This is a genomic window from Collinsella sp. TM06-3 (assembly GCF_003436395.1).
Classification (GTDB): Bacteria; Actinomycetota; Coriobacteriia; order Coriobacteriales; family Coriobacteriaceae; genus Collinsella.
Map to the genome: position 1 here is coordinate 1 of NZ_QSPG01000017.1, position 45,550 is coordinate 45,550.

Genomic DNA, 45,550 nt, shown 5'->3' on the forward strand with positions numbered 1-45,550 from the left:
ATTTGCTCAATGTGTTCGGCTGAGATCGGAAATCAACCACGCTTGGCCGCGCTTGGCCGTGCTTGGCGCTGCAGTGGGGCTTGAGGTGCCAAAAAACGGCATCCGACCAGCGTGGTTGATCAACTCAATTGTTCAAAAAAGGTATTCATAAGCGACTCGGCAATGAATTTAAAAATCTTTGGGTGGTGCTGTGGGCCACTGGTATGCATTTTGCGACCACAGCCTTGTGCCCGTTGACCTGCGGCTTGGCTCAGCTTGTCCCCACGGCACCGCATCTTGTCAACAGATCCGTCAAGCTTTTGGTCGGCATTTGGTTGGAATGCGCATGAAACGTCGTGTGAGTATGGGCATATGTGGAGGTCATGAGGTTGTAGCTGCATATTCTTGCGGCCTGGGAGGTTGAAAGATATTATTACCAAGTCTTTTCCTGCTTCAGGCGCACCTTCACGACCTGAAGCCACATTTGCCCAGAGGAGGTGACAATATGAAGGCTTATGAACTGCTGTTCTTTGTTGACCCGTCGCTCGACCCCGAGACTCGTCTCGCTGTTATGAAGCGTATCGATACCACGATCGCTGAGGGCGCTGGCAAGGTCGACTCCGTTGACGAGTGGGGCAAGCGCAAGCTCGCCTACGAGATCAACGACCTCACCGATGGTGACTACACCCTCATCAACTTCCACGCAGATCCTACCCAGATCGCCGAGCTTGATCGCGTCCTGCGCATCACTGACGCTGTGGTCCGCCACATGATCGTCCGTCGCGACGACCAGGAGTAAGACTGTCGTTTTGGACTGGGCTTGTGCCCCAAGAGGAAGTAGTGAGTTATGAGCATCAATCGAGTGAACATCACCGGTAACCTCACCCGCGATCCCGAGCTGCGCGCCACCGCCGGCGGAACCCAGGTTCTGTCCTTTGGCGTCGCCGTGAACGATCGTCGCCGCAACGCGCAGACTGGCGAGTGGGAGGACTATCCCAACTTTGTCGACTGCACTATGTTCGGCACCCGCGCCGAGGCCGTGAGCCGTTTCCTGGCAAAGGGAAACAAGGTCGCGATCGAGGGCAAGCTGCGCTACAGCTCTTGGGAGCGCGACGGCCAGCGCCGGAGCAAGCTTGAGGTCATCGTCGATGAGATCGAGTTTATGAGCTCCCGTGGTGGCCAGGGTGGCTACGATCAGGGCGGTTACGCCCCCGCAGCTCCCGCGCCCGCAGCACGTCCTGCCGCACCGGTGGCCACGCCGCCCGCGGTCGACGTCTACGATGAGGACATCCCGTTCTAAGGGTTGTTCACCTATTTTTGAGTGAGAGGCGGCTTCGGTTCGCCGAAGTTGCCAAACGAAAGGTATTTTGACATGGCTAATGATTTTTCTGCACGTCAGCCGCGTCGTAAGTACTGCCAGTTCTGCAAGGAGAACACTGAGTTCATCGACTATAAGGACACTCAGCTTCTCCGTAAGTACATGACCGACCGTGGCAAGATCAAGCCCCGTCGCGTCACTGGCGCTTGCACGCAGCATCAGCATGACATCGCCAACGCCATCAAGCGCGCCCGCGAGATGGCTCTCCTGCCGTACACCGTCCCCGTGGTTTCCTCTCGTGGCAACCGCGACCGCGGCTAAGAAGGGAGACGCATCATGAAGGTTATTCTTCTCGATGAGATCAAGGGCAAGGGCGGCGAGGGTGACGTCGTAGAGGTCGCTCAGGGTTACGCTGAGAACTTCCTGTTCCCCAAGAAGCTCGCTGTTGCCGCCACCAAGGGCAACCTCAAGCAGCTTGACGAGCGTCGCAACAACATCGCCAAGCGCGAGGCCGTCCGTCTGGCTACCGCCAACGAGACCAAGGCTGCCTTCGAGGGCAAGACGGTCACCGTTGACGTCAAGGTCGGCGACGAGGGCATCCTCTTTGGCTCCGTTACCGCCGCTATGATCGCTGACGCCATCAAGGCTCAGCTCGGTATGGACATCGACCGCAAGCGCGTCGAGCTCGGTAAGCCCATCAAGGTTGCCGGTGCCCACACCGTTGCCATCTCGCTGTACCGCGAGATCAAGGCCGAGGTTGTCGTTCTCGTCGGCGTTACCGCCGAGGAGCTCGCTGCCGAGGCTGAGGTCGAGGAGGCCGCTGAGGTCGCCGAGGCCGAGACCGCCGAGGTCGAGACTGAGGCTGCTGCCGAGTAGCATTTGCTGCAACGCAACAATCTTGTTCTAAGAAGGGCGCTCTGGGAAACCAGGGCGCCCTTTTGTTTTTTGCGCTGAGTGAGTTTCATGGTGAACGTTGCGTCGAAGTCCTATATACAGGACCGTTCATCCGTTTGGTTCGGTGATGATTGGCGGCGCGCGGCGCGTTTTGGGACCGTGGCTGATACTATGGATGCTCGCAAGCGATATGAATGAGGATGCTCATGGCATATGACGATAGGGAGACCGGGCTGACGGTTGAGGACCGCGGCTCCAAGTTGGGTCTTCCCCAAAACCAAGATGCAGAGGCCAATGTACTGGCCGCTATGCTGCTATCGCCCGAGGTGGTCGAAGAGGCCCAGGTCGAGCTGCAGCCCGATGACTTCTACCGGCCCATTCATAAGACCATCTATACCGCGATGGTCGATATGTACAACAGCCGCATTCCCATCGACTCCATCTCGCTGATCGATTACCTGCGAAGCATCAACAAGCTTGATGCCGTGGGCGGCGAGGCCTACATTTTGGAGTTGATGGGTCAGACCCTGTCGCTCGTCAACTGGCAGCACCATGCCGCTATCGTTCGCCGCGATTCGATGCTGCGTGAGCTGATCGGCGCCACCAACGAGATCAACGCGCTGGCCTATAACGCTCCCACCGATACCAAAGAGGTCGTGGAGCTGGCCGAGAGCAAGTTGCTCAAGGTCACGGCGCGCGAGGTCAAGTCGAGCTACAAGACGCTGACCGAGTTTATGGTCGAGGCCTATAACGAGGCCGATGAAGTGTGCCAGGCAGGCGGCCAGGCTGCGGGCGTGCCCACGGGCTTCCCGTCGCTCGACCGCATGCTCATGGGTTTTCGCGAGGGCCAGCTCATCATCATCGGCGCCCGCCCTGCTGTGGGTAAGACGTCGTTCGCCCTGAATCTGGCGCTCAACGCTGCCGCTGCCGGTTATACCGTCGGCTTCTTCTCGCTGGAGATGTCGGGCAAGGAAATTGCCCAGCGTCTGATTTGCGCCTACGCCATGATCTCGATCAGTGACTTCCGCATGGGCCGCATTAGCCCCGAGCAGTGGGCAAATATCAACGAGGCCACGCAGACCTTGTCCAAGCTCGATATTCTGATTGACGATACGCCCGGCACCACAGTGACCGAGATTCGCGCCAAGAGCCGCCGCATGCTCCACAACAAGGAGAAAGCTATCATCATCCTGGACTACCTGCAGCTGGTGAGTCCTCCGCCGGGACGCCGCTCCGAGAGCCGTACCGTCGAGGTCTCCGAGATGTCGCGTGGTCTGAAGATCATGGCCAAGGAGCTCAAGATCCCGCTCATCGCGCTGTCGCAGCTCTCGCGTCAGGTCGAATCCCGTACCGGCAAGCGCCCGCAGCTTTCCGACCTTCGTGAATCGGGCTCCATCGAGCAGGACGCCGATATCGTTATGTTCTTGGACCGCTCCGCCGACGAGGCCGAAGCCTCGCGCGACGATCGACCCGACGAGGGCGTTACGCGTATTGTCGTGGCCAAGAACCGTTCGGGCCCGATCGGCGACGTCGACCTGATGTTCCTGCCGGCATCCACGAAGTTCTATGAGCTTGATGGGGCACATGCCGAGGAGTAGGACAGGCACCCGTTGCACGGGTATACTGGGAATGTTTTGTGCTTCTGCGTGCCGGCGTGGCGCGTAGACAGTCCATGAATGTAAGGAGTAAACATGCCGTCAACCGTTTTGGTCGGTGCCCAGTGGGGCGATGAGGGCAAGGGAAAGATTTGCGACCTGGTCGCCGGCGACTTCGATGCCGTCGTGCGCTACTCGGGCGGCAACAACGCCGGTCACACCATCGTCGTCAACGGCAAGAAGTACGGCCTGCACCAGGTGCCCTCCGGCATCATGTATTCCGACCACGTGTCGGTGATCGGTAACGGCTGCGTCGTCAACCCCAAGGTTGTCCTTGAGGAGATCGACATGTTCGAGGCCGACGGCATCACCACCAAGAACCTCAAGATTAGCGGCAACGCGCATGTCATCATGCCGTACCACATCGATCTGGATGGCGCCTTTGAGCAGAAGCTCGGCAAGAAGAACATCGGTACCACCAAGCGCGGTATCGGTCCGTGCTATCAGGACAAGATGGCCCGCATCGGCCTGCGCATGCAGGACATGCTGGACGAGGCACTGTTCCGCGACAAGCTGGAGACCGCTCTCGCCCGCGTGAACCCCGAGCTTGAGCTCATCTACAACCTGCCCACCTACACCGTGGACCAGATTTGCGACGAGTACCTGCCGATGGCCGAGCGCCTGCGCCCCTACATCACCGAGACGAGCCTGCTGCTCAACAACATGATCGATGAGGGCAAGGACCTGCTGTTTGAGGGCGCCCAGGCGACGCTGCTCGACATCGACCACGGCACCTATCCGTACGTGACGTCTTCTAACTGCACCGCCGGCGGCGCCATCACCGGTTCCGGCGTGGGCATGAAGAACGTCGACCGCGTGCTGGGCGTCATGAAGGCCTATATCACCCGCGTCGGTTCGGGCCCCATGCCCACCGAGCTTTCCTACGAGTCCGAGGCCGGTCACACGCTGACCGAGGAGGGCTATGAGTACGGCGTGACCACCGGTCGCCGTCGTCGCTGCGGCTGGTTCGACGGCCCCATCGCCAACTACGCCTCGCGCGTCAACGGCCTCACCGACATCGCCGTGACCAAGCTCGACGTGCTTTCGGCCTTCGACACCATCAAGGTGTGCGTGGCCTACGACGTCGATGGCGAGCGCTACACCAGCGTGCCCGAGCATCAGGTGCGCTTTGAGCATGCCAAGCCCATCTACGAGGAGCTCCCCGGCTGGAAGTGCGACATCACCGGTTGCCGCAGCTTTGATGAGCTGCCGCAAGAGGCTCAGGACTACGTGGCGTTTATCGAGGATCTGGCACACACCCGCGTGACGTTTATTGGCGTTGGCGCTGGTCGCGAGCAGATCATCAACCGATTCTGGAAGTAATTGGGACTATTTGGTTATTGCGATATACCCCTTTGCAGCCCGGACGGGCGGCCGAGGGGTATATTTGCCTGCAAAGGGCTCGCGCGGAGCGGGCCATTCATCCAAAGAGGAGGCACCCTTGAAGGCGGATACTCAAACCATCGACATCCTGTTGTTGGGCAGCGGCGGCCGTGAGCATGCTTTGGCAGCTAAGCTCGCGGCATCACCGCGCGCCGGCAAGCTCTACATCGCGCCGGGCAACGGCGGCACCGCGAGCTGCGGCGAGAACGTTGTTCTCGACGACTGCGATCCTGCGGCCGTGGCGGCGTTTGCGCAGAGCCACGGATGCGGACTCGTGGTAATTGGCCCCGAGGCTCCGCTCGTGGCGGGTGTGGCCGACGCCGTGCGCGCGGCGGGTATTCTCTGCTTTGGCCCGGGTGCCGAGGGCGCCCAGATGGAGGGCTCCAAGCTGTTCTCCAAGCAGCTCATGGAGCGCGCCGGTATCCCGACGGCAGCCTACGGCTCGTTTACCGACGAGGCTTCGGCTCTCGCCTACGTGCACGAGCAGGGCGCCCCGCTGGTCGTCAAGGCCGACGGCCTTGCCGCGGGCAAGGGCGTTATCGTGGCGACCGAACTTGAGCAGGCCGAGGAGGCCGTGCGCGAGTGCTTTGGCGGCACCTTTGGCGATGCCGGCAACACCGTGGTTATCGAGGAGATGCTGACCGGTCCCGAGTGCTCGCTGCTGGCCTTTACCGACGGCAAGACCGTGCGCCCCATGGCTACCTCGCAGGACCACAAGCGCGCGCTCGAGGGCGACAAGGGCCCCAACACCGGCGGCATGGGCGTCTACAGCCCGGTGCCCATCGTGACTGACGAGGAGCACGCCACCATGGTGAAGGTCATGGAGCAGACCGTGGCCGACCTCGCTGCCGAGGGTATCGATTACCGCGGCTGCCTGTACGGCGGCTTTATGCTCACGCCTGCCGGTCCCAAGGTACTGGAGTTCAATGCCCGCTTTGGTGATCCCGAGACTCAGGTCGTGCTGCCGCGCCTTAAGAATGACCTGGTCGAGGTCATGCTGGCTTGTGCCAACTGCGAGCTCGATCAGATTGAGCTCGACTGGCGTGACGAGTGGGCCGTGGCCGTTGTCCTGACGAGCGCGGGCTATCCCGGCAGCTACGAGAAGGGCAAGGTCATCACCGGTATCGCCGACGCCGAGGCCATGGAGAACGTGACCGTGTACCACGCGGGCACTGCCGTGGTGGACGGCCAGCTCGTGACCAATGGTGGCCGCGTGCTTGCCGTGACCGCGCTGGGCGACACGTTCGAGAACGCTCGCAACCTTGCCTACGAGGCCTGCGAGAAGATTGATTTTGAGGGCAAGACCCTGCGTCACGACATCGGCCTGCGCGCGCTGCGCGGCCGCGACGCCTGGGATGCCTAAAATCCGAGAGGAATGAGACGGATGGACGAGAAGAACGAAGAACTCGTGGACGCGCAGATCGTCGAGGAGGACAGCCGCATGTATGGGCACGCCGAGGGCGAGCCTGGTGGCGAGGTCGCTGACGAGCCGGCGCTGGTGCTGGGCGACGACGACCCGCACGATGCCGAGCTGCACGAGAAGATTCTTTCGGAGGAGTGCGCCTGGAAGGGCAAGATCCTCGACGTCCACCGTCTTGAGGTTGAGCTGCCCAACGGTCGCCGCAGCGCCCGCGATATCGTTCGCCATCCGGGTGCGGCGGCCGTTGTGGCGCTGACCGAGAGTGGCAAGATCGTACTGGTGCGTCAGTACCGCACCGCCATCGACCGCGTGACGGTCGAGATTCCCGCCGGCAAGCTCGATTCAGGTGAGGACCCGCTCGATTGCGCCAAGCGCGAACTGCATGAGGAGACGGGCTTTAGGGCTGGTCGCATTCGCTTTTTGACGTCGATTGTCACGTCCTGCGGTTTTTGCGATGAGATCATCCACATCTACTTGGCTACCAAGCTCGAGTTTGATGCGCCCAACCCCGACGATGACGAGTTTGTCAACGTGGACCTGGTGCCGCTGCACGAGCTGATCGACGCCGTGCTCGACGGCAAGATCGAAGACGCCAAGACCGTCGTGGGCGCTCTTGCCTGCGACAGTATCGCTCACCGACTAGGCGGGGCAGAGCTGTAACGAGCGGGGATGATCCCGCAGGTTTGTGTAAGTCAGCGAAAGTGCTCCATTTGAGACAAGGTGGTCTAAAAGAGGAGGGAAGCGTATGGATATACGCGACCGACGATTGAAGGCCAGATTGTCTAAATGGGGCGCTTGCAGCGTCGAGACGAAACGCGGTTTGGTAAAACCGCGTAAGGTGATTATGCTGAAGAGGTTTCTTTCTTACTACGAGCCCCAGATGGGGCTTTTTGTTGCCGATACTGTTTGCGCTCTGGTGCTTGCTGCCATTGACCTTGCGTTTCCTATTATTCTGCGCAATTTGACCGGTGGGCTGTTTACTCAGGGTCAGGCTGCCATTATGCAGGCGCTCGGTATGATCGCGGTGGGTTTGGTGCTGATGTATATCATCCGTTGCGCCTGCCGCTACTTTGTGAGCTACTGGGGCCACGTGATGGGCGCGCGCATGGAGTCCAAGATGCGCGAGGACCTGTTTGACCAGTACGAGCGCTTTAGCTTTGCGTACTTCGACCGTAACAGCTCGGGCGACATGATGAGCCGCGTGGTCAACGACCTGTTCGATATCTGCGAGGCGGCGCATCACGTGCCCGAGTGGATCATCATCTGCGGCATCGAGATTATCGGCTCGTTTGTGATCCTCTTTACCATCGCCCCGGTGCTGGCGCTTGCCATGGCTGTGGTGACAGCAGCGTTTGCGGTCATCATGTTTTGGCAGAACATGCGCATGCGCGAGGTCTTTAGCGACAATCGCAAAAAAATCAGCGGCATCAATGCGCAGCTGCAGGATTCGCTGGCGGGCATGCGCGTGGTCAAGAGCTTTGCCAATGAGGAGACCGAGCGCTCTAAGTTCCGCGCCTCCAACAATCGCTACCTTTCGTCCAAGGAGAACATGTATCACGCCATGGGCGCCTATACTGCGACGTATGGCCTGCTCTCGGGCGTGCTGTACGTGATCGTGGTGCTGCTGGGTGGTTGGCTCGTTGCCCAGGGTCAGCTGCAGGCGGTCGATATGGCAACCTTCGCACTCTATATTTCGCTGTTCTGCACGCCGCTCGAGACACTCGTCAATTCGGCCGAAACGTATCAGAAGGCCATCGCCGGCTTTAAGCGCATGGACGAGGTGCTCTCGACCGCGCCGGATATCCAGGACAAGCCGGGCGCTACGGATCTGCAGGTGACTGCCGGCGCCGTGGAGTATCACGACGTGTGCTTTAACTACGAGGACGTTGAGCTGGGCGAGGGCGATGCCGAAGAGCGTCCCGTTATCGACCATATGAATCTGTCCATCAAGCCCGGGCAGACCATCGCTTTGGTTGGCCCTTCGGGCGGCGGCAAGTCCACGACCTGTTCGCTGCTGCCGCGCTTTTATGACGTGGCTGCCGGATCCATTAGCATCGACGGCCAGGACGTGCGCGATGTGACGCAGCAGAGCCTGCGTCGCGCCATCGGCCTGGTGCAGCAGGATGTCTATCTGTTTGACGGCACGATTGGCGAGAACATCGCCTACGGCAAGCCGGGTGCTACGGCAGGAGAGATCGCCGAGGCCGCCCGTCGCGCCAACATCGATGCCTTTATCGAGTCGCTTCCACAGGGCTATGACACGGTCGTGGGCGAGCGCGGCAGCCGTCTTTCGGGCGGACAGAAGCAGCGTGTTGCCATCGCGCGAGTGTTTCTCAAGAACCCCAAGATCCTGATTTTGGACGAGGCGACGAGTGCTTTGGATAACGAGAGCGAGGAGGCGGTGCAGGAGTCGCTCGAAGAGCTGGCACGCGGCCGTACCACAATCATCATCGCCCACCGTCTCTCGACCATTAAACACGCCGATGAGATTGCGACCGTTGAGCATGGTCGCGTTGTGGAACGTGGCACGCATGAACAGCTTCTCGCCCGTGGCGGCACCTATGCCCGTTACTATCGAATGCAGTTCGAAGGTGCGCGTGCGCACGAGCTCGACTGATTGATATGACAGGAAGTTTATGGCTGACAAGAACCCTTTGACTCCGGAAGAAGTGACGGAGTTATTCTCCGAAATCGATGCATCCGGTGTCTTGGATCCCACGCTTGCCAAAAAGCGAACCGAGCGCATGCGTGAGAAGGAGGCTGCGGCCAAGCGCGGTGACAAAGCGGCGCTAGCGCAGCTGCGCAGCGAGGACCGCGCGAGCCAGGCAAAACATATCGACCCGCTGTCCGAGGATGATCCTTCGGGTTCGCAGGTGAGTCATACCATTACGAAGACCGCGATGGCCGTGGTCATTGGTATTTTGGTGCTGATCGTGGGCATGCAGATTGGCTACGGCGTGATGCGTCGCCTGAACACCGCCAACCTGTCCGAGAGCGTTTCGGTCGATACCGTTTCGACGGCGCTGAAGGGCGGCCTTGAGTGGGGCAACGGCTTTACGCAGTTCCCGCTCGACTTTACCGTCGATGAAGCCGATGAGCGTACGGGCACGGTCGAGGTGACGGTGTTGGACACATCGTCTGCCAACGAGCTCGAGCTGCTGTCCAACGGGCAGATTCAGGCCGCGGCGCTTGCGACCAACGCGTTGCTCAACGATAAGATCGACCGCGTGGTGTATAACGTTCACGCCTATATCGACGAGGATAGCAACATTCAGCACGATTCCTTCTTTGGCATGTTTCCCGCCCAGGGCCACCAGAGCGCCATCCTGACGTTCGTGTGGACCAAGAGCTCATCCAACGCTACGAGTATCGACTGGAAGATGCGCATCGTGAGTATGGATGACACCATCGCCGAGCGCATTCAGAAGCAGGTGAACTCGGTGTCGTCGTTGATTGAGGACCCGGTGGTGAGCCAGACCAAGATTGACGAGGAAAAGGCCGAACGTGACCTGGAGCATCGTCTGCATGGCCGCGAGATTTTCCGCGGCGGCAAGCCCGATCGCACACCGTCCGATCTGCTGGAACAGGACAAGAAAAAATAAGACGCCATCATCCCGTGTGAGCCACAAGCCCCGCGGGATGATTTTTAATCCCCGTCCCAGAAAAATCATTATGCATAGAAAGTCATAATTATCATTTCGTAAACATTTCGATGAAATTAACGCCATGAGGCATGCTTGCGGTTACAATACCGCGAGGCCTAACTACACACCTTTAAGCCGGTCCTGTGAGACCGGGAAGGAGAATTATGGCGAACAACCATACCGCGGGCGCTGCCGCCCGCACCTTCGCGCCCAGCGAGCTTTGCCAGCGTATGCTGGCCAAAACCAGCAAGGGCACCTGCGGTCCCTGTATCCTGTATCTTGAGGATGGGACCATTTTTTATGGACGTGCATGCGGCGCCGAGGGCACCGCGACCGGCGAAGTCTGCTTCAACACCTCGCTTGAGGGCTACTTTGAGGTCATGACCGACCCGAGTTATGCCGGCCAAATTGTAACCATGACCTATCCGCAGATCGGCAATTACGGTATCGACGAGACCGATGTCCAGTCGGCCTTCCCCGGCGACGCCGTGCGCCCTGCGAGCGCTCCGGCTATGCGCGGCATGATCGTTCGCGACATGTGCGCCACGCCTTCTAACTGGCGCTCGGCCGTCAGCGTGCCGGAGTACCTGCGCGCTCACGGCATCGTCGCTATCGAGGGTGTCGACACCCGCGCTCTGGTGCGCCATCTGCGCGACAATGGTTCCAAGATGGGCATTATCTCGACAGAGATCTTCGACGTCGACGAGCTCGCCGAGCGTCTGGACGCAGCGCCCACGCTGGTGGGCGAGAACCTGGTCAAGACCGTGAGCTGTCCCGCGCCTCACGAGTTCGTGGCCGCCGACCTGCCTGCCACGCATGGCTTTGCGCTTGTGGCTGCCGCTCCTGCCCGTCACAAAGTGGTCGCCTACGACTGCGGTGTGAAGCGCGGTATTCTGGAGGGCCTGGTCCGTGCCGGCTGCGACCTCACCGTCGTGCCGTGGGATACGCCCGCGAGTGAGGTGCTCGACATGAATCCCGACGGCGTCTTTTTATCCAACGGCCCCGGCGACCCCGATGCCGTGGTGGAGACCTACGAGCAGGTGCAGCAGCTGATCGGCAAGGTGCCGGTCTTTGGTATTTGCCTGGGTCACCAGATGATCAGCTTGGCCTGCGGCGCCCAAATGGAAAAGCTTAAATTCGGTCACCGTGGCGGTAACCAGCCGGTTATGAATCTGGTGAGCCGTCGCGTGGAGATCACCGCGCAAAACCACGGCTTTGGCCTGCTGTTCCCCAGTCTGGGCAAACTGATTCCGGAGCTTTCCGGCGGCGAAACCGAGCATGCGGCCGATGGCGACCTGCGCGCCTGGGTGCGTCGCGGCGTCGCGCCGGTCGTGATGAACGAGCGCTTTGGTCGCATTCGCCTGACACATGTGAACCTCAACGACGGCACCGCCGAGGGCATCCAGCTGCTCGACGCCCCGTGTTTCTCGGTCCAGTACCACCCCGAGGCTTCGCCCGGCCCCACCGATGCCCACTATCTCTTTACCGCCTTTACGCGACTCATGGACGGCGAGGAGAACTACCTGGACATCGACACCGCGAAGGACCGCCTCGCCGGCTGGAATTTCGCCGAGTCCGAGAACGCTGCGACCGAGGAGAACTAACATGCCTAAACGTACTGACATCAAGCGCATCCTCGTTATTGGTTCGGGCCCCATCGTTATTGGCCAGGCCTGCGAGTTCGACTACTCCGGCGCCCAGGCCTGCAAGGTGCTCAAGGAGGATGGCTTTGAGGTCATCCTGGTCAACTCCAATCCGGCGACCATCATGACCGACCCGGGCTTGGCCGACCGCACCTATGTTGAGCCTATCACCGCCGAGTTTATCGAGCGCGTGATCAAGAAAGAGCGCCCGGACGCGCTGCTGCCCACGCTGGGCGGCCAGACCGGTCTGAACGCCGCCGTCGAGCTGGCAAAGGACGGCACGCTCGACAAGTACGGCGTCGAGATGATCGGCTGCGACCTGGCCGCTATCGAGCGCGGCGAGGACCGCAAACTCTTTAACGAGGCCATGGCCGAGATCGGCCTGGAGGTCGCGCGCTCGGGCTATGCCTACAGCGTGGCCGACGCCGAGGCTATCGCCGAGCGCGTGGGATATCCCTGCGTACTGCGCCCGAGCTTTACCCTCGGTGGCGCCGGCGGCGGCATCGCGCATACCCACGAGGAGCTCGTCTCCATCGTGAGCCAGGGCCTTGAGCTCTCGCCTGCCCACGAGGTGCTGGTCGAGGAGTCCATCGAGGGTTGGAAAGAGTATGAGATGGAGGTCATGCGTGACCACGCCGGCAACGGCATCATCGTGTGCTCCATCGAGAACCTCGACCCCATGGGCGTGCATACCGGCGACTCCATCACCGTGGCGCCGGCGCAGACGCTCTCCGACCTTGAGTATCAGCGCATGCGCGTGGCCTCGCTCGCCATTCTTGAGAAGATCGGCGTCGAGACCGGTGGCTCCAACGTGCAGTTTGCCGTGAACCCCCAGACCGGCCACCTGATCGTCATCGAGATGAACCCGCGCGTGAGCCGCTCGTCCGCGCTGGCCTCCAAGGCCACGGGCTTCCCCATCGCCAAGGCCGCCGCGCGTCTGGCCGTGGGCTATACGCTCGACGAGATCGTCAACGACATCACCAAGGCTACGCCCGCCTGCTTTGAGCCCACGATCGACTACTGTGTGGTCAAGGTGCCGCGCTTTGCCTTCGAGAAGTTCAAGGGTACCGACCCCACGCTCACCACGCGCATGAAGGCCGTGGGCGAGATCATGGCGATCGGCCGCACCTTTGAGGAGGCCTTTGGCAAGGCTATGCGCTCGCTGGAGGACGGCCACCAGGGCATTTGCGCCGGCGGCAAGGAAGGTGCCGATAAGCTGAGCGACGACGAGCTTGCTCAGGCCGTGGCAACCCCGACCGAGCATCGCATCTTCTTTGTGGTCGAGGCCCTGCGCCGTGGCTGGGACATCGCTCGCATCCATGCCATCTGCGGTATCGATCCGTGGTACCTCAACCGTATCAACGATATGGTGCAGGTCCAGGAGAGCATCCGCGGCCTGCGTGTGGAGGATATCGACGCCGACGCGATGCGCCTGCTCAAGCAGTACGGTACGAGCGACGCCGAGATCGCCGCGCTGACCGGCTCGGACGAGCGCTTTGTGCGCGCCTATCGCAAGGGTCTGGGCGTGGTTCCCAGCATGAAGACGGTCGATACCTGCGCTGCGGAGTTCTCGAGCGCCACGGAGTACCACTACAAGACGTACGAGAACATCTACCGCACGAGTCCGGATGCCAAGAAGTGCGTGGCTCCCGACGAGACCACGCCGGCGGACAAGCCCAAGGCGATGATCCTGGGCGCCGGCCCCAACCGCATTGGCCAGGGTATCGAGTTCGATTACTGCTGCGTGCACGCGAGCTACGCGCTGGCGGCCCGCGGCTTCGAGACCATCATGGTCAACTGCAACCCCGAGACCGTCTCGACCGACTATGACACGTCCGACCGTCTGTACTTTGAGCCGCTCACCTACGAGGACGTCATGGACGTTATCGATGTTGAACGCCCCGACGGCGTCGTGGTGACGCTCGGCGGCCAGACCCCGCTTAAGCTGGCGCGCATGCTCGAGGAGAGCGGCGTGAACATTATGGGCACAAAGCCCGACGCCATCGATTTTGCCGAGGACCGCGAGCGCTTTGCCGCCCTGCTCGACAAGCTGGGCATCATGTACCCGCCGGCGGGCCAGGCCACCTCGTTTGAGGAGGCCGAGGCCGTGGCCGCGCACATCGGCTACCCGCTGCTGGTGCGTCCGAGCTACGTGCTGGGCGGCCGCGGCATGATGATCGCCTACGATGCCGAGCATCTGCGCGATTACATGGCAGAGGCTGCGCGCATCAGCCCCGACTACCCGGTGTATCTGGACCGCTTCCTGGAGGGCGCAATCGAGTCCGATGTCGACGCCCTGTGCGATGGCGAAGAGGTATACATCGGCGGCATCCTGGAGCATATCGAGGAAGCCGGTATTCACTCCGGCGACTCCGCGACCTGCATCCCGCCGTTCAGCTTTAGCGAGAGCCTGCAGGCGAAGCTCCGCGAGACCACGCGCCGCATCGCGATGGCGCTGGGAGTCCGCGGTCTGGTCAACGTGCAATATGCCATCAAGGGCGAGACCGTCTACGTGATCGAGGCCAACCCGCGCGCCAGCCGTACCGTGCCGTTTATCTCCAAGGCCACCGGTGTGCCGCTGGCCAAATGCGCGGCGCGTATCATGGCGGGCGATTCCATCGCGAGCTTGGGCCTGCCGAGCGACGAACGTCAGCTGGACTGGTTCTGCATGAAGGAAGCCGTCATGCCCTGGGGTCGTTTCCCGGGAGCCGACGTTATCTTGGGGCCCGAGATGAAGTCGACGGGCGAGGTCATGGGTATCGCCAAGAGCTATCCCGAGGCATACGCCAAGACGCAGCTGGCGATTGACTACAAGCTGCCCGACCCGAGCGCCGGCAAGGTGTTCATCAGCGTGTGCGACCGCGACAAGCGTCATATCCTTTCAGTCGCGCGTATCCTGCGCTACCTGGGCTTTGACATCTGCTCTACCGAGGGTACGGCGCGCGTTCTGCGTGGAGGCAACGTGACGTGCGAGGTCGTGGAAAAGATCAGCGGCCCGCACGACGGCGAGCGTCCCAACATCGGCGACCTCATTGCCGATGGCAAGATCGCGGTGATCATCAACACGCCGTACGGCCCGGGCTCGCGTGGCGACGGCTATCTGTTGCGCACCGAGGCGGTGCGCCGCGGCGTAACCTGCGTGACGGCTATGTCTGCCGCCAACACGTACGTGAGTGCCATCGAGGCCGTGCGCGAGGACCAACAGGGTCACGGCAGCGCCAACGACATGGGCATGGACGTCATCGCCCTGCAGGACCTGCCGCAGCACACGGTGTAGTGTGACCTGTCCGGCCGGGGCGGAGGGGGCTGAGTTTCCCCCTTCGCTCCGGCTGCAAGCAGAGTCGCTCAGTGAGAAACTCAGCCCCCTCCGCCCCGGCCTACGGTGACTCGGTTGCACCGTGTGCTGCCGAAGGGGCTTTGCGCGATGACTAGGGCTGAATAAAAAAGAGAGTGTGGGCAGAGCCCACGTTTTGTATGGGGTCCTCCGGTGAATTGCATTCACCGGAGGACCTTTTTGTGGCTGGCTGAGAGTGCCGCTGGACAGTTAGTTCAGATTTGTATTTTTGTGAGGGTGGAAAAGGCCGATTTGAGCTCAAATGAGCCGTTCTTGGCGGTATGATGCGACAAGGATGCGCAGTCAGGAATGAGAAAAGGGCGTTATTGGGTCTAAAACGGCTTCAAAACGATACGTTTGCACGTAAGGACCCGGCCAAAAAATACAAATCTGAACTAACTGTCCACCACCCTCCGTCAACCTCTCATTCCAAACCAAATCAGCCAACGTACGTCATAGCAATCTCCGGTAGGTCGCAGGGCGGCGGTCGAGCTTTTCTCTCGGGAAACTTCGCGAAGTCCAGTTCCCGAGGGAAAGGTATGGTCTGTGTAATACCAGATAAACAGTACATTTTTGCTAGATTGGTATTTGACTGAAGAACCAATTGGTATGGCTTATTAAGCCCACCTTGCCGTTGACGCTCACTCTACTGCCGCTGGGAGAATTCCGAACTTGGTTGCGCAAGTGCTCCCATATATTGATATGACCTAGTAGGTGGCTATCTGGTTACTACCAGTTGGCCCCTTGGTAACGGGTGGCCCCCATTGTGCGGAATGTACCGAACATCCCCGTTTGATACGTTTTCCCATGCTGCCGGGGGGGGGGCGTCCTCGGCACCTCAGCATCTCGGAAGAAAGGAGACCAGGTGCGCAGGAATTCCATTTTTACGAAACGGTGGGTGAAGGGAAGCGCGGTCCTCGTTGCCACTGCAGCGACGCTCGTGTTTGCCAATCCCCAGCAGGCGATTGCCACGCCACTCAAGGGCGTCGACTCGGCGACCGTGTCCCAGTCTGCCTCGAATGTCGTCGACATCGATTTCGCTGACGGCATCAAGGGCCGTATTACGTTCCTCGAGGACGGTATTTTCCGTTATAACGTCGACCCCAAGGGTGAGTTTTCCGAGTACGCCACGCCGCGCAGTAAGTCCCACACGGCTAAGATCCAGGCTCAGCCCGATACCTCGGACACCTACAGCAAGCCGAGTGCGACGGTTGCCGACAAGGGCGACACTATCGAGATCACCGGCGGAAAGGCGACCGTGATCCTGGACAAGGCGACTGGCAAGATGAGTATCAAGTCAGGCGACCGTGTCGTGGTTTCCGAGTCCGCGTCCCTCGACCTTGATAAGAAGGGTACCGTCCAGACGCTCGCCAAGGAGAAGTCCGAGAACTTCTTTGGCGGCGGCACCCAGAACGGACGCTTCCTGCACACCAACCAGACCATCGCCATCTCCAACACGAACAACTGGACCGATGGCGGCGTTGCCTCGCCCAACCCGTTTTATTGGACGAGTGACGGCTACGGCGTGCTCCGAAACACGTTTGCAGAGGGTTCCTACGACTTCGGTTCCACGGACTCATCGACGGTCACGACTTTGCACAGCGAGAATGAGTTTGATGCCTACTACTTCGTGGCGACCAACGAGGGAGCTTCGAACGTGGCAACCGAGATGCTGCAGGACTACTACAAGGTGACCGGTAACCCGGTACTGCTGCCCGAGTACGGGTTCTACCTTGGTCATCTTAATGCCTATAACCGTGATGGCTGGTCAACGACCTCGGGTCAAAAGAAGTGGGAGACCAAGGGCAGCAAGTCCTCGAGCGAGAAGGGCGACGTTAAGTACGAGTCTGGCATGTCGACGGGCTACAAGCTCGACGGCACACTTGCGGCCGAGACGCTCAACGGTGAGGGCCCTACGGTTGATACCGAGAACATGAAAGCGACCGATTTCGACCGCCAGTTCTCTGCTCGGCAGGTTATCGATGACTACGAGGACAGCGACATGCCGCTCGGCTGGTTCCTGCCGAACGACGGCTACGGCGCCGGCTATGGCCAGAACGGTTACTACAAGACCGGCGGCGTCAACTCCGACGGAGCGAGCTCGGCCGACCGTCTTAACGCTGTGCGTGCCAACGTCGACAACCTTAAGAAGTTCACCGAGTATGCCAACTCAAAGGGTGTGAGCACGGGCTTGTGGACCCAGTCCAACCTTGAGCCCGACAGCAACCCTGAGACCCCGTGGCATCTGCTTCGCGACTTCGACGCCGAGGTCAAGACGGGAGGCATCACTACCCTTAAGACCGACGTTGCCTGGGTTGGATCTGGCTACTCCTTTGGTCTTAATGGCATCAAGACAGCTTATGACACGGTGACGACCGGCGCTAACAAGCGCCCCAACATCATCACGCTCGATGGTTGGGCCGGCACGCAGCGCTTTGGTGGCATTTGGACCGGCGACCAGTATGGCGGTAACTGGGAGTACATTCGCTTCCATATCCCCACGTATATCGGTCAGAGTCTTTCGGGCAACCCCAACATCGGCTCCGACATGGACGGCATCTTTGGCGGCGACCCCATCATCTCTGCGCGTGACTACCAGTGGAAGACGTTCACGCCCTCTATGCTCGACATGGACGGTTGGGGCACCTACCGTAAATCGCCCATGACGCACGGCGATCCCTACACAGGCATCTCGCGCTTCTATCTCAAGCTCAAGGCGCAGCTCATGCCCTATATCTACACGAGCGCGGCCTCGGCGGCCAACATCGACACGGGTAACGGCGATGCCGGCCTGCCCATGATCCGCGCCATGCTGCTTTCTGACAACTCCGAGTACGCCGCAAGCACTTCGACGCAGTACCAGTATATGTTCGGTGAGAACTTCCTAGTGGCACCGGTGTATCAGGATACCCAGGCAGATGAGAACGGCAACGACATTCGCAATGGGATCTACCTCCCCAACTACGGCACCGACGAGAATCCCACCATCTGGATCGATTACTTCTCGGGTAAGCAGTATCGCGGCGGCCAGGTTCTCAACAACTACGAGGCTCCGCTTTGGAAGCTGCCGCTGTTTGTGAAGGCCAACGCTATCGTGCCGATGTACGCCGAGAACAACAACCCCGAGGCAGTGAGCGACACCAACACCAAGGGTACCGACCGCAGTCAGCGTATCGTCGAGTTCTTCGCCACCGAGGGCGACGGCACCTTTACGCAGTACGAGGACGACGGCTCCTCCATCGAAAACAACACGACTGAGGACGATTCCTACGGCACGATCGACAATATCTCCTACGGTGAGCATGTGAGCACCGTCTACAGCTCCAAGGCCGCAGGCGGCACCGCGACCTTTACCGCCGAGGCCTCGCAGGGCGGCTACAACGGCTACGACTCCAACCGCACCACGACCTTCGTGGCCAATGTGTCCGCCAAGCCCACGAGCGTCGTCGCCAAGAACGGCGGATCCGCACTCAACGTGGTTGAGGTCAACTCGCAGGAGACCTTTGACGCCGCGACCCCCGAGGCCGGCCAGGCGGTCTACTTCTACAGCAAGACCCCCAACCTCAACCACTACGGCAGCGATGCGGACGGCACCGAGGCCGAGCAGGGCGAGAGCTTCAACAACACCAAGATCACCACGAACCCCAAGGTCTACGTCAAGTTCGCGAAGACCGATGTTGCTGCAGCGGCGCAGACGCTTGAGCTGGGCGGTTTCGTGAACGCCGACGCAACGCTCACAGCCGATCGCCTCAACGAGAACCTCTCCGCACCCACGAACCTTGCTGCCCCCGAGGACGTCACGACCCCAACGAGCATCAAGCTCACCTGGGGAAAGGTCGATGGTGCTACCTCCTACGACCTTAAGGTCGACGGCACTGTGTTTGCCGTGGGTGATGCGGCCGAGTTCACGCACACCGACCTCGCCTACAATAGCAAGCACACCTACCAGATTCGTTCGCGCAACGCCGAGGGTTACTCCGCCTGGAGCGATGTGCTCGAGGCGAACTCCGCACTCGATCCGTGGCGGAACGTCCCCGACGCCGAGCAAATCACCTGGGAGGGCTCACTTTACGGCAGCCATAAGGCCGAGCTCGCCTTCGACCATGAGTTCCAGTCGGGCGACGGCGGTTTCCACTCCGGTGGCAACGATCTGGGCAAGGCGCTTACCGTTGACTATGGACGCGCTTACAAGCTCGATAAGCTCGAGTACTATCCGCGCGATGACGCCGGCAACGGCACTGTGACCAAGATGCGTGTTGAGACGAGTCTCGATGGCGTCCACTGGACGAGCCAGGAGGTCGATTGGGCACGTTCCGCTGATTGTAAGACGGTAGCGTTTGACGGCACCGTGGCCGCCCGTTACGTGCGCATGACACCGCTCGCCTCGGTCGGCAATTTCTTCTCCGCGTCCGAGATTGCCATCTACAAGACCGACGGCACGGATGGCTTCGCCGTGGGCTCCAACCTCAACAAGGCCACGATCTCCGACGGAGACTACTCCAACATGAAGAACTACCTGGGCCTCGAGAATCGCGAGCCCGATACCCCGACGTTCGGTTCGCAGATCCGCGACCACTTCGCCGACCTCAACGATAACGGCGTTTACGACGTCTACGATTACTCGTTCACCATGGCGGGTCTTGACGGTGGCACTAAACAAAAGGGCAAGGTCGCAGGTTCGCTCGCGGTGATACCGAGCAAGACCGAGGTCGAGGCTGGTGATGAGATCACCGTTGATGTCTATGCGGCCGACGCCAAGAACGTCAACGCCCTGGGCGCTCTCGTCAACTTCAAGAGCGACCAGTTCGAGTTTGTGTCCGAGAGCATCGCGCAGGACGGCTCGACTGCCGGCATGGAGAACCTGTCTCGCGAGAAGGTCCAGTTCGCGGACAGAACGCAGACTATCAATCTCGCCTTTGCCAACCGCGGCGATGGCAAGCTCTACAACGGTACCGGCGCGGTGGCGAGTTTCAAGCTCAAGGCCAAGACCGCCGGCAAGGTCGAACTGCCCTCGACATCTTGGCTCATCGGTCCGGCATGCGACGCGCTTGAGTTTGCGAGCGACGGCACGGTGACGATGCCGGATGTTCCTCAGCCAACGGTCGCCGAGTACGGTCAGGATGCCTTCAACATCACGATGACCAACGATGAGCTCACGACCGACGACGGGACCAACGTCGAGAAACTTATCCAGCAGAAGAGCTATAACGCGCTGTTCGATAATAACGAGGGCGACAACGGCTTTGAGTTCCTATGGGACTGGAGCGGCAACTGGGACAGCGAGGGTAAGCTTCCGAGTTACGTGAAGCTTCCCACCACGATGACATTCGCATTTAAGACGCCGTCGAAACTCGATAGTGTCGAGGTCGTTAACCGCAACGGTGGCAACGGAACCGTGCAGAAGATCAAGGCTGTCGTGACGTTCGAGGATGGCTCGACCCAAGAGTTCGCGGGCGGGGAGTACGATTCCTTCCGGGCTCGCTACGCCTTTGGCCTCTCTGCCGAGAACAAGGGCAAGAAGGCGACCAAGGTCGAGGTCACGCCGCTTGAGGCATCGGGTGACCAGATGCTCACACTGCGTGAGGTCAACTTCAACTACACGCAGGGTGTCGAGGCCATCGAGGGTGTCGAGCTAGGCAAGAACCAGACCGAGTTCTTTGAAGGCGACGTTACGCTCGTCGACGCCAAGGCCACGCCTGAGAGCGCCGGCTACCCCTATGTGACGGTCGAGAGCTCCGACCCCTCCGTGGTAAGCGTCTCCGCTGTTCAGGCTGGCGAAAGCGTGAGCTACTACCTGCGTGCCAACAAGGCCGGCAAGGCAAAGATCACGGTGGCGTCGGTACTCGACCCCTCCAAGACCGCATCCTATGAGGTCGAGGTCAAGGCTGGTGTCGATACCTCTGCGCTCGTGGCAGCGCTTTCCAAGGCCATGGGCTACAGCGAGTCCGTCTACACTAAGGATTCCTATGCAGCTCTCACCACTGCGGTCGAGGCGGCTCGGAAGCTCCTCGACGGCGGCCAAGGCAGCTATAGCAAGAAGGATGTCGCAGACGCCACAGCCAAGATCGAGAAGGCAATCGACGGCCTCAAGATGCGCCCTGTCGATGAGAAGATTCTTATCAACACGCCCGAGAACCGCAAGAACGTCAAGGTGGCCGGCTTCTCGAGTGAGGCCGACTACGAGGGCAGCAACGCCGTCAACGCTCTCGACGGCGACGAGCGGACGCTTTGGCACAGCGACTGGGCCCATGGGACCGGTATGCCCCAGTATCTGAGTGTCGACCTGGGCCGCGACTACGATCTCACCGACGTTACATTCCTGCCGCGCCAGGACGGCGGCACTAACGGCGATATCTTCGAGGCCGAGATACTGGTCTCCGACACTGCCGACGGTTATGAGATGGGCACCGCCGCGTCGATGGGTACGTTCGCCTTCGACAATGACGGCCGCGTGCTCACCGACCGTGGCGACTGGAAACAGATGAGCTTTGGCGCCGCGCGCGGTCGCTACGTGACCGTCAAGGTGATTCACGCCGGCGGTGGCAACGTTGATGCCTACTGCAGCATGGCGGAGCTCAAGTTCTACGGTACGGCCGTCCCCGATCCGGTGGCGAAGGATGATCTCGCTACCGCGATCGAAAAGGTTGATGCCGAGGTTGCTGCCGGCGACCTCAAGGCCGGTGACTACACCGAGGCCTCCTGGACGGCGCTCGAGAACGCCCTGGCGAGCGCCCGCGCCATCTTGAGCGACGAGAAAGCCACGCAGGACGAGGTCGACCAGGCGCTCAGGGCGCTCGAGAGCGCCCGCGGCGCGCTCGAGAAGACCCCGGTGGCCCCGGTCGAGAAACCGACTAAGAAGCAGCTCAAGGCCCTGGTCAAGCAGGCGAAGGAGACTGACACTAGGGGCAAGACGGCCGAGTCTGTCAAGGCCCTGACGGATGCCATTACCTACGCCGAGGACGTCTTGGGTGCTGAGAATGCTTCCGACACCCAGCTCCAGGCGGCCTATGACCAGCTCAAGCTGGCTATTGAGAGCCTCAAGGATGCCGATTCCGGCAATCAGGGCGGCTCGGGCAACCAGGGTTCCGGCAATGGCTCGAACGGCGGCAACCAGGCGGGCAAGCCCGCAGGCGACAAGGCCCAGGGCAGCAAGAAGAACGGTTCGGCGATTCCCAATACCGGAGACCAGACGGCGGCGACCGTCGCGACCGTCGGTGGTCTTGGCGCCATCATCGCCGCGATCGGCGCTTTCTTCCATCGTCGCAGCAAGGCTAAGTAGCCCCAGCAACAGCTAAGCAAGCGTGCCCGCCGTCCCACCCAAGGACGGTGGGCACGCTTTTTGAATGTAGGCGGAAAGCTCCGACCCTTCGGCCTTAATCTCGCAAAGCGTTCCGTCTCCCGCCGAACACATCAGCATCGGCGGCTATACTTGAATTATTTGCAGTTAAGGGTCGCGGATTCGCCGCGTCACCGCTCTCAACAGGAGGTCTTTGTTTATGGCAGATCAAAAGCCGGTTGTCGGGATCATCATGGGTTCCAAGTCCGATCTGGGCGTTATGGAAGGCTGCACCGCCGAGCTCGAGGCACTGGGTGTGCCCTATGAGCTCGTGATCGCGAGCGCGCACCGCACGCCGGCGAAGGTCCACGAGTGGGCTTCGACTGCCGCCGATCGCGGTATCAAAGTGATTATCGCCGCCGCCGGCAAGGCCGCTCACCTGGGTGGTGTCGTGGCTGCCTTTACGCCGCTGCCGGTTATCGGCGTGCCTATGAAGACGAGTGACCTGGGCGGTATGGATTCGCTGCTGTCGATGGTGCAGATGCCTTCGGGCGTGCCCGTGGCCTGCGTTGCCATCAACGGTGCCAAGAACGCCGCCATCTATGCCACGCAGATTCTGGGTGCTTGCGACCCCGAGTACCGCAAGGTTATCGAGAAAATGAAGCAGGAGATGGCCGACGCCTAGGCGTTCCGCCGTTTCACCGCAGTATAAGGAGAGCCATGTCCGATTATCAGGGAAAACGATTCAAGGCTTCTCAGATTCCCGATCCGTCGAAGCCGGGTGCTGCCCATGCGGCACAGCAGGGTCGGACATCCTCTCCTCAGCAGCCGCGCGCGCCGCGTTCCGTAACGCCGACGTCCCATCGCCGTCAGGATACACCTGCTGCTTATCGCCCTTCGTCATACAGTACGGCCAAGAAGTCACCTCGCTCTTCGGCGCATACCGCGCCATCGAGCTATACCGAGCCGCTGCGCAAAAAGCGCCGCTCCGTCATTCCCATTCTGCTCATCATCATTGGCATTGGCCTGATCGTTGCTGCGGCCGCCATCTTTATTAATGCCCAGATTGGCTACAAGCAGGCGAGCGAGTCGTATCAAAAAATCGAAAAGCAATATGTGAGCGACAAGGACGCCAGCGGCGTGCCGATTATCGACTTCAACGCGCTCGCCCAGACAAATCCCGAGGTTGTGGGTTGGATTTACGCGCCCGGCACCAACATCAACTACCCCGTGGTGCAGACCAACAACAACTCCAAGTACCTCAACACGCTGTTCGACGGTACGGCCAATGCCTCGGGAGCCATCTTCTTGGATAGCGACGACACCGCGCCGGGCATGGTGGATCAGCAGACCACGATTTACGGCCATCACATGAACGACGGTTCGATGTTCAACGTGATTTCGCGTACGACCGATCAGGCGACGTTCGACAGCATGGAATACGTGTACTACATCACGTGCGATGCGACGTATAAGTTGCGCCCGCTGGCGACCAAGGTGGTCGAGGACACGTATGCCAAGGCGCGCACGCCCAACTTTGAGGGCGATGACGGACTGAAGAATTACCTGTCCGAGATGCTCGACGGTGCCTCTGCCGTGGCGAGCGATGCCACCGACCGTGCCGCTTCGGCAACCAAGGTCGTAACGCTTGTGACCTGTCGCTCGCTGTCGCTGAGCAACACACGCGCCGTCATGGTGCTCACGCCGGTCGAGGAATAAAGTGTCCGGGAGCCCCGTCCCAAAAAGACTGCCCTGGAAATCAAAAGGAGAAATGATGTTTGAGAATGGCAAATCGATGCCTTCGGTTGATGCTTGGCTGCGCGAAGCCAAGGCCGATGTTTCGGCGGCTGATTGTGGGATGTACCTGACACACAACGGCGTGGTGCGCGCGACGCCCAAGGCCGAGGTGCGTGGGGTCGAGACCGATGGTGTGGCGCCTGGACATAAGGTGGGCGGCATGGCGTTTGGCTTCGATGCCGAAAAGGTGCAGGCCGCTATCGAGGCAACGCACGCGATGCCGGGTATCGGTTACGTGCGCGTGTGGTTGGCGAGTGGCGAGCTCGCCGTGGGCGACGACATCATGCTCGTGCTCATTGGCGGGGACATTCGCCCGCATGTGGTCGATGCGCTGCAGGCGCTCGTCGGTACCATCAAAAATGAGTGTGTGAGCGAGGTCGAGCGCGAGGCGTAGAGGCTTGCGTCGATAGAAGGCTCGTTTATAAAAATGCCCGCCGGTACGTGTGATACCGGCGGGCATTTTGTGTTTTGGGCGCGGTGGGCGCTACACGCGCGTCGCATCCTTGGGACTCATGGTCATGCTCTGGAAGCGGTTCTCCATGTAGTCGTTATCGAAATACTTGCCGTAGAACTGCGCGACGGGAATATCCGGCTCCGTGCCGTTGACGCGCTGGTACCAGTAGTCGAGCGACTGCAGCGTCATGACGCCGTCGACCAGCATAATGACGGTAAAGATGACGGTAGCCGAGTAGCGACTCTTCCACGGAATCATGTTGATGAGCTTGAGCAGCCTCGGCAACAGCAGCTTGATCCAGATAAGGCCACCCAGGCCCCACAGGCAGGCAAAGCCCGTGCAGGTGCGTCCGCCCGTAAGGACGGCGAGTGGGTCGGGCATGCCGAACAGCTTCATGTGCGAGTAGCTCCACGAGACCACGCCAAATGAGGTCTGCATAAACCAGCCCACGAACACCTCAAAGCTCGCGCCGAGCACAGCGCTTACCAGGAAAATGATGATGGGGTTCTTTTTATAGAAGCGGTTGAGCACCATGGTCATGAGTACGGCGCCAAAGCCATAGATGGGGCTGAAGGGACCAAACAGCATGCCGGCGCGGTTCTGGTAGACGCCCGGGTCGTCGACTGTCATATGCCAGATGTCCTCGGCGATCAGGCCGAGCACGCAGCAGACGAAGAATACCCAGAACAGGTTGAAGTAGTTGAGCTTGATGTAGCCCTCGCCGGTTTCATCGCGGCCGAGCATGCCCTCCGCCGCGGCGTCACGGTCGAGCATCTCCTGCAGGCGGCGCTGCAGTTCGCGCTCCTGGCGCAGCGTGGGGTCGACGGTTGCCGAAAGTGCAACGAGGATGCCGAGCTGGATCGCGGGACGCAGCAGGAAGGGCCCGATGCCCTGGAGCATCACGTCGACCAAAAGCTCGACGACGGTGAATGCAATAAGGATGTAGGACAGGCGGGCGGCGTTGCGGCGCTGGTTTTTGATAAGGTCCAGGCCAAAGATGATCAGGATGACGGCACTTGCCGCAGAGAGCATGATGCCGGCGACGATGAGTCCAACCGAGACCAGCATATTGTCGCCGAGCTTTTCGGCGGCGTTGCCGTTGATGAGCGCGGTGATGACCTGCCACATAAAGGCGCCGACCGACGGGAGTGTGCCCACGCCGGATAGGATGCACAGGACGGCGTACACCTTAATGATGAGGGGAATCTTCTTGACCTCCGTGGCGCTGGGGACGCTGGGGTCGAGTTCGTTTCGATCCATACAGAACCTTTCTCGCTTTGTCCTAGGCTACAAGGATACGCCGCCGACCTGCCAAAAGACAGGACGAACGTCCCAATTGCAACTTTGTAATCCCCAACGGTGGACGCGGCGGCCATCTGGGGGCGCGGGCGCTTGCACTGGACAGACCGATAAAATGTTTGGCCACAAAACGGATTATTAGCTCGGTGGGCTTTTAAAAAGCGCTGCTCATGCGCTGGGGAGCGCGTCGTGCCGTGCGTATAATAAGGCGGGTAACGCCAAAATACGAGGCTCTGAGGGGATGCCATGTCTCAAGAAACCATCCGCGCGGCCGAGCGTGCCGCGGGACAGGTGAACACCATGTCGACGTATGATCCGGACTCCGACCAGCTGCATGAGGAATGCGGCGTTTTTGGTGTTTGGGCGCCCGATCGCGACGTGGCTCGACTGACGTACTTTGGCCTGCGTGCACTGCAGCACCGTGGCCAAGAATCGGCGGGAATCGCCGTGGGTGACGGCGGTACGGTTATGGTCCGCAAGGATCTGGGCCTGCTCGACCGCGTGTTCTCCAACGCCGACCTGTCGACGCTCTCCGGTCAGCTGGCCGTGGGTCATGTGCGCTACGGCACCGCCGGCGCCAAGAGTTGGGAAGCCTCTCAGCCACACCTCTCTACCATCAATAGCGTCATTATCGCGCTCGCGCACAACGGCACCCTCGTCAACACCGACGAGCTGCGCCGCCAGCTGATCGAGCTGGGCGTGCCGTTCCTCTCCAATTCGGATTCCGAGGTCGCGACCAAGCTCATCGGCTACTTTACCCAGCGTACGGGCCACCTGCGCGAGGGCATTCGCAAGACCATGGAGCTCGTGCGCGGCGGCTACGCCATGACGCTCATCAACGAGCAGGCGCTCTACGCCTTCCGCGATCCGCATGGCATTCGCCCACTGGTGTTGGGCAAGCTGGTGGACGAGGGGCTGGACCAGGCCGATGCCGCATCCGTTTCGCAGCTGCCGTCGCAGGACGGCGCCGCGACGGTCGACGCCACCACCCATGTTACCGGCGCCGGCGGCTGGGTCGTTGCCTCCGAGACTTGTGCGCTCGACATTGTGGGCGCCGAGTACGTCCGCGATGTCCGTCCCGGTGAGATTTTGCGCATCAGCGCCGAGGGCCTGGTGTCCGAGCAGGGCGTGCCTGCCGCCGAGGAGCCTGCTAACTGCATCTTTGAGCAGGTCTACTTCGCTCGCCCCGATTCCATCATGAACGGCAAGAGCGTCTACGCCTGCCGCTACGACATGGGTCGTCAGCTGGCACATGAGGAGCCCGTCGAGGCCGACCTGGTCATCGGCGTGCCCGACTCCGGCCTGCCGCCCGCGGAGGGCTATTCGCACGAGAGCGGTATTCCCTTTGGCGAGGGCCTTATCAAGAACCGCTACGTGGGTCGTACGTTTATCGAGCCTACGCAGGAGCTGCGTGCCATGGGCGTGCGCATGAAGCTCAACCCGCTGCGTGACAACATCGAGGGCAAGCGCCTGGTCGTCATCGACGACTCCATTGTGCGCGGCACCACCATGGTGCAGCTCGTCAAGATGCTGCGCAACGCCGGTGCCAAGGAGATTCATATTCGCATCAACTCGCCCGAGGTCATCTGGCCGTGCTTCTACGGTATCGATACCGACGTGCAGTCGCAGCTTATCAGCGCCAATAAGACGGTCGACGAGATTTGCGAGTATATCGGCGCCGATTCGCTGGCCTTCCTTTCGGTCGAGGGCCTGCTGAAGGTTATGCCCAAGGGCGGCTACTGCGATGCGTGCTTTACCGGCCGCTATCCCGTGGCGATTCCCGAGAGCTTTGGCCGCGACAAATTCATGGAGGGCTTTAAGCCCCGCAACCTGGACAAGCCGCTACACTTTGACGACGACGCCGTGGTCGAGAAATATGACGACCGCAGCTGGGAAGAGGAGCACGGCGAGGCCTAAAACCTGCCATTTAGGGACAGGTTTATTTTGGTAGGTTTTACCTGCTGTTTTGTTGATATGACGGCGCGCGCTGTTATGGCGCGCGCCGAAATGAACGCAACTATGAGCACCGTTTGGCGCCCGCGCGTCGGACGGTAATGGGAGAGGAAGGCTCAGATGAGCGACAGCAAGCATGTGACGTACGAGGACGCCGGCGTCGATACCGCCGAGGGCGGCCGCGCCGTCGACGCTATTAAGCAGATGGTCAAGGACACCAACCGTCCCGAGGTCATCGGCGGCATCGGTGGCTTTGGTGGCCTGTTCTCGGCTGCCGCGCTTAAGGATATGGAAGACCCGATCCTGATTAGCGGCACCGACGGCGTGGGCACCAAGCTCGTGCTCGCCCAGATCATGGACCGTCACGAGACGGTGGGCCAGGACCTGGTCGCTATGTGCGTCAATGACATTTTGGCTTCGGGCGCCGAGCCGCTGTTCTTCCTGGATTACGTTGCCATCGGTCACATCGAGGCCGAGCACATGGCAAAGATCATCAAGGGCGTGGCTGACGGCTGCAAGCTCGCGGGCTGCGCGCTCGTGGGCGGCGAGATGGCCGAGCACCCCGGCGTCATGGCTCCCGCCGATTACGACCTCGCCGGCTTTACCGTGGGCGTCGTCGACCGTCCCAAGATGCTTGACCCCGCGAACGTTCGCCCCGGCGATGTGATCCTGGGTCTGCCTTCCACCGGCGTGCACTCCAACGGCTACTCGCTCGTGCGCAAGGTCATCGGCGTCGACGGCATCAAGCCGGGCACGCCCGAGGCCGCCGCTAAGGCCGAGGAACTGAGCCGTCCGCTCGAGGAGCTCGACGGTGCTTCGCTGGCCGATGCTCTGCTGGCCCCTACGCGCATCTACGTCAAGCCGATTCTGGAGCTGCTGCGCGGCGGCGCCAACGTGCGCGCCATCGCCCACATCACCGGCGGCGGTATCACCGAGAACCTCAACCGCGCGCTCGCCGACGACGTCGACGCCGTGGTCACCCGTTACGGCGCCGAGATGGGCTGGGATGTTCCGCCCGTCATCACCTACGTGTCGCGTCAGGCCGAGCTCGCGCCCAACGAGGCATGCAAGACCTTCAACATGGGCGTCGGCCTGTGCCTGATCGTTGCCCCCGAGGACGAGGCTGCCGTGACCGAGGCCCTGGTCGCGCTGGGCGAGAAGCCGTTCCGCGTGGGCGAGTGCGTCGAGGGTTCCGGTAAGGTCGTGTACTCCGATGAGCGCTAGCGAGCAGATGGCTGCTGCCGAGGGCCTGGGCTTTGTGCCCTACACCCGTCCGACCGGCACCGATACGGCCGAGCCGCTCAAGATCGGCGTGCTTATCAGCGGTTCGGGCACCAACCTGCAGGCGCTGATCGACCTTATTGCCGCCGGCAAGCTCAACGCCTCGATTGAGCTTGTAGTGTCGAGCCGTCCTTCGGCCAAGGGCTTGCAGCGCGCCGAGCGTGCGGGCATCCAGACGCTCACGCTGTCCAAGGATGTCTATGCCGACCCCATCGCGGCTGACGAGATCATCGCGCATGAGCTGCTCGAGCGCGGCTGCGAGTACGTGGTGATGGCCGGCTATATGCGCATGGTGCACACGCCGCTGCTGGCGGCGTTCCCCAATCGCGTGGTCAACCTACACCCGGCGCTGCTGCCGAGCTTTACCGGTGCCCATGCGATTGACGATGCCTTTGCGCGCGGCGTCAAGGTGACCGGCGTGACCGTGCACTTTGCCAACGAGATTTACGACAACGGCCCTATCATCGCCCAGCGTGCGCTGGCTGTCGAGGAAGGCTGGGATGTCGACATGCTCGAGGAGCACATCCATGCAATCGAGCATGTGCTGTATCCCGAGGTCGTGCAGATGCTCGCCGACGGTCGCGTCCACGTGCTGGAGAGCGGCAAGGTGGCTATCGACCCGGCGCGCTAGCGCGTGTAAACAGGTCACCTAGGTTTCTTTGTGACATAGGCAATCGAAATAGCCGCTTGGGGCATATGGAACCACATGTGCCCCAAGCGGCTTTTACCGTCTCTTCGATTTCGGGCTCCTGATAACGTGACAGGTGGGACCGAAAAATGGAGGGGGGGTGGTTGGCTGCGAGCATGATATGGATATCAGCGGCGATTTCTCCATCTCGGTAAATAAAAATGGCTTCAAGTTCAGTATCGGTTCGAACTTCGAGGTAGCAACCCTGTTCAACGATTTTCTTACACTGACACCCATGTCATGAGCAAGGATAACTAGCCGGTATAGAGTCGCTTGAGCGGGTATGCGTCTGTTCAAGTGACCCATCGATTTGTTTAAGAAATAGTTAAACTACGAAACAAACGGCACGTGGGTAACTCACGACTCAGCGAGAGTAAAAGGAATAGGAGAAGAAGGTTCATGTTTTGCCCCAAATGTGGCAGCAAGATTGGTGATGATGCGCGGTTCTGTACCGAATGCGGTCTGCCCTTGGGCGGGCTCTCGGGCAAGACTGCGGCCGAGGAGGGGCCCAAGGCCGAGCCGTCGGAGCGAGAATCATCGTCCGCTGAAGTCATAATGGAACCCACAGATACCGAAACGGACTCTGCGATAGGATCCGCGAATGCCGAGTCCACAGCAGAACCGAGCCCCGAGCCGGTCTCGAAGACCGCGAATAGCGGTCACTCCCAGATGTACAACTTCTTTATGCAACGCTGTCAGGTCGGTAACCGCCTAGTGCCGCAGTTTGCTATCATGATCGCCGCATTTATCGCCGCGGCAGGCATCGCTTACGCTGCTTTCATGCTCTACAAGAACGTCATTGAGCCCAATCTCCAGCAGCAATCCGTGCAACAGGAGCAAGCGACCGAAAGGCCCAAGAAGGACGAGAGAGCGGTCGAAGAAGTTGTCTATACGTTGGAGGCAAAGTCATTGACGGTGTCTGCTCCGGTCGACCCTATGCTCGAACAGGGCGAGCGGAGGGACATGGAATGGTCCTATCCGCAACTTAAGAGCTCCACCAAAGACGACGTTGCAGACAAAATTAACAAGGCGATTCTCGAGCCCCTTCAAATTGACGCGGAGCGAACAAATCGAGCATCAGATAATGAGCAATCAGATGCTGAGTTGTACCCCGACGGCGAATTTCCCTGCATATCGAGAAACGTTACGGTAACGTACATGGATGAGAACTTTTTCTGTATCCGTGACGAGCGCTATTCGACGGGATGGGGTCCGCATGGCGGCACGGTTGTGACTGGTGTTATTTTTGATTTGCATACGGGTGATACTGTTAGTCCTCAGGACATGTTTGGCATTGATACCGAGGATCTTGCCAGTTCCATGAGTTCGGCAGTTTGGCCGTATCTTACGGAAATGGGCAGAGAACATCCGTCTGATTACAATTCGATGCTCATGCGGAGTAATTCTTCGGACTATTCAATCAAGGGCTCAACGTGCTTGTGTGTGACATCCAAGGGACTGGTGTATCACACCGAAGACTATGAGCTCGGTACTTTTGCGGACGGCAATTGCGAGATTTTGGTTGCGTCCTGGGATGATGAGTCTCAAGTGGGGTCCGAAGTAACCCCTGATGAGGTCAAGGACGGTACAACGGTGAAAGTCGATAAGGAGGACTAACATGTTCTGTCCCAACTGTGGATTTGAGCTTGATGGCGATTTGCGATACTGCACCGAGTGTGGCTATGCACTCGAAGATGCAAAGGCGGTGCTGAACTCTGCCAGCAACGAAGTGGCAGAAGAGCCTTCCGTTATCAATGAGGCTGCGGAAGAGATTTTCGCTAGTGACGAAACGGAGAAGGAGCCTTCCGCCGGTGCCGAGGCGGGGGAGGAAAAGTCGCCCGTGGAGAGCGATCCCGTAGCGGACGAAGAAGACGACCGGCCCAAGGACGACGTGTCGTCCGATGCAACGCCTTCGATTCCAGCCGTGCGCGCCGACCGGCCAAAGCCGAGCAATCCGGTCGCCAAGCCCGTCGCGGCGCCAGCCCCTGCGCCTGCGGCGAATGTATCCGCACAGAAAAAGGACCCCAAGGCGCTCTATATCGTCGGTATCATCGTTGGCCTGGCAGCCATTGCCATCTTTAGCTACCTGCTGTTCTTTAGCAAGTCCAGCGACGACGTTGCCCATTACGGCCAGGACAAGGCCATCGTGGTGGCCCAAGAATCCAAGATTACCCCGACCGACGCAAAGGGCGAGAAGATCAAGAAGTACTCGGTGACCCTGAACGGCGACAACGGCTACAGCACCAATGCTGAGATTAAGGGTGACGAGGGCTTCACGGTAAGCCAGTTTCCCGATATCAAACCGGGAAAATATACCCTCACCGTTAGGGACTCCAAGTCAAAAGTCGAGTGGAGCATTCCCGTCAAAGTCGTCGATAACTCTAAATCCACTGATGCCGTAAAAGAGGTTTCCCTCGAGGTGCCTAAGGCCAACGAGGCCGATACAAAGACAGGCGAAGGCGACAAGAAGGATGGAGGCGCCGCTGCGGACAATACCGCTGCGTATGCCGCTTACAAGCAAAAGTGCCAGGAATATCTCGCGTGCTATGGAGAGCCACGAATTGTTGAGGTGACTGATTCTGTCTATGCGATGCGGGGGCTTTGTCTTGTCGACCTCGTTGATTTTGATCAGGATGGCCAGCCTGAGCTCTTGACCGTTGTGAACGGTATGAGCGATGACGAATTAAAGAGTGCTTGGAATGGAGATATAGAGGGACTTCAGAAGTCCTACACCGTAGAGGTTTGGTCGGCAGCTGATGGTGGCGTCAAGAGGCTTTACAGTCAAAATTGGCTTGATAACAGCAACGGAGGAACGATGTTTCTTCCGCTGATTAAAGCGGATGACGGCAGCATCCTCGTAAGCCAAAGAACATATGAGATGAGCAATGCGATTACGGCATTGCTTGCTGGCAGGCAGGCTTTGGCTGGGGACAATACTTCGGTATACGGCAAGAAAGGCGATGTTTTTTCGCTTGTAAGCAACTACGAGTCCTGGGGAGTTGCGCCGAGCGAGGGCAATGGCTACGAATACTATTATGCGTCGGAGGGCAAGGGCATTTCCGAGACGGACTATAATGCCCTATATCAGCAATTTGGCTATGGGCACAATTACCGGACATACTACTTCTTTGATTTTTCAACCTCAGGTTACGGCTCTATTTCGGGGGAATCCCACGTCGATCCCAATCAAGTTGCGGAAGTCACCAAAGATACGCTCAAAAAGGTGGGAATCGAATAAAAACTGAAAGGGGCTTGGAAAACTGTTTCCAAGCCCCTTTCTTATAGTAGTTGTTCGAGTCCAACAAGCCTCGCGCTGCTTGCTTGAGCCGCTCTATTTTGACACGCTTTGGTAAATCCACTCTTGCTAAACAAGTAATACTGTTTGATCGGCCGACCCAGCAGCGCGCTGCGCCGCTCGAGTGTTTCAAGAACATCGATATTTACGGGCTCGTTTCTCCATTTGCACTCACCAACGATGAGCTCCCCATCGGCGCCCTCTAACACAACGTCAATCTCTTCTTGCCGGCGCGTGTTCGGGTTCGTGCCCCACCAAGAGCCGATTGCCTTGGGCAGCACATCCAGCTCGCTCTCAACAACCTGCCGCATCAACCACTGGCGGCATACCTCTTCAAATGCAGGACCTACAAAGGTGGACAAATCATGCTTGGCGATACGCGCGGCCACAGCGGCTCCGAGCCCCTCCTCAATTGTTCCTGCGTACTGTGGAACAAAACGATACCAAAACCTAAACAGGTTATCGCAGATCCGATAGACTACCTGGCGTTTTGTTGCCTTTATAACAGGCGTGACGCGCTCAACGATTCGCAGCTCGATCAATGCGTCGAGCAGTCGCGCGACCTGTGGCGTTGCGAGGTGGGTAACATCGGCAATCTCTTTGGAGCGTACATAGCCGTTGGCAATGGCGGTTATGACGGCATTGTAGATAGCCGGGCTGCGGACCTCTTGCAGCAGATAGTTCTGGGGTTCGGCATACAAAAACGCATCTTGACGCAACAGCGCATGCTCAAGGTTCCATTGAGTGGAACGCGTGCCATCGAGCTGTGATAGATAGAGCGGCATCCCGCCAACAACGGAATACAGCTCGATGACCCTTTCGATGGGTGCGTCGGGAAGCATGAGCGCCGCGTCGAAGATGGTGAAGGGGTCAATGCGCAGCTGCATGGTGCGGCGTCCATAAAGAGGGCTTTGGTGTCCTAGTACCTGGTGTTCCATAAAGCTCATGGACGACCCGCAGAGTACGAGGAACAGCTTGCTCGTGTCTTTATGTCGATCGATAAGCGTTTGCAGGCACGAAGAGATGCCCGGATCGCTCTCGGCGAGGTAGGGATACTCGTCAATAATCAGAACGATTCGCTCTGTCTTGGAGTGTTCGAAGACGGATTCGAGTGCAACCTGGATAGAGGGGAACGCTGCTCCTGCGGCGCTATCGCCAAGTATCTCGCGGCTGAGCAGCGCGAGATTTTCGCTTGCAACGGTTTGCTGCCCAGTAAAGAAGATCACATGGGGCTTGCCCTGTGTAAAGGCGTGAAGCAGGCTGGTTTTACCTACGCGACGCCTTCCATAGACTACAGCAAACTGAAAGGAACCCTTTTGATAGGCGGTTTCCAGGGATTCAAGCTCTTCCCGACGTCCAACAAACATGATGTGCCTCGCTCATATACGTATTACTAACATATATATTACTAACACGTATATGAGCAACTTTCCACCCGTCAATCGGATGGCAAGGAAATGACAGCGTTTCTACTTAACGAGGCGCTTGAGTTTGGCATAGTCCTGAATTTGCTTTTTGCGCTTGGCGTTGAGGAGGTTGTTGAGGTCGAGCTTCTCAACGGTGCAGCGTTTGAGTAGCGCGGAGCTATCAAAGCCGTTTGACTCAATGTCTTCATCCAGATCGTGCTTGAGCTTGGTCCATTTATTGAGCTGCGAGCGCACGTAGGCCGCGGGACGTTCTATCTCGTTGGCGATGTCGCGTACGCTGGTGCCCGTTCCAAACAACTCGCGTATCTTTGCCGTCTCCTTGCGCGTGCGCTCATTTTTGGCATCGGTCTTGCATCGATCGCTGCAGTAGTGCCGTTTGACGCCACGATGCCCGGCAAGTGAATAGGCGCGTCCGCATTGCTCGCAATAACCAATTTTGACGGTGCTCAGCTTGCGTGAAAAATCAAACCAGAGCCACGAGAGATAGCTGTCAAAGGAGAGGAACCCTGTGGACTCGTTACCCTGGAACACATCCACGTGCGCGCCCGAGAGATGCGAGATCACGAGTGCCTGCACCAAAGCGGTGAGTGCATCGCAGTCATCATTTTCAAGTTCTTCGCGGCGCTCCTGGATATCTGCTTGAGGGTCGATTACATAGAAGCTCTCCTCGCTATTGCTGACCTTGAGTCGCGCTGAAATCTCCGAGCTGGAGTCTTCGTCCATGTAGAACATCGCCTGCAAAACACTGAAGTCATTGGCGGTGAGCTCGTGTTCAAAAGAGAGCACGTTGAGTGCAACGAGGGATTCTTCCTCGTCGATCATAAACATAAAGGCGTAGAAATATCCCGCATCGGATTCGATTTTGCGCACGATGGGCAGGCTTTTGAATGAGTCGGTATAATCACCGCCCGCCCTCAGGATAGTGGTGTAGATCTTGAAGGATGACCCGTTTGCCGCGCAGGTCACCACTGATTTCTCGATTCTTTCCAATGCGGAGACCTTTGCGATTGTGCAGCTCCCGTTGAGGTATTCCTGGATGCGCATGGCAATAAGTGCTGCCATCGCGGCATTGGCCCAATCGCGTACGGATTCTATTGCGTGCTTGCCAAAAAGCGGCCCGGTCTGTTCGGCGTAATCAAGTACGTTAAAGAGGCTTGCGCGGAAGGGCTGCTCTTTAACGGCGGTGGGTTCGATGCATGATGCCAGCCTGATCAGATCGGCATGGCGCTCGCTGTGTGCGGGCCCTTCGTTGCTTTTGTTGCCGGCCAGCTCGGTGGGCATGTAGAGTTCAAAGACAAGCTGGGCCTCGCCAACGGGCCTATTGGGTTCGTTCTCTATGAGGTTGACTTTCTTGAACGGAATCGAACCTTCAACGGTGCGTGTTTGGGAGAACTCAAACATTGTTACCCCTGTCTCTAGCTGCAGATTTAATAGCGTAGCACGTTTAGGAAAATTACCCGGTCAAAATCTCTATATCGGATAAACGACAAATCGTATCTTGTGATCGTCAAGAAAAGGGGTAACGAGAAAGGACCCGATTATGCATTGCAAACAGTGTGGAGCAGAGATTAACGACGGCGCCAAGTTCTGCGGCGTGTGCGGAACGCCTACGGTCGCGGCTGCGGCCAGTGCGGTGGGGGATGCGATTTACGTCGAGGCCCAGCCGATTGAGAGCCAGTCTGTCGAGGCTCAGTTTCAAGCGGCGGAGGATGCAGAGGCCGCTGCTTGCCTGCAGGATTCGCTTCACGAGTCCATCGGGTCGCTTGGGCGAGCAGCGGTGATTTCATTGCTCTATGTGCTCTTTTTCAATTACGTGCTGGGAGGTGGCTCGCTGGGACTTAACAATATGATTCCGCTGGCGCTGCTTCTGATTGGCCCCTGGAAGGTGATTATCTCGCTGTACCGCAGCGGTGTAAGGCTTCCCTTTGTCTATGGTAGCGGCATTATCGGTATCACGATTATGCTAATCGAGCTTGTGGTTCTCGTAGGCCTTCCTGTCGTGGTTCTGATGCTTTTTTACTGGTTGGGCAGCGTGATTCACGGGGCGGTTCCTGTTATTCCCGAATCGGTTCCGATGACGATCGTGGCGCTCTGGCCTATCGCCTCGGTTGCCAACATCATCTTCAAGGCAATCAAGCTGCACATGGTTCGCGCCTAGCAAGTAGCCCGTCGCATGCCTTCCGCATGGGGCCAGGCGAATTTGAAAGGTGAAAGAAAAGGCTTACAGTCGAGCAAATTGTTCCTGGGCCTTTCCTGTTTGCAGGCTGTGGGCTACCGTTTCGATATGCTGAAGTTCTAGGGGGGATTTATGTACTGCGCAAGCTGCGGGGCAAAGATCAAAGACGGGGCGCGATTCTGTTCCGCATGCGGAAAACCGTTGGATGTGGATGATGCGCCGGCGAATGCTCAGCAGCCGCTTCCTTCAGGTACACCAAAGGTATCTGCTGATAGAAAAGCGACAAGCGATCCTGCTGCATCTCGTGCAGAGAGCGCTTCTCCGGCGCCCTCTGATCATATGTCCTTTGCGGCCTTTATGATGCAGCGTCGGCAGATCGGCCGTTTTGCTGTGCCTACGTTTGTCACCATTCTTGCAGCAATCATCTTTACCGCTGGTGTCGCTTACGCCCTGGCCAAAGCTTACGAAGCCTTTGTGCTGCCTCAAGCGCAGCAGCAGGAGCAGCCGGCTGCAGTCGAGGAGAAGTCGTCTAAAAAGAAAGTCGCGGCAACAAACAAGAAAGCACGCAGGGCTTACGAGGGCGTGGTTGCGCGTTACGAGGACTTTGCGGGCTATTGCGAGCGGAAGGGGGCTGGTGCTGCCAGCTACGACGACTGGGCCCAGGGACGCGGTGATGATTCTGGACTGGGGCAGATATTCGTTTATAACAACCAGACTGCCCCCGGCTTTTTAAGCTACTACTATGCTTTCGATGATTTGAATGGCGACGGAATTGACGAGCTGCTTGTTGGGTTTGTCGATGCGCAGAACGATATTTCGGCGATTGTGGGTGCCTACTGCTTTGTTGATGGAGAGGCCGTTTCGGTTATGCCTTCGTCAGAGATGGTAGAAGGCTCCAGCAATATGACGAATCAGTATGACGGTTTTATTGCTCAGGGTGAGAGCCAAGTCATTACTGTCTGTAAGGACGGCATCGTTAAATTTACTTGTAGTCAGGATTGTAACCAGGCAGATTTCTATATTTCGCTTACTGCAAAGGGTCCTGAGGTCGTAGACGCGGTGCAAATTCAAAATAAGGAATTCGATAGGCAGAATGGCGCCTACTTGGTGAGGACCGTTGAGGATGGTGGCAAACCGCAGGAGGCGATGGTCCAGGGGCGTGAGGAAGCGTGCAGAATTCTTGACGAGCTCGCCGGGAAGTATCCGGAGGCCGACATTGAAATGCCGTCCGCAAGCAGCGATATGTGGAAGGCATTCAAAGGGGTGGAGCCTTCGGAGGGCTCTTTGAAGGACGGCTCTGGCACTGCGGACGATCGATCTGGCGCATCTCAAGCACCATCTGAAGCGGCATCCGATAGCAGCGACGATGGGGAGGCCGCTGCGCGCGGCGATGGCGTGATCGCCGACATGGATGCGTTCATTGCAAACGCCAAGCGCGAGTTGATTGTGCCAGATGACGCCTCTATTGCGTACAAGGTCGCTGATAAGCCAAACTATTGGGAGGGGGCGGCAACGTACGTTTGGTACGTCGAGTTTTATAAAGACGGAAAGGTCGTAGCGTCTGCGGAATGCGGCTCCGAAGGGTACCCATGTCGGTCGATTATGGCCTATCACGAGAGCTGGTAACTTTAACCGAGCCGTTTTGGCATTACAGCGCGCGCAGCTCTTATGCCTTTCCCCTTGTTCCATCCGACGAGTTTAGTTGCGGCTAAAACGGACGTTACGAAGAGCTGACCGAGAGGCCGAACGCGCTCGCCCGCTCAGCGGGTATGCCCCAAAAGGGCATCTGGGGTTCGAACCCTCCCGGTTCTTCGTCAGTTGACCAAAGGTGCCAAAGGTGCGACATTATTGCCGCTCATCGGGGGTGGCTAAATGAGATGACTTGAGGGCTATAATTAGCCAAGCTAAGTTGGGGACAGATTGAGGCGCACAGGCTTTCGATGCGCCTGTCGACTCGGCAGTTCACAATTTATTAGACACGCGGAACGCGTGGTTTGGGATTAACGAAAGGAATCAGCATGTCACTGTTCCATAGCGATAACGAAAAGGAAGAAAGGCACAGCGGAATTCTCGGTGCCTTTTCTGTCGACAATATCAAATGGGAGCCTGGCAACGACGAAGATGCCTCGCTTGTCTCATTCCGCTATCCCTACGAGGATTTTCCCAACGGGTCCTATCTTCAGGTTGCGCAATCGCAGATTGCCGTTTTTACCAACAATATGGGGGCGGGCAGTTCTACTGACGCTACGGGTGCCGGCGATTCTCAGGTAAGCGTGTTTGTCGGTCCGTGCAAGATCAAGCTCGACACGGGAGACAGCCGATTCGCCCCGTTCCGCAATGCCGCCCATTCGCTTACCGGCGGTAGCTCGGCGTTTCATTCCGTTGTGTACTTTATCAATACTAACTACATGAACGAGCTGCGCTGGGGCACGACCGAGCCCATCATTGTCCAAGACCCTGAGGAAGACGTCAACGTTCATGTTCGCGCCTTCGGTTTGTTTGGCGCGCATATCGAGCAGAATGACTCGAGCCTGGTTCCCATTCAGGTGAGGAAGTTCCTCGTTAAGGTCGTGGGCACGCGAGATCGCTATACGCGAGAAGAACTTACTTCCTTTATGCGGGCAAAAATCCTTGAGTATGTTCCTGACCTGCTTGCCAAGGCGATTGTTGACCAGGAGGTTTCCGTTCTTAAAATTGCGACGCATCTGAGCGACTTCTCGTCTCAGATGCAGGGCAAGCTCGTTAACTATTTCGATGAGTTTGGTCTCACGCTCGATAACTTCTCGTTCAACAGCATCAAGCCCTTCGAAGAGGATCTTGCTGCCATCAACGAGATGAAGATCCAGCGTAAGCGGAGCATTCTCGAGGCGCAGGGTAACGCTGCCCAGATGGACATCGAGTCCGAGGCACTTGCCAGGAAGCGTGCGCGCGAAGGCTACAACTATCAGCAGGAGCGCGGCATGGACGTAATGGAGAGTGCTGCGGGCAATGAGGGGAGTGCCGCATCGGGCCTCATGGGAGCCGGCATGGGACTCGGCATGGGCGTTGGCATGGGCGGTGCATTTGGAGCTGGCTTCTCCAACTTGGCCAACCAGGCCATGGGCGCTGTTGCTCCCATGGTTGGAACGGCTTCCGCGTCCGCAGGTATGCAAAACGGTCCCGTGTGTCCCAGTTGCGGAAACGTTAATCCGATGGGTGCTAAGTTCTGCCTGGAATGCGGACAAAAGCTCGAGCAGGGTGTTGCGTGTTTGGCGTGTGGGCATCTTAACCCGGTCGGTGCCAAGTTCTGCCTGGAATGCGGGAACCGGTTGATCTCGCCAAGGTGCCCGAGCTGCGGAGCCGAGTTGCCCGAAGGGACCAAATTCTGCCCCGATTGTGGAACTAAGATCCAATAAGGAGAAACAAAGATGAACGGTTCTGTTAAACGTGTCATTTTGGGCGAGGCAATCGTCTTGGTGGCGTGGCTTGTAATCATGTTTGTCTGCAAAAACGCGCTGATGAACCCTATCGTCTTTGCTATGTCGCTTGGCTTTGGGGTTTTGGCTTTTGCGGCGGCTTCGATTTCGGCTGCCATGTCCGATAAGCAGTCCACGGTCAAAAGCACGACCGAAATCCATTATTTGCCGGTCGCATCCAGCTGTGCCTACTTTGTCGTTGCCCTTCTGGCCAACACGTACTTTGTGTTTGCGGCATATGGGTGGGGCGGCAGCATGATTCCAGTCGTCGTAAACGTTGTCCTTCTTGCTGTGCTTGTCCTTGTGCAGATGGGTCTAAGCTTCAATGGCCGCCAGGTTGACCAAAAGGTTGCTGCCGTGGCCGCAAAGACGGTCCAAACGGCGCAGTTCGGATCGTATGTGGGACAGCTCCTCGCCGTGGCGCAGGACGCTCAGGTCAAAGCCGAACTCAAAGCGCTTAAGGATGACATCTCCTTTAGTTCCAACATGTCGCAACCCCATGTTCAAGAGATCGAGCGACAGTTCTCCGCCGCGCTTGAGGCGGTCTCGAATTCCATGAGTGCCGATGAGCCGGCAGATGTTACGGTTGGCCTTGTCCATGATGCGCGCAATATCTGGAAAAAGCGCAATGCGGCGCTGACCGCTGTCAAATAAGGGCTCGCGCTGCTTTTTGCCAGGGCACTTTGATGGTTGAAGTGGGGGAAGCTATTGGAAATCAACGGTATAACTTGTGAGGGCTGCGGCAGCACCGATGTCGAGTTTGACCCCGCAACTCGAAAGGTTCATTGCAACCAGTGCGGTCGCGAGATGTACTATTCGCGGGCGCGTCTGGGGGCCACGGGCAAAATCGCGTTTGCCAAGGACAATGCCATCAAGTTTTTTAAGGGTGGTAACTTTCCGGAGGCCCGCAAATTTGCCGCGGACGTGCTCAATATGATGCAAGACAACGCGGCAGCACAGTTTATGGTTGCGTACTGCGATGAGTTTTGCGAAGGTCTTTCGGGTTCGATGACGGTTTTCTTTAAAAGGGCCGAAGATATCCCTCTCGAATATGACGAAGTGCGTGACTTGATCGACTTGTTTGAGTCGACGCTCTACAACATGCGTGACTTTGAGGTTCAGATGGTATCGCTCGTGGTCGCCAATATGCAGAGCATGGAGGATCGGTCTCGGCTTGAGAGCTTTATCGATGCTGTGTGCCCGTTCTGCATAGCGCGGTATGCTTCGGAAGACTTTATGACCGCAGAGCGGGAGAGCTTCTATCAAGATATCGCCGCCAACTGCAACATACCCAAAACGTGTCTCGCACTACTCAAGGGCATTAGAGAGAACCCCGGGTCCCCCTATAAAAATGGTTCGTTTGCGTTACGAAGAAGGACCTCGTACTTTCTCGAACACTATGTGGAGCCCGTCGGGCGCATCGTCAATTCGATGAAGGCAAGCCAATACAAACAGAAGTTTCTTGTGGCCTATCAGCAGGTGTCCGAGCAATACCGAAGCATGGCCTCTCAATAAAGCGGATGGCGGGTGCTTACTCGCTTAAAGCTATTGGATGATCTAAACAGTTCAAACTGAAAGGTGGTACAGATGAGTGATTCGGGATTAGATACTGCCCTTATCGAGCGCAGGATCGCCGCTATTGGAACAAAAGTTGACCAGATGACCACGAAGGTCGATAAGGTCGAATCCCAAATGGAGGAAGTGCGGAAGGACCTTAAAAAGCTCCGAAAGGACTTTCTCGAGATGATGCTCGAACAGCGTCGTACCGCCGCACTTGAGCAGGCGACTACGGAGCTCGTGAGCGTCCGGCAGGAGATGGACAAGAAATTCGGCAACTACTCGGTGGTTCGAAACACCATGGTCGGTATTCTCCAGGCAACCGATGCAGCGCTCGTGCGCAAGGCGACGATTTCGACGGTCTCCGAGGAGTTAATGATTTCTACCCCGGACTACTGGCTGGCGCCTGTCCTGGTTGCCCTTGCGGCATGGATCAACAACAACCGAGATCTTGCGGAGCGCGCAATACGTGAGGCTGTCAAACGTGACAACGAGCACACGTCGCTTGCGATGGCTCTGATCTGCAGACGTAATAACCGCACGGCTACGTGCTACGAATGGCTAGCGCGCTACTTCTCGACGCAAAACGCCGCCCGCATCGATGCCGATGCGATGGTCTACATCGATGCCTATATCAACGGCATCTTCGGAACCGACGAAAAGCACCTGTGCGACGACTATATGGCGGGCTGGATCGAGCAGATCAGAAATCAGAGCCCTGAGTTCGAGAATGAGCAGTCAGAGTCATGGGCGGAGTACTTTACCGGCTACGAGGAGGATATGAGCTCGAGATATCCGGCGCTCAAGGTGGTGGTCAAGGAGTTTGACTACATCAATAAGTATCTCGGAAAAGTCGAGGCAATCGAGAGCATCTCCAATGACTTCGCCGACCTCAAGGCTTCTGATGTTGACGAGAGGACGCTTGCCGAGCAGGTTGACAGGCATTTGATGGAGCTCGTTAACTCCGATGACTCCAAGGAGCGAAATTTGCGCCGCCAGGAGGAGTATCTTCTTGCGGTCAAGGCATTTGGCGGAGACGTAGAGCGCGCCCGAGAGCTCGTCAATCGTCGCCGCGATGAGAAGCGTCAGCAGACGATGAACATCATCGACCAGATGACACGCTCGATGCGCGACCAGAGTGCGTCTGTGGATGTGCATAAGAAGAAGACCGCGATTCAGTTTTTGGGTTCCTATATCAACGGTGGTTTCAACCGGTATCGCAAGAGCGATATCCCCGAATTTCCGCAGGCGATCACCCTTGACTTCGACGGATGGACAAGCAGGGCGGTTACCGGCGATGAGGGTAATGCGCTGCGCGGCGATTATGTTCGCTATGTCGGTGAAGAGAAGAAAAAGGAGCTCGCTGAGCTTGATGTCAAGGTTGCGAAGGGCAACAAGAGCCACAAGATAGCGGCCGTTGTCCTCGCTGTTTTGGGAGTAGCTTTCTTTGCGTTTGTAAACCAGGTTATTGGCATTCTGCTTCTTGCGGGGGCTGGCTATTGTCTAGTAAAGACGGGCCTCTCGAGCAAGCAGCGCGCTGCGGAGGCAGAAGAGATTGAGGCCAAATACTCCAAACGGATCCAGGAAGGCTGTTCCGAGATCGATCTGGCGCTTAATCAGTGGAAGAGCGCGAAGGAAGCGGCGGCCGAGCGCAGCGACCTGCTTAAGCTCGATAAGGTTGCCTAGCCGATAGGATTGACTCGATAACCATGAATGGAGTGAAATAGATGACTGATGAAGTGACTGATTTCGACCATAACGATGCCGCGATGCAGGACTTCGATGCATTGAGCGAGCTCGATAGTCTGTTTGAAGAGGACGAGCGACTGAAGCAAGCTGAGAACAATGTTTTGACTCAAAATCTCTCAGGCTTTGCAAACTGCTTTCCCGATTGGGATTTGCATCCGCCGGTAGCGTAGAAAAGCGCTTGAAACACAAGCTGCGATCATTTGGAAACATCGATGTTTCTGCGGGCTAGAAGCCATGGGGCTTTTGGCCCGCTGTCTTTCATATGCCGGTCGGCGGCATAGGGCATCAACCGTATTCTAGGTTCTTGGACGCCAGGCCGACTCGCTTCGGATCGGGCGCTACACCAACTTTCTCGAGACCACCAATCTGACAGGGCCTTGTCCGTACGTGGACGGGGCCCTTTTGTGTGGCCTAATAAGTTTGCTATACTGCTAGCACGTAGAAAGGAGCCGCTATGGGTACAGCAACGGTGCAGCTCAACACGCGAATCGATCCTATGCTCAAGGCTGGTGGCGACGCGGTCCTAACTCGCAATGGATTGGGGCCGAGCGATGCCATTCGTGCGCTTTGGGCCTATCTCGTCGAACACCAAACGTTGCCGGGATTTATGGTGGCGGATAAGCGCGAGGCGCCCCGTGCGGAGAGCCTGGCCGAGCAGGGGTGTGGCCTAGCTTTTTCCTCGTTGGGGCTAAGCGCTTCGGATTTCGCATCGGCGGAATCTTCGGCGGACAACTGGGGTGCCGTACGAGATGATATGTATGACGCGATGATTGCCGACATCGAGGCGAATTGCCGATGATTGAAGCAAAGCATCTCTTGGTAGATACGAACGTTTGGCTCGATTATTACCTGCAAGAAGGGGCGTTCGACGAAGCGAAAAGATTGGTTGAACTGGCCGAGGCGGGAAAGATCGACCTTCTGTATGCGCCCACGACGGCAAAGGATGTGTTCTATATTCTGCCTCGTCGTCTGGCCCGGCGGAATGCGAATGGGATTAACGTGTCGTTTGCCTCGGCGTCATGGGCCTGCATCGAGCATATGATGCAGGTAGCAACGGCCTCTCCACTTTCGTTTGCAGAGTGCGAGATGGCACGCATGCTTGGCAAGCGTATGCCGGATCTTGAAGACAACCTCATCATTGCTTCGGGCGAGACGGCAGATGTTGACTACGTGGTCACGAGCGACCGGCGCATGTTGGAGACGATGCCCGAGGTTTGCCTGACGCCCGCGCGTGCACTCGAGATGATCGGGATCCTCGACTAACCTTGTCTGTCTGGTTTCGCTATCATATGGGGCAATGTGAACCCCATGCAACTTTGGAGGACGGTATGGCGGATAACGCCGAGGCGCTTTTCTCGCCTGAGCTGGTGTTTTTTAATTGGGAGTGCGCGACGCCGGATGAGGTGTTTGCGCAGCTCGAGGACGAGCTTGCCCCGCGCGGCTACATTGCCGAGGGTTGGCTCGACGCCGTCCGCACGCGCGAGGATGCCTATCCCACGGGGCTTGCCATGCCGGCGGCAAATATCGCCATCCCGCATACCGATCCGGGGTTTGTAGCCAAGCCCTATATCGCGGTGGTGAAGCCCGCCGCGCCCGTGACATTTAACGCTATGGCTGGCATGGGCGCTCCGGTGCCGGCGCAGATCGTCATCAATCTGGGCATCGCCGAGCCGGGCGGCCAGGTCGAGGCCCTGCAGGCGCTCATGAACATCTTTATGGACGCCGATGCCGCAGCCGACGTGCTCGGCCAGACCACGCCGCAGGGCATGGTCGACGCCATCCGCCGCCGCTTTTAAGGCCGGCACTTGGGGGCTGTCCCTAACTGTCGGCAGAGACGATATGAGCAGGACATAAAACATTGAGAGCCCCTGCT

At 58.5% G+C, this 45,550-nt stretch carries 34 protein-coding genes; 31 read left to right on the top strand and 3 right to left on the bottom strand.

Annotation, left to right across the window (positions count from 1 at the left end; all coding sequences use genetic code 11):
* The first annotated feature begins 484 nt into the window (after positions 1 to 484).
* From rpsF to DXD56_RS07390, 16 genes are all read left to right on the top strand, one after another.
* On the top strand, positions 485 to 778 hold the full coding sequence (gene rpsF, locus DXD56_RS07315) for a 30S ribosomal protein S6 (RefSeq protein ID WP_006235831.1): 294 nt from the start codon (positions 485 to 487) through the stop codon (positions 776 to 778).
* Positions 779 to 826: 48 nt separating this feature from the next.
* On the top strand, positions 827 to 1,279 hold the full coding sequence (locus DXD56_RS07320; protein WP_006235830.1) for a single-stranded DNA-binding protein: 453 nt from the start codon (positions 827 to 829) through the stop codon (positions 1,277 to 1,279).
* Between the two features lie 72 nt (positions 1,280 to 1,351).
* A complete protein-coding gene (rpsR, locus tag DXD56_RS07325) occupies positions 1,352 to 1,618 on the top strand; it encodes a 30S ribosomal protein S18 (RefSeq protein ID WP_006235829.1) in 267 nt (88 codons plus the stop codon).
* Between the two features lie 15 nt (positions 1,619 to 1,633).
* Positions 1,634 to 2,173, top strand: coding sequence for a 50S ribosomal protein L9 (rplI, locus tag DXD56_RS07330; protein WP_022094073.1), 540 nt, complete (start codon positions 1,634 to 1,636; stop codon positions 2,171 to 2,173).
* 218 nt (positions 2,174 to 2,391) lie between these two features.
* The gene (gene dnaB / locus DXD56_RS07335) at positions 2,392 to 3,789 is read left to right on the top strand and encodes a replicative DNA helicase (RefSeq protein ID WP_117640768.1); all 1,398 of its coding nucleotides are present in this window, start codon (positions 2,392 to 2,394) and stop codon (positions 3,787 to 3,789) included.
* 93 nt (positions 3,790 to 3,882) lie between these two features.
* Positions 3,883 to 5,169 carry an adenylosuccinate synthase gene (locus DXD56_RS07340; protein ID WP_022094075.1) on the top strand — a complete coding sequence of 429 codons (1,287 nt, stop codon included), beginning with the start codon at positions 3,883 to 3,885 and terminating at the stop codon, positions 5,167 to 5,169.
* Positions 5,170 to 5,287: 118 nt separating this feature from the next.
* The gene (gene purD / locus DXD56_RS07345) at positions 5,288 to 6,592 is read left to right on the top strand and encodes a phosphoribosylamine--glycine ligase (protein ID WP_117640743.1); all 1,305 of its coding nucleotides are present in this window, start codon (positions 5,288 to 5,290) and stop codon (positions 6,590 to 6,592) included.
* 21 nt (positions 6,593 to 6,613) lie between these two features.
* Positions 6,614 to 7,309 carry an NUDIX domain-containing protein gene (locus DXD56_RS07350; RefSeq protein WP_199407886.1) on the top strand — a complete coding sequence of 232 codons (696 nt, stop codon included), beginning with the start codon at positions 6,614 to 6,616 and terminating at the stop codon, positions 7,307 to 7,309.
* A gap of 184 nt (positions 7,310 to 7,493) precedes the next feature.
* On the top strand, positions 7,494 to 9,266 hold the full coding sequence (locus tag DXD56_RS07355) for an ABC transporter ATP-binding protein (protein WP_117640744.1): 1,773 nt from the start codon (positions 7,494 to 7,496) through the stop codon (positions 9,264 to 9,266).
* Positions 9,267 to 9,285: 19 nt separating this feature from the next.
* Positions 9,286 to 10,251: a hypothetical protein gene (locus tag DXD56_RS07360; RefSeq protein ID WP_117640745.1), complete on the top strand. Its 966-nt coding sequence runs from the start codon at positions 9,286 to 9,288 to the stop codon at positions 10,249 to 10,251.
* A gap of 206 nt (positions 10,252 to 10,457) precedes the next feature.
* Positions 10,458 to 11,897, top strand: a complete 1,440-nt coding sequence (gene carA / locus DXD56_RS07365) for a glutamine-hydrolyzing carbamoyl-phosphate synthase small subunit (RefSeq protein WP_117640746.1) — start codon at positions 10,458 to 10,460, stop codon at positions 11,895 to 11,897.
* A gap of 1 nt (position 11,898) precedes the next feature.
* On the top strand, positions 11,899 to 15,213 hold the full coding sequence (gene carB, locus DXD56_RS07370) for a carbamoyl-phosphate synthase large subunit (protein WP_117640747.1): 3,315 nt from the start codon (positions 11,899 to 11,901) through the stop codon (positions 15,211 to 15,213).
* Between the two features lie 922 nt (positions 15,214 to 16,135).
* Positions 16,136 to 22,549, top strand: a complete 6,414-nt coding sequence (locus DXD56_RS07375; protein ID WP_117640748.1) for a discoidin domain-containing protein — start codon at positions 16,136 to 16,138, stop codon at positions 22,547 to 22,549.
* 217 nt (positions 22,550 to 22,766) lie between these two features.
* Positions 22,767 to 23,231 carry a 5-(carboxyamino)imidazole ribonucleotide mutase gene (gene purE / locus DXD56_RS07380; protein ID WP_006235810.1) on the top strand — a complete coding sequence of 155 codons (465 nt, stop codon included), beginning with the start codon at positions 22,767 to 22,769 and terminating at the stop codon, positions 23,229 to 23,231.
* A 35-nt stretch (positions 23,232 to 23,266) separates the two neighbouring features.
* Positions 23,267 to 24,265, top strand: a complete 999-nt coding sequence (locus DXD56_RS07385; protein ID WP_117640749.1) for a class B sortase — start codon at positions 23,267 to 23,269, stop codon at positions 24,263 to 24,265.
* Positions 24,266 to 24,320: 55 nt separating this feature from the next.
* Complete coding sequence (locus tag DXD56_RS07390) at positions 24,321 to 24,737, top strand: molybdenum cofactor biosynthesis protein MoaE (RefSeq protein ID WP_233508925.1); 417 nt, start codon at positions 24,321 to 24,323, stop codon at positions 24,735 to 24,737.
* A gap of 90 nt (positions 24,738 to 24,827) precedes the next feature.
* Here DXD56_RS07390 and DXD56_RS07395 read toward each other — a convergent pair whose 3' ends face one another.
* Positions 24,828 to 26,057 carry a putative ABC transporter permease gene (locus DXD56_RS07395; RefSeq protein ID WP_117640751.1) on the bottom strand — a complete coding sequence of 410 codons (1,230 nt, stop codon included), beginning with the start codon at positions 26,055 to 26,057 and terminating at the stop codon, positions 24,828 to 24,830.
* 285 nt (positions 26,058 to 26,342) lie between these two features.
* Between DXD56_RS07395 and purF the strand changes: the two genes are divergently transcribed.
* The 5 genes from purF to DXD56_RS07420 all read left to right on the top strand — a co-directional run bounded on the left by purF (position 26,343) and on the right by DXD56_RS07420 (position 33,256).
* Positions 26,343 to 28,013: an amidophosphoribosyltransferase gene (gene purF / locus DXD56_RS07400; RefSeq protein ID WP_117640752.1), complete on the top strand. Its 1,671-nt coding sequence runs from the start codon at positions 26,343 to 26,345 to the stop codon at positions 28,011 to 28,013.
* Between the two features lie 156 nt (positions 28,014 to 28,169).
* Positions 28,170 to 29,273: a phosphoribosylformylglycinamidine cyclo-ligase gene (gene purM, locus DXD56_RS07405; RefSeq protein ID WP_117640753.1), complete on the top strand. Its 1,104-nt coding sequence runs from the start codon at positions 28,170 to 28,172 to the stop codon at positions 29,271 to 29,273.
* Positions 29,263 to 29,961, top strand: coding sequence for a phosphoribosylglycinamide formyltransferase (purN, locus tag DXD56_RS07410; RefSeq protein WP_117640754.1), 699 nt, complete (start codon positions 29,263 to 29,265; stop codon positions 29,959 to 29,961). Before purM ends, purN begins: the two co-directional genes overlap by 11 nt.
* Before the next feature lie 456 nt (positions 29,962 to 30,417).
* A complete protein-coding gene (locus DXD56_RS07415; protein ID WP_117640755.1) occupies positions 30,418 to 31,635 on the top strand; it encodes a zinc-ribbon domain-containing protein in 1,218 nt (405 codons plus the stop codon).
* 1 nt (position 31,636) lies between these two features.
* Positions 31,637 to 33,256: a hypothetical protein gene (locus DXD56_RS07420; protein WP_117640756.1), complete on the top strand. Its 1,620-nt coding sequence runs from the start codon at positions 31,637 to 31,639 to the stop codon at positions 33,254 to 33,256.
* A gap of 41 nt (positions 33,257 to 33,297) precedes the next feature.
* On the opposite strand, the gene DXD56_RS07425 is transcribed toward DXD56_RS07420, so the two are convergent.
* Positions 33,298 to 34,680, bottom strand: coding sequence for an ATP-binding protein (locus tag DXD56_RS07425; RefSeq protein ID WP_117640757.1), 1,383 nt, complete (start codon positions 34,678 to 34,680; stop codon positions 33,298 to 33,300).
* Between the two features lie 102 nt (positions 34,681 to 34,782).
* Positions 34,783 to 36,141 carry a hypothetical protein gene (locus DXD56_RS07430; protein WP_117640758.1) on the bottom strand — a complete coding sequence of 453 codons (1,359 nt, stop codon included), beginning with the start codon at positions 36,139 to 36,141 and terminating at the stop codon, positions 34,783 to 34,785.
* A 139-nt stretch (positions 36,142 to 36,280) separates the two neighbouring features.
* Here DXD56_RS07430 and DXD56_RS07435 point away from each other — a divergent pair, with 139 nt between their 5' ends.
* The 10 genes from DXD56_RS07435 to DXD56_RS07480 all read left to right on the top strand — a co-directional run bounded on the left by DXD56_RS07435 (position 36,281) and on the right by DXD56_RS07480 (position 45,473).
* Complete coding sequence (locus tag DXD56_RS07435) at positions 36,281 to 36,898, top strand: zinc ribbon domain-containing protein (RefSeq protein ID WP_117640759.1); 618 nt, start codon at positions 36,281 to 36,283, stop codon at positions 36,896 to 36,898.
* Positions 36,899 to 37,048: 150 nt separating this feature from the next.
* Positions 37,049 to 38,542: a zinc ribbon domain-containing protein gene (locus DXD56_RS07440; protein WP_117640760.1), complete on the top strand. Its 1,494-nt coding sequence runs from the start codon at positions 37,049 to 37,051 to the stop codon at positions 38,540 to 38,542.
* 392 nt (positions 38,543 to 38,934) lie between these two features.
* Complete coding sequence (locus DXD56_RS07445; protein WP_117640761.1) at positions 38,935 to 40,311, top strand: SPFH domain-containing protein; 1,377 nt, start codon at positions 38,935 to 38,937, stop codon at positions 40,309 to 40,311.
* A gap of 12 nt (positions 40,312 to 40,323) precedes the next feature.
* Complete coding sequence (locus DXD56_RS07450; RefSeq protein ID WP_117640762.1) at positions 40,324 to 41,025, top strand: hypothetical protein; 702 nt, start codon at positions 40,324 to 40,326, stop codon at positions 41,023 to 41,025.
* Between the two features lie 54 nt (positions 41,026 to 41,079).
* On the top strand, positions 41,080 to 41,886 hold the full coding sequence (locus tag DXD56_RS07455) for a hypothetical protein (RefSeq protein WP_147325197.1): 807 nt from the start codon (positions 41,080 to 41,082) through the stop codon (positions 41,884 to 41,886).
* A gap of 72 nt (positions 41,887 to 41,958) precedes the next feature.
* Positions 41,959 to 43,614 (top strand): hypothetical protein, encoded by a 1,656-nt coding sequence (locus DXD56_RS07460; RefSeq protein ID WP_117640764.1) that lies wholly within the window; start codon positions 41,959 to 41,961, stop codon positions 43,612 to 43,614.
* 41 nt (positions 43,615 to 43,655) lie between these two features.
* Complete coding sequence (locus DXD56_RS07465) at positions 43,656 to 43,847, top strand: hypothetical protein (protein ID WP_089572626.1); 192 nt, start codon at positions 43,656 to 43,658, stop codon at positions 43,845 to 43,847.
* A 284-nt stretch (positions 43,848 to 44,131) separates the two neighbouring features.
* A complete protein-coding gene (locus DXD56_RS07470; RefSeq protein WP_117640765.1) occupies positions 44,132 to 44,476 on the top strand; it encodes a type II toxin-antitoxin system RelB/DinJ family antitoxin in 345 nt (114 codons plus the stop codon).
* The gene (locus DXD56_RS07475; protein ID WP_199411566.1) at positions 44,473 to 44,940 is read left to right on the top strand and encodes a PIN domain-containing protein; all 468 of its coding nucleotides are present in this window, start codon (positions 44,473 to 44,475) and stop codon (positions 44,938 to 44,940) included. Before DXD56_RS07470 ends, DXD56_RS07475 begins: the two co-directional genes overlap by 4 nt.
* Positions 44,941 to 45,005: 65 nt before the next feature.
* Complete coding sequence (locus DXD56_RS07480) at positions 45,006 to 45,473, top strand: PTS sugar transporter subunit IIA (RefSeq protein WP_117640767.1); 468 nt, start codon at positions 45,006 to 45,008, stop codon at positions 45,471 to 45,473.
* The last annotated feature ends 77 nt before the right edge of the window (positions 45,474 to 45,550 follow it).

Excerpts from the sequence above, each read along its gene's own strand:
- rpsF (WP_006235831.1), top strand. The coding sequence starts at position 485 with ATGAAGGCTTATGAACTGCTGTTCTTTGTTGACCCGTCGCTCGACCCC.
- DXD56_RS07320 (WP_006235830.1), top strand. The coding sequence starts at position 827 with ATGAGCATCAATCGAGTGAACATCACCGGTAACCTCACCCGCGATCCC.
- rpsR (WP_006235829.1), top strand. The coding sequence starts at position 1,352 with ATGGCTAATGATTTTTCTGCACGTCAGCCGCGTCGTAAGTACTGCCAG.
- rplI (WP_022094073.1), top strand. The coding sequence starts at position 1,634 with ATGAAGGTTATTCTTCTCGATGAGATCAAGGGCAAGGGCGGCGAGGGT.
- dnaB (WP_117640768.1), top strand. The coding sequence starts at position 2,392 with ATGCTCATGGCATATGACGATAGGGAGACCGGGCTGACGGTTGAGGAC.
- DXD56_RS07340 (WP_022094075.1), top strand. The coding sequence starts at position 3,883 with ATGCCGTCAACCGTTTTGGTCGGTGCCCAGTGGGGCGATGAGGGCAAG.
- DXD56_RS07350 (WP_199407886.1), top strand. The coding sequence starts at position 6,614 with ATGGACGAGAAGAACGAAGAACTCGTGGACGCGCAGATCGTCGAGGAG.
- DXD56_RS07355 (WP_117640744.1), top strand. The coding sequence starts at position 7,494 with ATGCTGAAGAGGTTTCTTTCTTACTACGAGCCCCAGATGGGGCTTTTT.
- DXD56_RS07360 (WP_117640745.1), top strand. The coding sequence starts at position 9,286 with ATGGCTGACAAGAACCCTTTGACTCCGGAAGAAGTGACGGAGTTATTC.
- carA (WP_117640746.1), top strand. The coding sequence starts at position 10,458 with ATGGCGAACAACCATACCGCGGGCGCTGCCGCCCGCACCTTCGCGCCC.
- carB (WP_117640747.1), top strand. The coding sequence starts at position 11,899 with ATGCCTAAACGTACTGACATCAAGCGCATCCTCGTTATTGGTTCGGGC.
- purE (WP_006235810.1), top strand. The coding sequence starts at position 22,767 with ATGGCAGATCAAAAGCCGGTTGTCGGGATCATCATGGGTTCCAAGTCC.
- DXD56_RS07385 (WP_117640749.1), top strand. The coding sequence starts at position 23,267 with ATGTCCGATTATCAGGGAAAACGATTCAAGGCTTCTCAGATTCCCGAT.
- DXD56_RS07390 (WP_233508925.1), top strand. The coding sequence starts at position 24,321 with ATGTTTGAGAATGGCAAATCGATGCCTTCGGTTGATGCTTGGCTGCGC.
- DXD56_RS07395 (WP_117640751.1), bottom strand. The coding sequence starts at position 26,057 with ATGGATCGAAACGAACTCGACCCCAGCGTCCCCAGCGCCACGGAGGTC.
- purF (WP_117640752.1), top strand. The coding sequence starts at position 26,343 with ATGTCTCAAGAAACCATCCGCGCGGCCGAGCGTGCCGCGGGACAGGTG.
- purM (WP_117640753.1), top strand. The coding sequence starts at position 28,170 with ATGAGCGACAGCAAGCATGTGACGTACGAGGACGCCGGCGTCGATACC.
- purN (WP_117640754.1), top strand. The coding sequence starts at position 29,263 with ATGAGCGCTAGCGAGCAGATGGCTGCTGCCGAGGGCCTGGGCTTTGTG.
- DXD56_RS07415 (WP_117640755.1), top strand. The coding sequence starts at position 30,418 with ATGTTTTGCCCCAAATGTGGCAGCAAGATTGGTGATGATGCGCGGTTC.
- DXD56_RS07420 (WP_117640756.1), top strand. The coding sequence starts at position 31,637 with ATGTTCTGTCCCAACTGTGGATTTGAGCTTGATGGCGATTTGCGATAC.
- DXD56_RS07425 (WP_117640757.1), bottom strand. The coding sequence starts at position 34,680 with ATGTTTGTTGGACGTCGGGAAGAGCTTGAATCCCTGGAAACCGCCTAT.
- DXD56_RS07430 (WP_117640758.1), bottom strand. The coding sequence starts at position 36,141 with ATGTTTGAGTTCTCCCAAACACGCACCGTTGAAGGTTCGATTCCGTTC.
- DXD56_RS07435 (WP_117640759.1), top strand. The coding sequence starts at position 36,281 with ATGCATTGCAAACAGTGTGGAGCAGAGATTAACGACGGCGCCAAGTTC.
- DXD56_RS07440 (WP_117640760.1), top strand. The coding sequence starts at position 37,049 with ATGTACTGCGCAAGCTGCGGGGCAAAGATCAAAGACGGGGCGCGATTC.
- DXD56_RS07445 (WP_117640761.1), top strand. The coding sequence starts at position 38,935 with ATGTCACTGTTCCATAGCGATAACGAAAAGGAAGAAAGGCACAGCGGA.
- DXD56_RS07450 (WP_117640762.1), top strand. The coding sequence starts at position 40,324 with ATGAACGGTTCTGTTAAACGTGTCATTTTGGGCGAGGCAATCGTCTTG.
- DXD56_RS07460 (WP_117640764.1), top strand. The coding sequence starts at position 41,959 with ATGAGTGATTCGGGATTAGATACTGCCCTTATCGAGCGCAGGATCGCC.
- DXD56_RS07465 (WP_089572626.1), top strand. The coding sequence starts at position 43,656 with ATGACTGATGAAGTGACTGATTTCGACCATAACGATGCCGCGATGCAG.
- DXD56_RS07470 (WP_117640765.1), top strand. The coding sequence starts at position 44,132 with ATGGGTACAGCAACGGTGCAGCTCAACACGCGAATCGATCCTATGCTC.
- DXD56_RS07475 (WP_199411566.1), top strand. The coding sequence starts at position 44,473 with ATGATTGAAGCAAAGCATCTCTTGGTAGATACGAACGTTTGGCTCGAT.
- DXD56_RS07480 (WP_117640767.1), top strand. The coding sequence starts at position 45,006 with ATGGCGGATAACGCCGAGGCGCTTTTCTCGCCTGAGCTGGTGTTTTTT.